Genomic DNA, 56,520 nt, shown 5'->3' on the forward strand with positions numbered 1-56,520 from the left:
CCTGCACAAGGCGCAGGAGAGCTACGACAAGGCAATGGGACGGCTGGTCAACGGCCGTGGCAACCTGATTGCCCAGGTCGAGCGTTTCCGCGAGCTGGGGGTGGAGGTGACCAAGAGCCTGCCAGAGCCGCTGGTGGAGCGGGCACTGGAGCGTGACAAGGAGCAGGAGTAGTTTTCCCCTGCACCGACATCAGCAAAAGGCCCAAACCCGGTTTGGGCCTTTTGCTATCTGCCAGCTGGCCGAATGCTTACCCATCATCAGAAATCCGCAAAGCAAACGGCCCACCGAAGTGGGCCGTTTTTATTTGTACTGCCGGTGTGGATCAGCGGCTGGCGGCGCGGGCGCTCAGCTCGGCTTTCTCGCTATCGCTCAGGAAGGCCAGGGTCAGGCCGTTCTGCTGGGCGGTGCGGATCTCGCTGGCGGTCATACCAGCAGCCGGAGCGGCCACCTCATATTCGTGGGGCAGGTCGATCCCTTCCACCGCCGGGTCATCGGTGTTGAGGCAGGCCAGCACACCGGCGGCAAGGAACTGGCGGATCGGGTGCTCGGTCAGGCTCGCTACCGTGGTGGTCTGGACGTTGGAGGTGAGACAGGATTCGATGCCGATGCGGTGCTCGGCCAGATAGGCCATCAGGGCCGGATCCTGAATCGCTTTGACGCCGTGGCCGATGCGCTCGGCGCCCAGCTCGCGAATGGCCTGCCACATGCTCTCGGGGCCAGCGGCTTCACCGGCGTGTACGGTGACGCGCATGCCTGCATCACGCACCTTGCGGAAGTGGTCGACAAAGAGTTCGCCCGGGAAGCCCAGCTCGTCACCGGCCAGATCGATGGCGACCAGCTTGTCGCGGTGAGCCAGACAGGCGGCCAGCTCCTGATTGCACTGCTCGGTGCCGAAGGTGCGGCTCATGATGCCGATCAGGTTGGTCTTGATACCGAAATCGCGGCTGCCCGCTGCCACGCCGTCGATGATGGCTTCCACCACGCCCTGCGGGTGCAGCTTGTGGGCCATTGCCATATAGGCCGGGCTGAAGCGCAGCTCGGCATAGTCGATACCGGCGCGCAGCAGATCTTCCACGTTCTCGTAGGCGACCCGGCGGCAGGCGTCATAGTCAGCCAGCACGGCCACGCCCCAATCCAGCTTCTTCAAAAAGGCAACCAGACTCGGCTCGTTCTCGACGATCTGCACGTGGGGACGCAGCGCTTCCAGCTCGAAGGCGGGCAGCTGGATATTGTGTTGGCGACCCAGCTCGAGGATGGTTTGCGGGCGGATGTTGCCGTCCAGATGGCGGTGCAGGTCGGTCAGGGGGATAGATCTGTCAATCATGGGGGCGCCCTCGCCGAGTCAGGTTTGAAAGCCTGCCATTCTAGGCGGGGCTTTCAAAAAAGATACCCCGTTTATGGTTAAACGGGGTTCTGGCAGGCGGTGATTTGTCAGGGCGTGATGGGAATCGTTTTTCCCCGGGACTCAGGAGAGATCGAGTTCCTTCAGCTTGCGGGTGAGGGTGTTGCGACCCCAACCGAGCAGGCGGGCGGCCTCCTGCTTGTGGCCGTGAGTGTGTTCCAGCGCGGTTTCCAGCATGATCCGCTCGAACTGGGGCATGGCATCGGCCAGGATGTCTGTCTCTCCCAGCGCCAGCTTGCTGGCCACCCACTCTTGCAATTGCTGTTGCCAGCAACCGGGCATCGCCGGTTGGCCCGGTTCGGCGTTGTGGGTGATGGGGGTGAGCAGCTCGGCAGGCAGGTCGCCGACCAGCACTTCTTGCCCCGAGGCCATCACGGTGAGCCAGCGGCAGACGTTCTCCAGCTGGCGCACGTTACCCGGCCAGGGCAGGCGGCTGATATAGGCCTGGGTATCGGGGTGCAGGCTCTTGGCCTCGACGTTCAGCTCTTTGGCTGCGCGCAGCAGGAAGTGACGGGCCAGCTGGGGGATATCCTCACGGCGCTCCTTGAGGGCGGGGATGTGGATGCGGATGACGTTGAGACGGTGGAACAGGTCTTCCCGAAACTCGCCATCGGCGACCCGTTTCTCCAGATTCTGGTGGGTGGCTGCGATGATCCGTACATCCACCTGCACCGGCTGGTGGCCGCCGACCCGGTAGAACTGGCCATCGGCCAAGACCCGCAGCAGCCGGGTCTGCACATCCAGCGGCATGTCACCGATCTCGTCGAGAAACAGGGTGCCGCCGTCGGCCTGCTCGAAGCGGCCGTGGCGGATGTTGTTGGCGCCGGTGAAAGCCCCCTTCTCGTGACCGAACAGCTCCGATTCGATGAGATCTTTCGGAATGGCAGCCATGTTGAGGGCGATAAAGTTCTTGTGGGCGCGCGGGCTGTGCTTGTGCAGGGCGTGGGCGACCAGCTCCTTGCCGGTACCGCTTTGACCGTTGATCAGCACCGAGATGCTGGAGCGTGACAGGCGACCGATGGCGCGGAACACCTCCTGCATCGCCGGTGCTTCACCGATGATCTCGGGAGTGGCGGTGGTCTCTTGCTGACGAGACTTGCGCTTGGTGCGCTGCTCCTTGAGGTGATTCTCTGCGCGGCGCACCAGGGTAACCGCTTCGTCGATGTCGAACGGTTTGGGCAGGTACTCGAAGGCGCCTCGCTGGTAGGCGTTGACCGCGCTGTCGAGATCCGAGTGGGCGGTCATGATGATGATGGGCAGATCGGCCTGACGGCGATGGATCTGCTCAAGCAGGCTCAGGCCGTCGATGCCGGGCATCCGGATATCGGAGAGGATCACATCGGGCGAGCGCAGCTCAAGGGCGTGCAGCAGGGCTTCGCCATCGGCAAAGCTCTCGCAGTTGAAGCCTTCGCTGCCGAGAGTGCGCTCCAGCACCCAGCGGATAGAACTGTCGTCATCGACGATCCACACTTTGGCGGTCATGGGGTTCCCTTACTTGCGAAGCGGTAGAAAAATGGTGAATTCGGTGTGACCTGGCCAGCTGATGCAGTCAATCCGCCCCTTGTGCTGGTCGATCAGGTTCTGGGCGATGGAGAGGCCGAGCCCGGTTCCCCCCTCCTTGCCGGTGATCATGGGGTAGAACAGGGTGTCGCGAATGGCATCGGGAATGCCGGGGCCGTTGTCGATGATCTTGATCTCCGCTGCCAGCCGGTAACGCTGGCCGTGGATGGTGATCTGGAACGCGGTGCGGGTTTTGATACGGATAAGCCCGGTTTGATCGCCGAGCGCTTCGGCGGCATTGCGCACTATGTTGAGAAACGCCTGCTGCAGCTGATCCGGCTCCATCTCGAATTCGGGGATGCTGGGATCGTAATCCCGCTCGATGCGAACAGAGGGAGGGAGTTCGAGCTCCACCAGTCGGCGTACCTGCTCCAGCACCGAATGGACATTGTGCATCTGGTGACGGCCGGGGCGCTGGGGGCCTAGCAGCCGATCAACCAGTACCCGCAGCCTGTCAGCCTGTTCGATGATGATGCCGGTATATTCGCGCAGCGCCGGATCCGGCAGCTCTTTTTGCAGTAGCTGTGCCGCGCCGCGCAGGCCGCCGAGGGGATTCTTGATTTCGTGGGCCAGCCCGCGCACCAGTTCCTTGGCCGCCAGCTGTTGGGCATGTTGCTGCTGCTCCTGACTGATCTTCTTCTGCTGGTCGATCTTGCGCAGCTCCACCACCAGCAGACGCTGTTCGTGGTCGGCCATCGGGGTGGCGCTCAGCTCCACCAGTCGCGGTTCTCCCTCTACCACCAGAGTCACTTCGCTATCGGTAAAGCCTTGCCCTGACACGAGGCACTGCTTGAGCCGCTGCAAATCGAGGGAGATATGTTCCAGCAGATGGGGCAGTTCGATGCCGATCAGCCTACGTTCACTGAGGGAGAGCAGCTGTTCAGCCGCCGGGTTGACGAACTGGATGCAGAGCCGCTCATCCATCAGGATTACGGCTGTCAGCAAATTATCCAAGAGTGTTTTGGCGTTGTCCGAGCGGGTTGGCACAGGTTTCTCCCTAAAACGGTGCTACACACCTGTTATGCACCGATATGGTGCATAGAGTTTACCCGCATCGGTGCGCTATATCACCCCTAGTCGGCTTTGGGGGTGGGTTTGGGAGCCGGCGTCACGCTCGCTCTATGCAGGTAAAAGGTGACTGCACTGGATTTAGCAAGGATCGTACCGTCTTTAGCGAGCAGCTCGAGCTGAGCCTCGTGGGCGCCGCGATCGACGTTTTCGACGCGGACAGAGAGGCTGTTGCTGACGATGGGGGCGGCTTTGCCATCCAGGGTCAGGCGCACATCATACTGGGTCGGAGGTTTGGGGCTGATGGTGCCCTGAAAGACGATGTTGCCTGTGTTGTCGCGCAGGGTGCTGCCCTGTTCCGGGGAGAGCAGTTCGATGGTCAGCTTGGCCGCCTCTTTCTCTTTCTTGGCATCGGCGCCGGTCAGGCTGTTGAAGTTATCCACCTGCACCGATCTGGGCGCGCTGCTGCCCAGCAGCGGGGCGACCCGCAGATCGACCTCTTTGGCGTTTTTGCCGGGTGGTGGCGCATCCGAGTAGTGGGTGATGCCATTGCCATCGACCCAGGAGTAGACCTTGGCCGCGTCCGCACCGAACGAGGTCAGCAACAGGAGGCCGAGCACCCCTATGCCATGCTTGTTGTTCATCCATCTCTCCTTGACGGTATTTTGCTTAATCCTATCAGAGAAAAAACCCGCCAGATGGCGGGTTTTGTCACGATTAAGCAAGCTGACCAGATTTAAACGGCCAGTCTGCTGAGACTTAGACGGAGTAGTACAGTTCGAACTCCAGCGGGTGCGGGGTCATGCGCACACGGTCAACATCCTGCTGTTTCAGTTCCAGATAGGAGTTGATGAAGTCATCGCTGAACACGCCGCCACGGGTCAGGAACTCGCGGTCAGCATCCAGAGCGGCCAGGGCTTCGTCCAGAGAACCGGCAACGGTCGGTACTTCTGCAGCCTCTTCCGGCGGCAAATCGTACAAGTTCTTGTCCATGGCATCGCCCGGATGGATCTTGTTGATGATACCGTCCAGACCGGCCATCAGCTGGGCAGCAAAGGCCAGGTACGGGTTGGCAGCCGGATCCGGGAAGCGCACTTCGATACGACGGGCTTTCGGGCTCGGTACCACCGGGATACGGATGGAGGCAGAGCGGTTGCGGGCAGAGTAGGCCAGCATGACCGGTGCTTCATAACCCGGAACCAGACGCTTGTAAGAGTTGGTGGTCGGGTTGGCGAAGGCGTTGATGGCCTTGGCGTGCTTGATGATACCGCCGATGTAGTGCAGAGCCATCTCGGACAGTCCGCCGTACAGGTCACCAGCGAACAGGTTGACGCCGTTCTTGGCCAGAGACTGGTGGCAGTGCATGCCAGAGCCGTTGTCACCGAACATGGGTTTCGGCATGAAGGTGACGGTCTTGTTGTAGGCGTGAGCCACGTTGTGGATCACGTACTTCAGTACCTGTACTTCGTCAGCTTTCAGCGTAAGAGTGTTGAAGCGGGTAGCGATTTCGTTCTGACCGGCAGTAGCCACTTCGTGGTGGTGAGCTTCAACGACCTGGCCCATCTCTTCCAGCACCAGACACATGGCGGCGCGGATATCCTGGGAGGAGTCGACCGGTGCAACCGGGAAGTAACCGCCTTTCACGAACGGACGGTGACCCTTGTTGCCATGTTCATAGGCAGTGCCGGAGTTCCATGCGGCTTCTTCAGATTCGATTTTCACGAAGCTGTGGCCCATGGTGTTGGAGAAGGTGATGTTGTCGAACATGAAAAATTCCGGCTCCGGCCCGAACAGCACGGTGTCAGCGATGCCGCTGGACTTCAGGAAATCTTCTGCACGTTTGGCGATGGAGCGCGGATCGCGGTCGTAGCCCTGCATGGTGGCAGGCTCCAGCACGTCACAAACGATGTTCAGGGTGGTCTCTTCGGTGAACGGGTCCAGCTTGGCGGAGGCTGCGTCCGGCATCAGTACCATGTCGGATTCGTTGATGCCCTTCCAGCCGCCGATGGAGGAACCATCGAACATCTTGCCGTCTTCGAAGAAATCTTCATCAACCTGGTGAGCAGGGATGGATACATGCTGCTCTTTACCCTTGGTGTCGGTAAAGCGCAGATCAACAAACTTGACTTCGTGTTCCTGGATCAGGGCCAAAACGTTCTGGGCTGACATGCTAAGTAACCTCCGGTGTTAAAACTCTCTGGGTGAATGCGTCGTCGTATTCACATAAGCCAGTATCGTGCCAAGTTTGTGACAGCTTGATTTCAGGGCAATCTCGCTGAAGAGGCTCCCCAAAATCAGGCGATCTCGACTCGCGTTGCATCAATTTAGTGCGATGGTGGATCGTTTTGGTGCACTGTAATGGTGCGCGAAATACGGTCACCGCCCATCTAAGCAGGGTTTGTCAGAGAGGTCTATGATCCAGATCTGTTGTTATGCGCGAATGTACTGCAATTCTGCTAGGCAGATCACAAAGGCAAGAGTACAATTAGCGCCCAATTTTACCCGGTGATTGAGGCGAGAATGTTAGAGAATTTACGCAATATTGCGATTATTGCGCACGTTGACCACGGCAAAACGACTCTGGTTGATAAGCTGCTGCAGCAGTCCGGCACCCTGGACCGCTCCACGGAAGGCCAGGAACGGATCATGGACTCCAATGATCTGGAACGGGAACGTGGCATCACCATTCTCGCCAAGAACACTGCGATCCGCTGGAATGACTACCGCATCAACATCGTTGATACCCCGGGTCACGCCGACTTCGGTGGTGAAGTAGAGCGCGTACTGTCCATGGTTGACTCCGTGCTGCTGCTGGTTGACGCCGTTGACGGCCCGATGCCGCAAACCCGTTTCGTGACCCAGAAAGCGTTCGCTCAGGGTCTGAAGCCGATCGTGGTCATCAACAAGGTTGACCGTCCGGGTGCTCGTCCTGACTGGGTAATGGATCAGGTATTCGACCTGTTCGACAACCTGGGCGCGACTGATGAACAGCTGGATTTCAAAGTTGTTTACGCCTCTGCACTGAACGGTTGGGCCACCATGGATCAGGACGTTGAGTCCGAGAACATGGAGCCGCTGTTCCAGGCCATCGTCGACAACGTGGAAGCCCCGAAAGCTGACACCGAAGGCGCGTTCCAGATGCAGATCTCCCAGCTGGACTACAACTCCTACGTGGGCGTTATCGGTATCGGCCGTATCACCCGTGGTCGCGTCAAGACCAACCAGCAAGTCACCATCGTTGGTGCCGACGGCAAGACCCGTAACGGTAAAGTCGGTCAGGTGTTGGGTTACCTGGGTCTGTCCCGTACTGAAGTTACCGACGCGCAAGCGGGTGACATCATCGCTATCACCGGTCTGGGCGAGCTGAAAATCTCCGACACCATCTGTGATAACGGTGCCGTTGAAGCCCTGCCGCCGCTCTCCGTTGACGAGCCGACCGTGAACATGACCTTCCAGGTCAACACCTCACCGTTCGCCGGTAAAGAGGGCAAGTTCGTGACCTCCCGTAACATTCTGGAGCGTCTGAACCAGGAGCTGGTCCACAACGTGGCCCTGCGCGTGGAAGAGACTGATGATCCGGACAAGTTCCGTGTATCCGGTCGTGGTGAGCTGCACCTCTCCATCCTGATCGAAAACATGCGTCGCGAAGGTTACGAACTGGCTGTGTCCCGTCCGGAAGTAATCCTGCGTACCGTTGATGGCGTTCTGCAAGAACCGTTCGAAACCGTAACTGTGGACGTTGAAGAAGCGCACCAGGGTTCCGTGATGGAGCAACTGGGTCTGCGTAAGGGCGAAATGACCAACATGACTCCGGATGGCAAGGGTCGTGTCCGTCTGGACTTCATGATCCCGAGCCGTGGCCTGATCGGCTTCCAGACCGAGTTCATGACCATGACTTCCGGTACTGGTCTGCTCTACCACACCTTCGACCACTACGGTCCGCACAAGGGTGGCAGCATCGGCGAGCGTCAGAACGGCGTGCTGATCTCCAACGCAACCGGTAAGGCTCTGACCTACGCCCTGTTCGGTCTGCAAGACCGTGGTCGTCTGTTCATCGGTCACGCGACCGAGGTGTACGAAGGCCAGGTGATCGGTATTCACTCCCGTTCCAACGACCTGACTGTTAACTGCCTGAAAGGCAAGCAGCTGACCAACATGCGTGCCTCCGGTACCGACGAAGCTCAAGTGCTGACTCCGCCGATCCGCATGACTCTGGAACAGGCACTCGAGTTCATCGATAACGACGAACTGGTAGAAGTGACTCCGAAGAACATCCGTATCCGCAAGAAATTGCTGACCGAGCTGGATCGCAAGCGCTCTGGCCGTGGTTAATGCCGTGTGCTGAGTCTCGGCAGCCTTCGTAGCTGCTGACGGTTCACTGATAAACGGACCCAAACCTCTGGTTTGGGTCCGTTTTTTTATGTCTGTGATCCGCTCTGGCCATCCTGATGAGCTCGTTCAGGCCATCCGGTAATGGGGCTGATGAGCGTTGAGTGAAGGTCGTGGGGATGGGTGAGATAAGAAAGCCGCAGCGGGTGGCCGCTGCGGCTTTTTGCTGGCTTGCAGTAAGGGGTTACTGGCGCCAGAAGGAGGGGAAGAAGAGCACGGCGACCGTCAGGATCTCCAGTCGTCCCAGCAGCATGCCGAATGACAACAGCCATTTGGCCGATTCCGGCAGGCTGGCAAAGTTGGTGCTGGGGCCGACCACTGGGCCCATGCCCGGGCCAACGTTGGCAACGGCGGTGATGGAGCTGGATATGGCTGTCAGGGGGTCAAGCCCGATGGCGCCCAGCAGTGCGGCTATCACCAGAATGATGGCGAAGTAGGCCAGTACGAAGGAGATCATCGAGCGGATGATGGCGTCATTGACCGTCCGGCCGTTGTACTTCTGGGGGAAGACGGCAGAAGGGTGCATCAGCTGGCGCATCTGCTTTCTGAACAGGGCAAACGCCACCTGTATCCGGAAGATCTTGAGGCCGCCCGCAGTGGAGCCTGAGCAGGCCCCAAGAGCCAGCAGCACGATGAAGACGATGCTGGCGAGCGGCCCCCAGGTGCCGAAGTCACCAAGGCCGTAGCCGGTGGTGGTGAGCACCGAGACGATGTTGAAGCAGCTGATGCGCAGGGCATCCCAGAAGCCGAACAGGTCTCTCTCCCACAGATAGAAGGTCATGATGACGGTGACCCACACCACCAGCCAGAAGAAGCCGCGCACCTGGGCATCCTTGAACAGGCTGTAGTCCCTGTGGTTGAGGCTTTGCACATAGAGTAGGAAGGGCAGGCCGCCGAGGAACATGAACAGGGTGCCAATCCAGTGTGCCGAGTTGGAGAAGTGGGACATGGATTGATCGGAGGTGGAGTAGCCGCCGGTACTGAGAGTTGTCATGGCGTGGTTGATCGCCTCGAACATGTTCATGCCGCTGGCCCAGTAGGCCATGAAACAGAGCATGGAGAGCACCAGATAGACCACGACGATGTTGTTGGCGACTGTCTTGGCACGCGGGGCGCTTTTGTCCGACCAGTCCGAGCTCTCGGTCTGGAACAGCTTCATGCCGCCGACGTTGAGGTAGGGCAGCACGGCAACCGCCATCACGATAAAGCCGACTCCGCCCAGCCACTGCAGGATGGAACGCCACAACAGGATGCTGTGGGCCATGTTGTCGAGGCCGGAGAGCACGGTAGAGCCCGTGGTGGTCACCCCCGACATAGTCTCGAAGTAGGCGTCGGTGAAGTTGATGTGGGTGATGAAAACAAACGGCAGGGCGCCGAAGGCGCAGGCAACCACCCAGACCGAGGTGGTGAGCAGGAACATCTCCCGCACCCCCAGATGAAACTCCGCCTTGCGGCCGTAGTGGAGGCAGAGCAGGGCGGCGCCGTGGGTGATCAGCACGGACTTGAGAAACTCGACAAATCCCTCTGACCCGGTGAGCAGTGCCAGCAAGGTGGGTAGCCACATGAAGAGCGCCAGCTTGGAGAGCACCAGCCCGAGGGTGAAGATAATGGGACGCAGCTTGATCATGTTCGATAACCTGGTCGTTGATTAACAAAAGACCCGGACCATCCCCTTGGGGTAGCTGAGCCGGGTCTGGTTTGACAGCCTGTGCGCATGAAGACGTTACAGGAAGAAGGGGCTTGGCTGGAACAGCCGCTCCACTTCCGGGATGTACTTCTTGTCCACCAGGAACATGACGACATGGTCATCCTGCTGGATCTTGGTGCGATCGTGGGCGATCAGCACTTCATCCCCGCGCACCACGGCACCGATAGTAGTGCCCGGCGGCAGCTTGAGCTCGCCTACCGTCTTGCCGACCACCTTGGAGGTGTTCTCGTCACCGTGGGCAATCGCCTCGATCGCCTCGGCAGCACCGCGGCGCAAGCTGTAGACGTTGGCGATATCTGCCCGGCGCACGTGGGTAAGCAGGGCCGAGATGGTGGCCTGCTGCGGCGAGATGGCGATATCGATAGAGCCACCCTGCACCAGATCCACGTAGGCGCCGCGCTGGATCAGCACCATGGTCTTCTTGGCGCCCATCTTCTTGGCGAGCAGCGCCGACATGATGTTGGCCTCGTCCTCGTTGGTCACGGCGATGAAGACATCGATCTGGTCGATGTGTTCCTCGGCCAGCAGCTCCTGATCCGCCGCATCGCCGCAGAAGACGATGGTGTTCTCCAGCAGTTCGGAGAGCTGCTCCGCCCGCTTCTGGTTGCGCTCGATAAGCTTGACGCTGTAACGCTTCTCCAGCTGACGGGCGAGGCCTGCGCCAATGTTGCCGCCACCGACGATCATGATGCGGCGGTAGGGGCTCTCGAGGCGCTGCAGTTCAGACATCACGGCACGGATATGGCCCGCGGCGGCGACGAAGAAGACCTCGTCATCCGCTTCGATGATGGTGGTGCCTTGCGGACGGATCGGGCGGCCCTGACGGAAGATGGCCGCTACCCGGGTCTCGATGTTCGGCATGTGTTCGCGCAGGGTGGAGAGAGCATTGCCCACCAGCGGGCCACCGTAGTAGGCCTTGACCGCCACCAGACCGACGCGGCCACCTGCAAAATCAACCACTTGCAGAGCTCCCGGGTATTCGATCAGGCGACGCACATAGTCGGTCACCAGCTGCTCCGGCGCGATCAGGTGATCCACCGGCACCGATTCTGGCAGGAACAGGCGATCCCGCTCGGTCAGATAGGCCGGCGAGCGGATCCGCGCGACCTTGTTCGGGGTGTTGAACAGGGAGTAGGCCACCTGACAGGCGATCATGTTGGTCTCGTCACTGTTGGTGACGGCGACCAGCATGTCTGCATCCTGAGCCCCCGCTTCGCGCAGCACCTTGGGGTGGGCGCCATGACCGTTGACCACCCGCAGGTCAAACTTGTCCTGCAGTTCGCGCAGGCGTTCGCTGTCGGTGTCGACGATGGTGATGTCGTTGTTCTCCCCGGCCAGGTTCTCGGCCAGGGTGCCGCCGACCTGGCCGGCTCCCAAAATGATGATCTTCATAGGGAACGTTTACTCACGTTGATGCTGTAAAGGGGGGCGCCAGAACGGATCTGGCGGCTCTCCCGAATGAGGTTGGTCATGCTCGGCTCAGAGCTTGACCAGTTTGGCGTAGTAGAAGCCATCCATCTCGGCTTCACCCGGCAGGAACTGGCGACCCGGGCAGTCCGGGGTATCCTGTTCGTGCAACGGTACCAATTTGGCATCTTTGGTCGCGGCAAGGAAGGTGCGGATCTGTTCGCGGTTCTCTTCTGGCAATACGGAGCAGGTGGCGTAGAGCAGGGTGCCGCCGCTCTTCAGCTTGCCCCAGAGGGCGCTCAGAATACGGCGTTGCAGCTCGGCCAGCTCGCGAATGTCCTGATCCCGGCGCAGCCACTTGATGTCTGGGTGGCGACGAATGACGCCGGTGGCGGAGCAGGGGGCATCCAGCAGGATGCGGTCAAACTGACCCTCCGGCCACCACTGTTCCGGCGCCGCAGCATCGCCATGGATCACCTTGGCCGTCAGGCCGATGCGGTCCAGGTTCTCCTGCACTCGCTTGAGGCGGTTTTCGTCGGCATCGACGGCAACCACGCCAGCCAGCCTGGGCTGACGCTCCAGCAGGTGGGCAGTCTTGCCGCCGGGGGCTGCGCAGGCATCCAGCACCCACTCGCCCGGTTGCGGGTCGAGCAGGGCGGCAGCCTGTTGTGCTGCACCATCCTGTACCGAGCAGTCACCCACTTCGAAGCCGGGCAGCTTGGTCACATCACAAGGACGCTCCAGCAGTATGCAATCCTCACCCTCTTCACCGGCCACGGCATTGATGCCGGCTTCGGCCATGCGAGCCAGCATGGCATCGCGGCTCTGGCGCTGGCTGTTGTTGCGGATCCACATGGGGGGGCGCTGGTTGTTCGCCTCCATGATGAATTCCCACTCATCGTGATAGGCCTGACGCAGGCGCTTGGTGAGCCACTCCGGATGACCGAGGCGAATGCTGGGAACGCGGTCGATGCGCAGCAGAATGACTTCGGCGCTGCGCTGGAAGTTGCGCAGCACGCCGTTGATGAGGCCACGCAGGGAGGTGCCCTTGAGCAGTTTGACGGCGTTGACGGTCTCGGCCACCGCGGCGTGAGCCGGAATGCGGGTGTAGATGAGCTGATAGAGACCGACCAGGATGAGGTAGTGGAAAATGCGGCTCTTGTTTTTGAGCGGCTTGTCCATCATCTCGTTGACTGCCGCATCGAGGCGGGGCAGCCAGCGCAGGGTGCCGTAGCAGAGTTCTTGCAGGAGAGCGCGATCGCGAGGTGCAACCTTCTCCTGGGCAGCAGGCAGAACAGCGGAGAGGGATTGACCCTGATCCAGCACCTGTTGAATAACGAGAGCGGCCTGTGCACGTGTTTTCATAGAGTTACCTTAGATGCGCAAGTCGGGGCCTGGGCCCCGCTTGTGTCAATTCAATCCAGTTCAATTCAATTGCGTGCCGGGTTCAAACCAGTCGCGGCGAGAGTTGAGCAGATCCGAAACGGACATCGCCTTCTTGCCGGGCGGTTGCAGGGTCAGCAGGCGCAGTACCCCTTTGCCGGTAGCGATATCGATCCCCTGCTTGTCGGCCTTGAGCAGGGTGCCGGCGGGTTGGCCGTGGTCACTGTCAATGACGGCGGCTTGCCATACCTTGACGGTCTGGTCAGCCACTTCAAACCAGCTGATGGGCCAGGGGTTGAACGAGCGGATGCAGCGTTCGATGGCAGCAGCCTCCATCGACCAGTCGATACGGGCCTCTTCCTTGGAGAGCTTTTCGGCGTAGTTGGCCAGCGCATCATCTTGCGCTTCGGCAGCGGTTTCACCGGCGGCCATGGCATTGATGGTGTCGACCAGTGCCTGCGGGCCCAGCTCGGCCAGCTTGTCATAGAGGCTGGCGGAGGTCTCGTCGGCGGTGATGGGGCAGCTTACCTTGCGGATCATGGCGCCGGTATCCAGTCCCACATCCATCTGCATGATGGTGACGCCGGTTTCGGCATCGCCCGCCCAGATAGAGCGCTGGATCGGTGCGGCACCGCGCCAGCGGGGCAGCAGGGAGCCATGGACGTTGATGCAGCCCAGCCGCGGGGTATCGAGTACCACCTTGGGCAGGATCAGGCCATAGGCAACCACCACCATCAGGTCGGCACCCAGTGCAGCAAGCTCGGCTTGCGCCTCTTCCTTGCGCAGAGAGGCAGGTTGGTAAACCGGCAGGTTGTGGGCCAGTGCCAGCTCTTTGACCGGGCTGGCGGTGAGCTTCTGGCCACGGCCAGCGGGCTTGTCAGGCTGGGTATAAACGGCAACGACCTCGTGGTCGGAAGACAACAACGCCGCCAGATGACGGGCGGCGAAGTCGGGAGTACCGGCAAAAATCAGTTTCAGCTTATTCAATGGGGCAGATCCTCAGAGGACTTTGCGATCTTCACGGGCCATCTTTTCCAGCTTCTGGCGAATGCGCTGGCGCTTGAGCGGGGACAAGTAATCCACAAACAGCTTGCCGACCAGATGATCCATCTCATGCTGGATGCAAATGGCGAGCAGATCGTCGGCTTCCAGCTCGAATGGCTTGCCGTTGCGATCCAGGGCGCGGATTTTGATCTGTTCAGCGCGAGGCACCAGAGCACGGCTGCCGGGCACGGAGAGGCAACCCTCTTCAATGCCGGTGCTGCCGCACTGCTCGATGACCTCCGGATTGATCAATACCAGAGGATCTTCACGGTTTTCAGAGACATCGATCACTATGATGCGCTGGTGAATGTCGACCTGAGTCGCGGCCAGGCCAATGCCTTCCTCCGCGTACATGGTTTCGAACATATCATCTACAATCTGTTGTAACTCGGGTGTAAAGGTCTCGACAGGGGCTGCAACGGTGCGCAGGCGCTCATCGGGAAAACGCAATACATCTAGAATGGCCATAGTTTTTTCTTTAGTTTCGTATAAATGCAGTCAATATTGGCGTAATTCTAGTCATTTACGCCGACAAAAAACAGCAACACTTTGCGTACAGAGGTAACAGGGAGTGTTATGTATCTGAAGCAAACCATCCTCGCCTGCCTGCTGGTGACCGTGAGTCAGGCAGCATTGGCCGATCAGCTCAGGCTGAAAGCGGGTTACCCCGAAAGTTATGTAGTGCAAAAAGGCGACACCCTGTGGGATATCTCCGGCAAGTATCTTTCCGAACCCTGGCTCTGGCCCCGTCTCTGGAACATCAATCCGCAGATTGCCAATCCTCACTGGATCTACCCCGGTGATGTACTGCATCTGAGCTGGGTCAATGGTGAACCCCGGCTCGGCAAGGCGATGCAGGGGGGCAAGCAAGTTATCCATCTCGGCCCGAAAACCCGTTACGAGAACAAAGCCAACCCCATTCCGACCCTGCCTATCAGCGAGATAGGCCCCTTCCTGCAAACTGACCATATTCTGGCAGACAGCCAGCAGCAGAAAACCTTGCCCTATCTGCTGGGGTCGGATCAGAAGCATATCGGCATGCTGGAGGGGGACACCCTCTATGTGCAGGGCTCCCTGACGCCGGGGCAGGTTTATGGCATTTATCACCCCGGAGTGGTCTACAAGGATCGCGAAACCGGTGAACTGCTGGGCCAGGAGGCGATCTTTGCCGGTGTGGTGCGGGCCGTGGCGCGTCTTGATGGCGATCGGACTGAGGTGACTCTGACTCATAACCAGCGCGAAGTGCTGCAGGGCGACAAGGTGATGCCGCTGCCGGCTCAGGAAAACATGCCCGCCGTCTTCACACCGAAAGCGGCACCTGCCATCACGCCGGGCTATATCATCGATTTGCCGAACAAGACCCGGGGCGGTGGCAAGTTTGATGTGGTGCTGATCAACCGGGGTGGCCGCGATCAACTGGTCGCCGGGGATGTACTGGATGTCAGACGGCCCGGTGCTGCTCTGGTAACCAAGAATGGCGATGTACAGTACAAGGAGCTCTCGTCGGTTTTTAACCGGGTGTTTTACAGCAGCAACAAGAAGGCACCATTGCCCTCTGAAGCGATTGCCCGTGTCATGTTGTTCAAGGTGTATGACAAGCTGAGTTACGGTCTCATCATGCAGAGTAACGACATGGTGAGTGCGGGCTATCAGGTCACTCACTTCTGACGTGAACTACCCCGACGCGCGTCTGGCGCTCTGGCTAACTCTCGATGCGGTCACCGGTATTGGTCCGGTGACCGCTGCACGTCTGTTGGAACGGGCTGGGGGAAGTATTGAGGCCCTGTTTCAGAGCGATGAAGCGCAACTGCATGGTATGGGGTTGTCGTCAGAGCAGATCAAACAACTGCGCTGGCCCTCGCCGGTGGTTGAGCAGAGCCTGGCTTGGGCCGCTTTGCCTGACAATCACCTTATTCCGCAAGATCACCCGATTTATCCACCCTTGTTGCGGGAAATTCCTGCGGCACCCCTGTTGCTCTACTGTCGTGGCGATCTTGCTGCGCTGTCGCTACCCCAGCTGGCAATGGTGGGGACACGCCATCCTACCTATGCAGGCAAAGATAATGCGTCCCGCCTCTGTAGCGAGCTGGTTGGATGCGGGTTAGCCATCACTTCGGGCCTTGCTCTTGGTATCGATGGTGTTTGCCATCAGCAGGCGCTGGCTTGTGACGGTATCACCCTTGCCGTGTTGGGGTCCGGGCTGGATTGCCTCTACCCCAAACGCCATCAGGGGCTGGCAGGCCAGATTCTGGAGAAAGGTGGCTTGCTTATCTCCGAGCTGGCGCCGGATAAAGGACCGCTGGCTGAACATTTTCCTCGTCGCAACCGTATTATCAGTGGTCTGTCGCTGGGAACTCTGGTGGTGGAGGCGACCGAGCAGAGCGGTTCGCTGATCACCGCTCGCTATGCGCTTGAACAGGGGCGCGAAGTGTTTGCAGTGCCCGGCGCTCCGCAAAACGCCCAGGCGATAGGGTGCAACAGATTAATTCAGCAGGGGGCCAAACTTGTGCTGAGTGCGGCCGATATAGTGGAAGAGCTGCCAGAGTGGGTCGCACGGCCAGATCCGTCGGTCATACCATCTGAGCAACCGCATAATAGCGAATTGCCTTATGCCGATTTGTTGGATAACGTAGATTATGAGACCACGAGCGTGGATACCGTTGCCGAGCGGGCCCAGCTTCCTGTCGAAGTGGTATTGGGCAGGTTGGTAGAGCTGGAGCTGGCCGGTGCAGTGATGGCGGTAGCCGGTGGATACGTCAGAGCGAGGAGGGCGAATCATGTTTGATGTATTGATGTACCTTTTCGAGACCTACATCCACAGCGATGCAGATGTGATGGTCGAGCAGGATGAGCTCACCGACGAGTTGAGCCGGGCCGGTTTCGATAAAGAAGAGATCGACAAGGCGCTCGACTGGCTGGAGCGGCTGGCCAATCTGCACGATAGCGAGCGGGAGGTCTATGTCACCGCCAGCGCGCAAGGCTCGATGCGTATCTATGCTCCGCAAGAGCTGGCACGCCTCAGTACCGAGTGCCGCGGCTTCCTGCTCTTTCTGGAACAGGCCCAGGTGCTGAATGCCGAAACCCGCGAGATCTGTATCGAGCGCCTGCTCGAGCTGGACAAGCCGGATATCGAGCTGGATGACCTGAAGTGGGTCGTCATGATGGTGCTGTTCAACGTACCGGGCAGTGAAAATGCCTACCAGCAGATGGAAGAGCTGGTGTTTGATGAGTCAGACGGCGTCATTCACTGACAGTCTGGTGCCGCGCTGGTAGAATTCAGGCCATCTGGATTTCAAGGCGCGGCCCATGTCAAAAATCGATCATCACCTCTTTTCAGCCCACGAACATGCCTTCGAGCGCGAGCCGTGCCCGCAGTGCGGGGCCGAGCTGGTGATCCGCCAGGGCAAACATGGCCCCTTTCTCGGCTGTTCTGCCTATCCTGCCTGTGATTACATTCGCTCCCTGACGCCATCCGGCCGCGACATCGAAAAGGTGCTCGAAGGCTCTGCCTGTCCCGATTGCGGAAAGCCGCTGGCGATCAAGAAGGGGCGTTATGGTCTGTTTGTCGGTTGTACCCAGTATCCGGCCTGTCAGCACATCGAATCCCTGCAGGAGAGTGACGATACCCAGATCCTCTGCCCCGAGTGCGGCAAGGGTCATCTGGTGAGCCGGACCTCCCGCTACGGCAAGCAGTTTTACTCCTGTGATGGCTATCCACACTGCAAATATGTGGTGAACGACAAGCCGATCCCCATGCCTTGTCCCGCGTGTGGTTGGGGCATCATGGTAGAGAAAAAAGTGAGGGGAACTCTGCGTTGGGTCTGTCCGCAAAAGAAATGCGGCCACCAAAGTGAGCAGGTATAATCCCGCAGCCGCAACCGGATTGAAACGTTTTCGGTGAACTTCAACCCCCCACTTGGAGTAAGGAAATTCCCACCATGAATAAACCCTTTGTTGCCGTATTGATGGGCTCTGATTCTGATTTCCCCGTGATGCAGACTACCCTCGAGGTGCTCAAGTCATTTGATATCGCTGTGGAAGTCAAAGTCACCTCCGCGCACCGCACGCCGGCTGCGACCCATCAGTATGTGACCGATGCCGAGGCCCGTGGCTGCAAGGTCTTTATCTGTGCTGCCGGTCTGGCGGCGCATCTGGCGGGTGCCGTAGCCGGCATCACGACTCGTCCCGTGATCGGGGTGCCCATCGACGGTGGTCCGCTCAAGGGGCTGGATGCGCTGCTCTCCACCGTGCAGATGCCGGGTGGTGTACCGGTAGCGACCGTGGCGATCGGCAAAGCCGGTGCCAAGAACGCAGGTTATCTGGCAGCCCAGATGCTGGCAGTAGCCGATGATGAACTGGCGGCCAAGGTTCGGGCCGAACGCCAGAAGAATGCCGAAGAGGTGATGGCCAAGGATGCCGCCCTGCAGGCTCAACTCAAGTAAGTGAATAGGTGGCGATCCGGATGTGTCGTATTTTTCCTGTGCAACAGCAACACGTCACTTTGCCATGGTCGCCGCCATACGGATTCAACTTGCTACTAAGTGACGAGGCGGCAGCCAGGCTGCCGCATTTTTCCTATGCCAAATGAATTTGAACAGGCAGTTGCCGCCCTCCAGCAGGAAGGGGTGATTGCCTATGCGACTGAGGCCGTGTTTGGTCTGGGTTGTGATCCCGACTCCGAAGTGGCGGTGCAGCGACTGCTGGCCATCAAACAGCGTCCGGTTGAGAAGGGGTTGATCCTGATTGCTGCCGACGTAGAGCAATTGCAGGATTACATCGATCTGAGCCAACTTAGCGGTGAACAACTGGCTCGGGTTGAAGCAAGCTGGCCCGGCCCCTTTACCTGGATCATGCCTGCCCGTGCAACGACGCCGGCCTGGCTGACCGGGCAGTTCGAGACCCTGGCGGTGCGCGTGACGGCTCATCCTCAGGTGCAGGCGTTGTGCCGTGCCTTTGGCAAGCCGCTGGTCTCTACCAGCGCCAACCTGACCGGTGAGGAGCCTGCCCGTCGGGTGGCCGATATTGGTGAGCGGCTGGCAAGCAAGTTGGCCTATATCCTGCCCGGTGAAGTGGGTGGTCAAGCTAACCCCTCCGAGATCAAGGACGCCCGAACCGGCGCCATTATTCGCCCCTCCTGAGCAGGCGGATACGTCATGATTTGCTATCAATCTGCTGAGTGGTGAGCTCACCGGATTGATTTAACTATAAAAATGGACAGGGCGTTCACGATCCTGCCTGACTGGAGACAAGATGAGCAAACCGGATGTGGCCCAGGTCAAGGCCTTCCTGTTGCAGTTGCAGGACGAGATCTGCCGTGGTCTGGAGCAGGCCGATGGCAGTGGACACTTTGTGGAAGATGCATGGAGCCGTGAAGGCGGTGGCGGTGGTCGCACCCGTGTGCTGCGCCACGGCGCGGTGATCGAGCAGGGGGGCGTCAACTTCTCCCATGTCTATGGCGATACCATGCCTGCCTCTGCTACAGCCCATCGGCCAGAGTTGGCCGGTCGCAAGTTCGAGGCGATGGGCGTGTCGCTGGTGATCCATCCGCACAACCCCTATGTGCCGACCAGCCACGCCAACGTCCGTTTCTTCATCGCCGAGAAGGAAGGCGAAGAGCCCATTTGGTGGTTTGGCGGTGGTTTCGATTTGACGCCCTTCTATCCGTTTGCCGAGGATGTGCAGCACTGGCATCAGGTCTCCCGTGATCTCTGCCAGCCCTTTGGTGATGAGATCTACCCCGAGTTCAAATCCTGGTGCGATCGCTACTTCTTCCTCAAGCACCGCAACGAGACGCGAGGGGTGGGCGGTCTCTTCTTCGACGATCTGAATCGCTGGCCTTTTGCCGACTGCTTTGCCTTTATGCAGGCGGTAGGTCGGGGTTATCTCGATGCCTACCTGCCGATCATCGAGCGACGCAAGGCTCTGCCCTATGGCGAGCGGGAGCGGGAGTTCCAGCTCTATCGTCGCGGTCGTTATGTGGAGTTCAATCTGGTGTATGACCGTGGCACCCTGTTCGGGCTGCAGACCGGCGGACGTACCGAGTCGATCCTGATGTCGATGCCACCGCTGGCACGTTGGGAGTATGACTGGCAGCCGGAGGCGGGCACTCCTGAAGCCTTGCTCTACACCGACTATCTCACGCCGCGAGAGTGGCTGTGACCCGAGGGGCCTTGATGGCCCCTTTTTGCTGGCCGATATTCGGCTTGTTCCCGAGTGCGAAAACCCGTTAAATCGGAATATTGCCCTCTGATGGAACTCTTTGATGGATCGTTATCTGGTTTTTGGCCACCCGGTGCGCCACAGCAAGTCCCCCTTTATTCACACCCTGTTTGCCAGACAAACCCAGCAAGAGCTGGAGTATGGGCTGGCTGAACCCGCCGTCGACGAGTTTGCCCAAACTCTGCGTGCTTTCTTTGCCCAAGGGGGCAAGGGGTGCAATGTCACCGTTCCCTTCAAGGAGCAAGCATTCACTTTGGTCGATCGCTTGAGCCCGAGGGCCAAGCGGGCGGGTGCGGTCAATACCATCAAGCTGACCGATGATGGCGTGTTGCTGGGGGATAATACCGATGGCGCTGGATTGGTCGCCGATCTCAAGTCCCATGGTGTGACGCTGGCGGATAGTCGGATCCTGCTGCTGGGTGCCGGTGGCGCGGCTCGTGGTGCATTGGCGCCGCTGCTGGCTGAGTTGCCGAGCGAGCTGGTGATCGCCAACCGCACCCACACAAAAGCGCAACAGTTGGCTGCCGAATTCTGCGATCTGGGGTCTGTGACTGCCCAGACCTATGAGCAGTTGGCAGGGCCATTCGATCTCGTCATCAACTCTACCTCCGCCAGCCTGCAAGGGGAGCTGCCGCCGTTGACTCCCGCCCTGATCCACACTGATATTGCCATCTACGACATGATGTATGGCGCCTCGGATACGGCCTTTATCAGTTGGGCCAAACAGCATGGGGCCCGTCAAACCATGGATGGACTTGGCATGCTGGTGGAACAGGCCGCCGAAGCGTTTACCGTGTGGCGCGGAATTCGTCCCGGGACTAAACAGGTATTGAGAGAGTTGAAGCGTAACTTGGGGGTGATATGAACCAGGGTATTCTGTTTCCCGATCTGATGGAGTGGCAGGCTGACGAACAGCGGGTGCGTTTTCCTGCCCAGCAGATGGGGGCGCTGATAGATTGTTACATCAGCCAGCGGCGGCTGGAGAGAATGACAGGTCTGGCGCTGACGAGAGAGGATGACATCGTCAGAGCCTTCGAAAGTGTACGTTTTGATATTGAAGACATGGCTGAAAAACTCATTGAAGAACAAGAGTTTGCTGAAGATGGCGCTATCTATCTCTGATTTTTCAAAGTTTTTTTGTTTTGTAGCGGAACTACTTTGAAATGGCGCTGACTAACTAGATAGTTGAGGAAGTGCTAGCTAGTCACCTTTATAACTCCCCGGTATTCGTACTGGGGATTTTTTTATCTGCATGAAAGTAAAAGGTTTTTTCTTAATCCGCAAGTTGTGAAACTAAATTACATAAATTACTTTCACTTTCTGCTGCTTTGCTGTACAGTTGTCTGCGTAGGGTACAGAGGTAAGATGTTCTATCTTTCAGACCTTTTATTTCACGTAATTGAATGTGGCTGAATAGCTGCCCCGATGAGGTTCTCGTCGGGGTGTTTTTTTATGCGCATCATTTAGAGTAAATGCTTTAAATTGGCGATGCATTTGATAGAATGAGGCTGCTTCTTGAGGAATACCTGTCGTCTGGTACTCAAGATTCAGCTTCTTCCCAATTTTTTGAACTTATTATTTCAGGCTGGATGGCATCACTGTCGTCCGGCCTCATTTTTATCCCTTTCGGTTAGAACTTGTAATTAAATTTCATTTTTGTCTCTTTTTGTAATTCTTGTTCGTTTTGAAAGAACGAATTTGAAAACGCTATCAACGCCTACTTAAGTTAATTATTTTTGTGAATTAACTGCCTATCTATATGAACTGTAAGCGGTAATGGATATAGCAGGGGAGGCGAATGCGGGGTGTTTGTCGTGAGGCAGGTGAAAGCGGCAATCTGAAACCCTTTCAATCAGCGGAGGAGTGCTCCGCCAATTGCAAGGAGAGCGAGGAGTAGATTACTCCTCGGCAGGTTGCTGTTCGTCAGCGTCCAGCAGGTCGGTATCGTCACCACTGACGTACCATTCGGTCAGGGTTTGCGCCAGCTTCTCCACACCGATATTGGTGAGGGAGGAGAACGCTTCGACCTGGATCTGGGAACCGAGGTTGGCAACGGCCTGGCGCACCTTGATCACCTGGTTGTTGCGCGGGCCGGGGCTCAGTTTGTCAGCCTTGGTCAGCAGCAGCATGACGGGCAACTGACGATGCGAGCTCCACTCCAGCATGTTCATGTCGGTATCTTTGAGCGGGTGGCGGATGTCCATCAGGATCACCAGACCTTTCAATGACTCACGGCGCTGCAGATACTCTGCCAGTGACTTTTGCCACTTGAGCTTCATTTCCAGCGGAACTTGCGCATAACCATAACCCGGCAAGTCGACCAGACGCTTGCCCGGTTCCAGCTCAAACAGGTTGATCAGCTGGGTACGACCGGGTGTCTTACTGGTGCGCGCCAGGTTCTTGTGTTTGGTTAAGGTATTCAATGCAGATGACTTACCGGCGTTGGAACGGCCGGCAAACGCGATCTCGACACCCCCATCATTTGGCAGGTGACGGATGTCGGGTGCGCTGGTCACAAAATGCACCTTATTGAAATTCAGAGTTTGTGTATCCAACGTAAATTCCCCATGGAGATAGAGGGTTATAGAGTTACTTTTTTGTAAAATGGTGTAAAATAGCGTCGCTTAAACGCGTTTATTTTAACATGCCTTCAGCGGCATGGGATCTGGAAGCCTAATAACGAAAAGTTGGAACGCCATGAAGAACCTAGTCATTACTCTTGCTCTGATGGTTGGCGTAACGGGGATGGCACAAGCCAAGGGCGATGCCGCTGCGGGACAGACCAAGGCTGCCGTTTGTGCGGCTTGTCATGGACCGGACGGAAACAGCCTGGTTGATATGTACCCCAAAATTGCTGGTCAGCACGCATCATATATCAAAAAACAGTTAGTTGAACTGAAGGCTGCCGCTTCTGGTCAAATTGGCCGGGTTGCGCCAGTGATGGGGCCGATGGCGTTACCTTTGTCGGAACAGGACATGGATGACCTGGCGGCTTATTTCTCCAGCCTGAAGGTTACCCCTATCGCTGTCCCTGACGACGTGGTCGAAGCGGGCAAGGCACTCTATATGGGTGGTGACATGAGTCGCGGTCTGGCAGCTTGTACGGCTTGCCATGGTCCCCGTGGCTCTGGTGTCGAACAGGCGAAGTATCCCAACCTGTCCGGCCAGCATCCTGCCTATATCAAGGCTCAGCTCACCGCATTCCGTGCCGGGACGCGTGACAACGATCCGAATGGCATGATGCGGGACGTTGCCAAGAAACTGACTGATCAGGATATCGAAGCCCTCTCCAAATATGTGGCGGGTCTGCACTGATATAGTCGATACGGTCGATTTTAGTTGAAACGGGGAGCCTGGGCTCCCCGTTATTTTTATGGCTTTCAGATAATTCTCGGTTTAATCCCCCCGTTCTGTAAGAGATCTCCCATTCTCAAGGCAGGCCAAGGCTCATAAAATTGCATAAAATATTAAATAATCATTATTTATCAATGAATTATATAAGTATTGATATTTTTCGACATGTTGAGAATGTTTTGAGTGGATTGAGCCGCTTTATAGAGTTGGTACAGTAGGCTTAATGGATTCACCCACGGATTGGGTGGCGGTTTCACGAAAGGGGGTTGTGAGCAGAGGATGGCTGGCGTGGCGGGATGCCATGGGCTCGGATGAGCTGGCAAAGGATTGAAGGATCAGGATGGTGACCATCTCCGGAGCGGGATGGGGTTGCGGGATGCAGACTCCCCGGCACGATGGCAGGATGCGGTCGAGACGGGTCAAACAAGCACACGCACATTCAGGAACGACCAATATAAGGTCAGGATGACTACACAACGATATGATGCGGCGACAAGTTGTCATGGAGAGGACGAAACAGACTGTTTTGCCATTCAGGATGGCGCACGCATGAACATATCAAGGCAGCTTCGGCTGCCTTTTTTCTTTTGGGTCATTAACCCGATTAGCCATTCTGTGTCAAAATACCAGCAACATGCCCAGAGGATACCGATCCTGCGGTGTTCAGTGGCCTGATTGGGCCTGATTGGTGCGGGATCCTGCTCTTGTTCCAGCCTTACTGTTCCTCGCATCGTATCCCACCGGGTGAGATCATCCCGGGTACGGGTCAAACCAGTTATTTTCGGAGTTAGCCATTCATGTCTGCCAAACAACCCACTCGCAAGCCTACTGGCAAGCGCAAAGAATCTGATGTCAGTGCTCAGGAAGGCCGTGAGCGTAAACGGGCTGCCAAGCGAAAGGGCCTGAAGGCTGGTTCTCGTCAGCAAGTTGAACAGCCGAAGAACAAGTCTGGCAACAGCCAGTCTAAAGATCCGCGTATCGGTTCCCGCAAGCCGGTAGTTCTGGTGGTGGATGACAAACAGAAGAAGCCGGCAGCACCCAAGGCGGTGAAAGAGAAGAAGCTGGTGATGACCCCCGAGCAGGAGCTGGCTTCTATCGAAAACGATGACCGCTTGAATGATCTGCTGGATCGTCTGGATGCCGGTGAAACCCTGGAAGCGGCCGAGCAGGCCTGGGTTGATCAGCGCGTCGACCGTTATCAGGAGCTGATGGATGAGCTGGGCATCATCGACAATGACGATGATGAAGATGACGATCTGCCGTTTGATGATGGCGATGATGCCGAGTTCGACGAGCAGAAACCGGCCTCCGAAGAGGAGTTGTGGGATCGTTTCAACCAGGTCGATTTCAAGCCGGAACCCAAGCCTGAGCCGAAGAAAAAGTGATGAGTGGATGGATGCTGGCCGCCCTGTTGGGCGGCCTGATTTTGTCAGGGTTGGCCATCTATGCAGGCATGCTGCTGGCCAGACTGAGACGACAGCAAGCGATGCAGTGGCAGACGATTACCGCTCGCAATGAACGAATTCTGGAGAGCGTGCGGGTCATTGCTCATGCGGTGCAGGAGGGGCAGTGCGATTACTCCGAAGGCGCCATTCGGCTGACCAATCTGCTGGATGCGTTGCAGGTCAAGGGGGGGCGGGCGTTTGTTGCCGAGTTCCCGGGTCTGTACGGGTTGTATGAGAAGGTGAAAGATATGCCGACTCATGAGGCCAGACGTGCCCTCAAGCGCAATGAAGTGATGAAGATGGATCTCGAACGCAGCGGCTACGAGGCCGAGCTGGAGGCCCAGATCCTCAAGGATGTGGCCCAGCTGAAGGATTTTCAGTTAGGTCGGTGAGCCAACAATAACAACAAGAGAGGAAGCGAGCGTGCAAGCAGAACAGATTGTGTGGGATCAGGCCCTGATCGAAAAATATAACTACAGTGGCCCGCGATACACCTCTTATCCCACTGCGCTGGAGTTCAACGAGAGCTTCGGCTATCCGGATTTTGTCCGCGCTGCCGGCCAGTATCCCGAGCGCAATCTGTCGCTCTACGTGCATATCCCTTTCTGTCACAAACTCTGCTACTACTGCGGCTGCAACAAGGTCATTACCCGTCATCAGCACAAGGCTGACGAGTATCTCGACCACCTGGAGCAGGAGATCAAGGCGCAAGCCCCGCTCTTCAAGCACCGTATGGTCACCCAGCTGCACTGGGGGGGCGGAACACCCACCTATCTGGATGAAGCGCAAACGCGCCGTCTGATGGCCATGCTGCGTGAGCACTTCCATTTCGCCGAAGAGGGGGAATTCAGCATCGAGGTCGATCCGCGCGAGATTGCCATTACCATGCTGGATGTGCTGCGAGACGTCGGCTTCAACCGCATCAGCCTTGGGGTGCAGGACTTCAACAAGGATGTACAGGTCGCGGTCAACCGCGAGCAGGACAACGACTTTATTAAAGCCATGTTGGAACGAGCCCGTGAACTTGGCTTCCGCTCGACCAACCTCGACCTTATCTATGGCCTGCCGCATCAGGATCGTGCCAGCTTCCACCATACGTTGGAAGAGGTGCTCAAGACGGATCCGGCGCGCCTCTCCATCTTCAACTATGCCCATCTGCCGAGCCGCTTTGCCGCCCAGCGCAAGTTGAAAGAGGTGGATATGCCTGCGCCGCAGGAGAAACTGGCCATGCTGCAGGACACCATCGCCTTCCTCACCGGTCAGGGTTACCAGTTCATCGGCATGGACCATTTTGCCAAACCCGATGACGAACTGGCGGTCGCGCAGCGCGAGGGCAAGCTGCACCGCAACTTCCAGGGCTATACCACTCAAGGTGATTGCGATCTGCTGGGGCTGGGGGTTTCCTCCATCAGCATGATCGGTGATGCCTATTCCCAGAACCAGAAAGAGCTCAAGGCCTATTACGCACAGGTTGCAGAGCTGGGTCATGCCCAGTGGAAAGGCTGTTCGCTCAATCAGGATGATCTGATCCGCCGTGAGGTGATCAAGCGGCTCATCTGTGATTTCCGTCTGAACTTTGCTGCTGTCGAACAGGCGCACGGGCTCAATTTCAGAGAGTATTTTGCCGACGATCTCAAGCTGCTGCAGACCTTCATCAACGATGGATTGGTGCGTATGACGGAGGATGGCCTGGAGGTCTCCTCCACCGGGCAGCTGCTGATCCGCAATATCTGCATGTGTTTCGACGTGTACCTGCGCAACAAGGCACGCCAGCAGCAGTTCTCTCGCGTGATATAAGCTTGTTTGCCGATTAGAAAACAGAAAAGGGCGCCATCGTGGCACCCTTTTCATATGTATTTTTGCTTAGGCAGCGGGTCGCGAAGGTTCTGGTAAGAAGTCTCTGCGCTGAGGCAAGCAATTGGGAATCAAGCAATGGTTGCGGTGAAACGCAGATAAAAAGATGGGGGCGACTTGCGTCGCCCCCGGTAGTCGTATCGCTCAGATCCTTGAACGAAGTTGCTCCCTGCAATCCCTGACTGTTTACCTCTTCCTTTAGGTTTCCCCTTCCCAATCCTTTGGGGTGTCCTTTAGCCATCTTGGCCTGACGAGTCATCCTGTCCCGTCGCACTTTCTCCGTCCCGGGAGGTGTCCTTTACCACATCCTGTGGTGAGTCCATTTGCCCAACCCTGGCAGCCAGTCTTCCTGACCGACTTCATTGCGTCCGTGCATGAGTAACTATAAGGATTTTCTAACCGGCTACAACGCCAGATTGGAAAACGTTTTTGTTATTAGCTATTTCGAAAGTGGTGAGTTTCGATTTATTCATTTATAAACAGCAAGTTAAGTTACTCATATTCATGTTTTAAGATCTTATCTTCCGATTATCTCGGGGATCTTTTCGGCTGTTAGCTTACATATGGAATGGCAGATCTCTTACAGCGCGTTTTGGTTGCTTCAGAAACAGATGTTGCAGTCTGATGATGGTCATTAGGGGTGAGTTGGCGAGGCACACAAAGAGCGGCTGAATGGAGAAATTATGAGCGCTGATTGAGTCGCTCATAGATGGTCTGGCGCTCCTCAGGAGTCAGCGAGGAGAAGTAGTGGGTAAAGAGGCGCAGCAACAGGGACTTGTTCATGCCATCTTGCTGGGTCAGATTACCCAGCTCGTCGATGGCCACTGTGCTCATGGAGAAGGTAGCCTTTTTGTAGCTGGGCTTCAGGTGCTCGCCACTCTCGATAAAGGCCAGCGCCGACAACGCCTCGTCACGATGCAGGCCCAGTTCAAGGCTGACCACCTTGGGTTTGCCCTTGGCGTAGAACTCCGCATCTTCGATAAATTCGTCGACGGTGAACTTCTTCTGGTGATGCAACTGGTGCTTTTTCTTCAGATCGGCCAGACCCATCTCACACCCCCACTTGCAGGAACTCTTTGGCGATGGCCCGGATCTCTTCGGCGGATTTGCCATCCGGCTCGATCTCCATCACCGACAGTCCCTTCTCTTCGCTGTCGTCATAGACGTTGCGGCCATAGGTGATGGCGTTCAGGACGTCGACACCGAACGAGGAGCAAACCTCTTTCGCTTCCAGAATGCGTTTTACCTGATTGGGCAGGGCGGGGCACTGGGTCAGCACTACTGCTGCATTGAGGGTCGGGTTGACCATCTTGCAGGTGGTGATGAGATCTTCCATGTGGGGCAGGGTCTTGAGGTCGCGGCGTTTCGGGCGCAAGGGGATAAGGGCGTGGGTGGCGACAGCCATGGTGGAGCGCAGCGCCCGGTTGTCTTGCCCGCCGCAATCGACGATGACGTAGTCGTAGCGGTTTTTCAGGCTGAGCAGGTCGTTGCGAATATTGCCATAGAGCTGCACGCAGTTGATTTGTGGTAGCTCCGGGTTGTCGTTGCGTTCCTGAATCCAGTCAGAGGTGGTGCGCTGCGGGTCGCAGTCGACCAGTAACACCTCCCCCTGAAATTGGGATCTGAGGTAGACCGCCAGATTTTGTGCCAGGCAGCTCTTGCCACTCCCCCCCTTCTCTCCACCGACCAACAAGATCATGACGTTCCCCTATCCATGAGAAAACCGCTGATTTCAGTATAGGAGGGGCCTGTCTCATCACAAGGCGAGAGGAGTGATGCTCCTCTCGTTGTTTCGACTAGTAATGAACGCTGCCTCCCTGCCAGCGGCAGACATAGTCAGGCACCAGCATCTGGGGGGCCTTGTCGACATGGCATACCACCATGGGCATGGCAGGGGCTCCTTCAGCCTGGCTGAGGGTGGGGAGCGCAGAGAGCAGCAAAGTCGCGAGCAAGAGCATGGGTTTCATTTTCATAACAACTCCTTGGTAGTGCCATTCCTGTGTGATCTGGATCACTTTCTGAGTTAAGTCGAGGTTGGCGCCAGCGCAAGGTGAGACGAATAAATTCAATTAATGAAAAAAGTATCAAAAGGCGTTGTGGTGACCGACGAGGATGGCTGCCCACCTTGATGCGGACTTTGTGCATATTAAGTTGAACTGCACAAAGAGGTGATGACTTATAAGGCCGAGCCTGATGGGGTTGGCATCAATGCCATGATCTGGAACAAGAAAAGATTTATGCAGTGAATGTGGTAGATGTGAGTATTTATTTCTCCCGCGTTCCTCCCGTCACGGCGATGTATTCAATACCTAGGGAGTAATATTCAAATTCTATTTTTAAAGTTATTTACAGTAATGATTTTTAACGGTTTTTGTTATTTGCATTTAATCACTCCAGTGAAGTGGCATGAATAAAAAATGAATCAATCTGAAATATAGCAGGGTGGTTTTGCATGGTTATTCGGTGTGCTTTGTGTGGAAAATGCGCAATTTGCTACCGGGGTCATAGATTGGATGGTGAATATATTCAGTTCTGAGTGAATGTGATCAATGTCTAAGTTTGTCGTGATTCGCAGGGCTAACCTCGGTCTCGAAAGGCAAGGGCAGGATAGAACACAAGCCGATTACCCTACATAAAGAATATCCCGCCTTAGCCACGAGCATGAATAGAAGGAATCTATTCAATCACTCGCAGGGACCACTGCTAGACGGAATATAATCATGAGCAAATTTTATGTAGGTTCTGAAGTTGGCCAATTGCGCCGTGTCATGTTGCACCGCCCCAACCTCAGTCTGAAGCGTCTGACTCCTTCCAACTGCCAGGATCTGCTGTTCGATGACGTCCTGTCAGTTGAACGCGCCGGTCAGGAGCACGACAAATTCGCTCAGGTACTGCGCGATCAGAATGTCGAAGTTTTCCTGCTGACCAATCTGCTGGCGGAAACCCTGGATGTGCCGGAAGCCAAAACCTGGCTGCTGCAACATCAGGTCTCCGACTATCGCCTCGGCTCTTCTTTTGCCAACGACGTGCGCTGCTTCCTGGCTGACATGCCGCACCGCGAACTGGCCCGCATTCTCTCCGGCGGCCTGACTTACTCCGAGATGCCCTACAGCGGCGTCAACATGGTAGTGGGCATGCACGCTCCGACCGATTTCATCATCGAGCCGCTGCCCAACCACCTCTTCACTCGTGACACCTCCTGCTGGGTTTACGGTGGCGTCTCCATCAACCCGATGGCCAAGCCGGCTCGTCGCCGCGAGACCAACCATGTGAAGGCTATCTACCGCTGGCACCCGATGTTTGCCGGTCAGGACTTCATCAAGTACTTCGGTGACGAGGAGCGCGACTACGACAACTCCACCATCGAGGGTGGCGACGTACTGGTTATCGGCCGCGGCGCCGTGCTGATCGGCATGTCCGAGCGCACCACCCCGCAAGGTGTCGAGCACCTGGCTCGCAGCCTGTTCAAACATGGTCAGGCCAAACAGGTCATCGCCATGGAGCTGCCGAAACACCGCAGTTGCATGCACCTGGATACCGTCATGACCCACATGGATATCGACACCTTCTCCGTCTATCCGGAAGTGATCCGCAAGGATGTGCAGTGCTGGAGCCTGACTCCGGGCGGCGCCACCGGCATGAACATCAAGGAAGAGGGTTACTTCGTCACCGCTATCGAGAAAGCGCTGGGCGTGGATCAGCTGAAGATTATCACCACTGGTGGTGACAGCTTCGAAGCCGAACGCGAGCAGTGGAACGACGCCAACAACGTACTGACCGTACGTCCCGGCGTGGTGGTGGGTTACGAGCGCAATACCTACACCAATGAGAAATACGACAAGGCCGGTATCACAGTTCTCTCCATCCCGGGTGATGAACTGGGCCGTGGCCGCGGCGGTGCCCGCTGCATGAGCTGCCCGATGGAACGCGACAGCATCTGATGAGACGGCGTGGCGCTGGCAGAAGCTGGCGCCACACAGAACCAAACTCGAGATTAACCACTATGAAAAAACCAACTGTCGTCGTCGCTCTGGGTGGCAATGCACTGCTCCGTCGTGGTGAGCCACTGGAAGCGGATATCCAGCGCAAGAACATTGCAACTGCCGCCAAGACCATCGCCCTGATCGCTCAGGAGTACAACGTGGTGCTGGTGCATGGCAACGGCCCGCAAGTCGGCCTGCTGGCCCTGCAGAACAGCGCCTACACCAAGGTATCCCCCTATCCGCTGGATGTGCTGGGTGCCGAGTCCCAGGGCATGATCGGCTACATGCTGATCCAGGAACTGAAAAACCTGATGCCGAGCCGCAACGTCACCGCGCTGCTGACTCAGGTGCAGGTCGATCCCAAGGATCCGGCATTCGCCAACCCGACCAAATTTATCGGCCCTGTTTACGAAGAGGCTGAAGCCCGCACTCTGGCAGAAGAGAAGCACTGGGTGGTCAAGGCTGACGGCAAGTTCTTCCGCCGCGTAGTGCCGTCCCCGCTGCCCCAGCGCATCGTCGAAGGCGACGCCATCGAAACCCTGATTGCCCAGGGCCACCTCATCATCTGTACCGGTGGTGGCGGCATCCCTGTGACTTGGGATGGCCAGAGCCTGACCGGTATCGAAGCCGTCATCGACAAGGACATGTCTGCCGCCTATCTGGCCAAGCAGATCAAGGCCGACGCCCTGCTGATCCTGACCGACGCCGATGCCGTCTATCTGGATTGGGGCAAACCGACCCAGCGTCCGCTGCGAGTCACCAGCCCGGACGAGCTGGCCGGGGTCAAGTTCGACGCAGGTTCCATGGGGCCGAAAGTCGAAGCCTCCTGTGAATTTGTCAAAGCGACCGGCGGCATGGTTGGCATCGGCTCGCTGGAAGATGGTCTTGCCATCCTCAAGGGGGAAGCCGGCACCAATATCGTCGCCACCCGCACCGTACATGCGTAATTACCGATATCTGTACTGAGAATGCGTAGTCAACACTACTGCCCGAACTGGTCTGAAACATATATAGAGAGAACTCATCATGGCTTTTAATCTGCGTAACCGTAACTTCCTGAAACTGCTGGACTTCACCCCGCGCGAAATCCAATACATGATCGACCTGGCCATCGACCTTAAGAAAGCCAAATACGGTGGCTACGAGCGCAAGCATCTGGTCGGCAAGAACATCGCCCTGATTTTCGAGAAGACCTCCACCCGTACCCGTTGTGCGTTTGAAGTGGCGGCCTTCGACCAGGGTGCGCAAGTCTCCTACCTTGGCCCAAGCGGTTCCCAAATCGGTCACAAGGAGTCCATGAAGGACACCGCTCGTGTACTGGGTCGCATGTATGACGGTATCGAATACCGCGGCTACGGTCAGGAGATCGTGGAAGAGCTGGGCGCCTTCGCCGGTGTTCCGGTCTGGAACGGCCTGACCAACGAATTCCACCCGACCCAGATCTTGGCCGACTTCATGACCATGCTGGAGCACGGCAAGGGCAAGCGTCTGGATCAAATCAAGTTCGCCTACCTGGGTGATGCCCGCAACAACATGGGTAACTCCCTGATGGTCGGCGCCGCCAAAATGGGCATGGACATCCGTCTGGTCGCGCCGAAAGCCTTCTGGCCGGAAGAGGAGCTGGTTGCCAAGTGCCGCCTGATCGCCGAAGAGACCGGCGCACGCATCACCCTGACCGAAGATGTGAAAGAGGGTGTGCTGGGTGCTGACTTCCTCTACACCGACGTCTGGGTATCCATGGGTGAAGCGAAAGAAGCCTGGGATCAGCGCGTCAAACTGATGACTCCATATCAGGTCAACATGGATGTCATCAATGCCACCAAGAATCCTGATGTGAAGTTCATGCACTGCCTGCCGGCGTTCCACAACGACGAGACCACCATGGGCAAGGAAGTGGCTGACAAATATGGCATGAAAGGCCTGGAAGTGACCGAGGACGTGTTCGAATCCGAGCACAGCATCGTGTTCGACGAGGCCGAAAACCGGATGCACACCATCAAGGCAGTGATGGTTGCTACGCTGGGCGACTAAGGTCGCAGTAGTGGTGCCGGGGGGCGACCCCCGGCTTTTCGACCATGTGACAGCGGCATAATACCTCTAACCCTACAACCCGCAGCCTGCATGGATACCACACCCACAGAAGGAAGCTGGACCATGACCAAATTCAAGTTCCCGTCAGCCTACACGATACTGTTTGTGCTGATCGCCCTGGTGGCCGCCCTGAGCTGGATAGTGCCGGCCGGCAAATATGAGATGACCATGAACGAAGCCCTCGGCAAAGAAGTGCCGGTGGCGGGTACCTACAAACTGGTGGAGGGGAATCCCCAGGGGATCGTCGATGTGCTGCTGGCACCTATCGATGGCCTCTACAACCACGACACCTATGAGGCAGGCGCCATCGACGTCTCCCTCTTTATCCTGATCATCGGTGGTTTTCTTGGCATTGTGACCAAGACCGGTGCCATCGATGCCGGTATTGAACGTGTGACCGACCGCCTGCGCGGCCGGGAAGAGTGGATGATCCCGATCCTGATGGCGCTGTTCGCCGCAGGCGGCACCATCTACGGGATGGCCGAAGAGTCACTGCCTTTCTACACCCTGCTGGTGCCGGTGATGATGGCCGCCCGCTTCGACCCTGTGGTGGCTGCAGCAACCGTATTGCTAGGTGCCGGTATCGGTACTCTCGGTTCCACCATCAACCCGTTTGCCACCGTTATTGCGGCCAACGCGGCCGGTATCTCCTTCACCGACGGTATCTGGCTGCGCGTTGCCATGCTGGTCGCCGGTTGGTTGCTCTGCGTTGCTTACGTCATGCGTTACGCCAAGATGGTGCGCAGCGATCCGAGCAAATCCCTGGTGGCTGACAAGTGGGAAGAGAACCGTGCCCACTTCCTTGGCAACAAGAGCGACCAGATGCTGGAGTTCACCCTGACCCGTAAAATCGTACTGGGTATCTTCGTCGCCGCCTTTGCCGTGATGATCTACGGTGTGGCCGTGCTGGGCTGGTGGATGGCACAGATCTCCGGTGTGTTCCTGGCTGCCGCCATCATCGTTGGTCTCATCTCCCGCATGAGCGAGGAGGAGCTGACCTCCAACTTTATCGATGGTGCCCGCGACCTGCTGGGTGTGGCGCTGATCATCGGTATCGCCCGCGGTATCGTGGTAGTGATGGATAACGGCATGATCACTCACACCATTTTGCACAGTGCAGAAGGGATCGTGACCGGCCTCTCTACCATCGTCTTTATCAACGTGATGTTCGTGCTGGAAGTGGTGCTCTCCTTCCTGGTGCCGTCCTCCTCCGGTCTGGCCGTACTGACCATGCCGATCATGGCGCCTCTGGCCGACTTCGCCAACGTGGGCCGCGATCTGGTGGTGACTGCTTACCAGTCTGCCTCCGGTCTGGTGAACCTGGTGACCCCGACCTCCGCCGTGGTCATGGGCGGTCTGGCCATCGCCAAGGTGCCTTATGTGCGCTGGTTGAAGTGGGTGGCTCCGCTGCTCGGTATCCTGACCGTGCTGATCGTGGTCTGCCTGAGCCTGGGGGCCGTGCTCTCCTGAGGGATAACAAGCAAGATGAAACGGGAGCCTGCGGGCTCCCGTTTTTTATGGGCGCAAGAAGTGATGGACACAAAATAGCAAGCAACAAAAAGGCGACCCGCGGGTCGCCTCGATGTATTTGGGGAGAGAGCTTAGCGGGCCTGCGCCAGTGTGCGCACCACGGCAGCATGGGCCTGACGGGTACGGCTGATATGGCGCGGCGCGACCAGTACTACATCGTTGCCCGCGACGGCGCCCATGATCTCGGGATTGGCGTTGCGATCCAGCAGGCGGGCCACCACGGTGGCGGCCCCCGGAGTGGTGTGGATCAGCACCATCTGCTGGTTGTGTACCACTTCACGCACCATGTCGTGGATCGAGCGGGTGCTGCCGGCGGGTTCCAGCTGCTCGTCGACCAGGGTGTAGACCTTCTTGCCGTTGGCATTCTGCGCCTTGGCAACGCCGAGACGGCGCAGCAGGCGGGAGATGGTGGACTGGCTGATGTCGGCAAAGCCGCGCTCCGACAGCTCGCGACGGATCTCTTCCTGGGTGCTGTAGCAGTGCTGACCGATGATCTGGCGACAGGCATCCAGCTGGGCCAGATCGGGCTCTTGGGCAACGGGACGACTGAGGGTTTTGACCACGGCGAATTCCTTTGATGATGACCGGAGGTAAACGCGCGATATCTGCCATAGCAGTCAGTTATCAGGCAAAAACACTGATAATCTATCTATATGCAGGGAATGAGCGGGCATTACCATCTTGCGATGGCAAATTATAGCTGACTGGAAATTTGGTGATGTGACAGGGTTCAAAAATGGGCCCCGCGAGGCCCAATCAGATATCAGTAACGCTCGCTGACGATGTCCTGAGTGAAGGACTTCTCGCAATATTTGCACTTCATCCGTACCACGCCTTTCACTTCGCGCACCCGGAAGTAGCTGTCAACCGGCTCGTTGTGGGAGATGCAGTTGGAGTTGGGGCAGTGGAACACCCCGGCGATGAACTCCGGCAGCTCCAGCTGGTGCTTCTTCACCACATTGAAGTCTTCGATGATGTTGACGGTCGCTTTCGGGGCGAACAGCGCCAGCTGGTTGGCCTGCTGTTCGGTCAGACGGGTGTTCTCAATCTTGATGAGATCCTTCTTGCCCAGCGCACCGGATTTCAGGTTGAAGCCAACGGTGATCCGCTCCTGGGTTTCGACCAGCTGGAACAGCTTGAGGATCTTGATACCCTGGCCAGCGGGGATGTGATCGATGACGGAGCCGTGACGGATGGCTTCGACTTGCAGTTGGTTCTTGTCAGACATGATATTCCCCTAAGCTCAGACAGTTTCGTTCAGTACCAGTGCCAGCAGCGCCTGGCGTGCATAGACTCCGTTCTCCGCCTGCTGGAAGTAGCAAGCGTGGGGAGTCTTGTCGACCGCTACATCGATCTCGTCGACGCGGGGCAGGGGATGCAGGATCTTCATGGTGGGCTTGGCCCCTTCCAGAGTCGCCAGCTCCAGAATGAACTTGGCAGCCATGTGCTTGTATTCAGTCTCGTCGAAGCGCTCTTTCTGGACGCGGGTCATGTAGAGGATGTCCAGCTCCGGCATCACCTCTTCCATGGTCTGGTGGACGCTGAACTGGATGCCCTTCTCTTCCAGCTCTTCGCAGATGTAGTCCGGCATCGCCAGCGCTTCCGGGGAGATGAAGAAGAAGCGGCAGTTGAACAGGCTGAGGGCCTGGGCCAGTGAGTGCACGGTGCGGCCATATTTCAGGTCACCGACGAAGGCGACGTTGAGGTTGTCCAGACGGCCCTGGGTCTCATGGATGGTGAACAGGTCGAGCAGGGTCTGGCTCGGATGCTGGTTGGAGCCGTCGCCGCCGTTGATGACCGGCACGCGGGAGAACTCGGAGGCCAGACGGGCCGCCCCCTCTTTCGGATGGCGCATCACCACCGCATCCGAGTAGGAACCGATGATCTTGATGGAGTCAGCCAGCGTCTCGCCCTTCTTGGCGCTGGTGTTGCCACCGTCGGCGAAGCCGATGATGTTGCCGCCAAGGCGCTGTACCGCGGTCTCGAACGAGAGGCGGGTGCGGGTGGAGGCTTCGAAGAAGCAGCTGGCAACCAGCTTGTCTTTCAACAGGCTGGTGTCAGGTTCAGCCTTCAACCGTTGTGCGGTTGAGACTACCAGTTCCATTTCTGACCGGGTCAGGTCCGAAATGGAGATGACATGTTTCTTGTAGAGTGGATTGGTCATCGTCTGCATTCCCTTTGACATCATTGGAGGTTTTTCGGGCACAAAAAAAAGCCCCTGAAACAGGGGCTTTTTTTAAAAATAACTGGGGATCGTTGGGGTGGGAACCGGAAACAACGGGGCCGCTCTGGTGCGCACCACCCGTCTGCAAGGTTGTTTTCTGAATCAAAAACTGCATCGTTTCGTCCCGACCTTTTTCAAAACCGGACAGATTATAGGGCCGCTTTTTTAATTGTCAAAATTTTATTTCCGATGCCAATTTCAGTATGAAAAACGTTTAAGTGGCGGGAATGTGACGACAAATCCACACTCTGTGCGTTTCTTGCAGCGATTCCCCATCGTGGGCCATGGCGCGCAAATAACCGAGTCTGTGGTGCCCTTCCAGCAGGCAGTAGGGGCGGGGCAGGGGATGACCGTTCGGGTAGCTGGAACCCTCTTCCGGCACCAGCACGATGACAGGTTCGGGCCAGGTGCCTTCGCTCAGCATCTTCTCGCCGAGCCAGGAGCGGCGGACATACCGGTTGCTGCGCAGCATCTCGCCCCAGCGCTCGATCACCTCCATATGGCGGGAGTCTATCTGCTCGATAATTTGCGCGGTGGACCAGCTTTCACAGGTGAACTGATGGTTGGCGAGATCGATAAAGCTCCAGTTGGACTCAAAACCGCGCCAATGGCGGTAAATCCACTGGGAGAGCACACTTTCAGGAATAAAGGGCACCAGCGGCGCGACCCGTTCAAGATAGGCGGGCAGGGACTCTGTCTTGCGTTCATCCCTGAAGTTGAGGGGCGCCAGTTGTTGGAGCAGTCGGTAATTGAGCATAAGTGGCCTCCCGGTACCTGATTTCACCCTACCCCCATTTATGTCCCATTCCTACCCCGGCAGGGCTGCAAATACAGCAAGTTATCCCGCTTCGCTGCACAAACAACCGCGACTTGTTCGGGATTTGTGCAATCGCATTAAAAGTGTGAAAAAAGCCTTTACCTTTGAAACCCGCTTTGTATACTACGCCTCGTTTGTTGCAGGGGCGTAGTTCCAATTGGTAGAACAGCGGTCTCCAAAACCGATGGTTGCGGGTTCGAGTCCTGCCGCCCCTGCCATTTTCAGAAAGGCCAGCTCATTGAGCTGGCCTTTCGCATTTCCGGCGTTCGCCAATTTATCCCTCTCTCTTTTCTTCTTGCCGTTAGCAGTCCGGTGACTGTGGCCACATTGATCTCTATGTCTGCCGCAAGAGCGTTCAATGTGCAGCAACCCGCTGTTTCAGAACGGTGACCAGCCGCTGGTGGCGGGCGGGGAGCGGCCACTCGGCGCGGTAGATCAGCCAGAGGGTGTCGATCACTTCAATGCTGCTCTGGATCACCCGGATCTTCTCCTGCTGGGCAAAGGCGGTGACGGCGAAGCGGGGCAGCACCGTAAAGCCGAGGCCACGGGCGACCGGCTCCAGGATCAGGCCGATCTGGTTGGTAAAGCCGCGCAGGGGGATCTCGTCAACGCGCTGGCCGGGGTAGCGTCGTCCCAACAGGCGTTGTGCCATGCTGCGGCCATCCGGGTGGTCGATAAAGCCGAGCTGACAGAGGTGCTGCCAGCTCGGCTCCTCGCCATCGTTGGGCACCACCAGACAGAGGGGTTCGCGGGCGAAGGGCTCGGCGGCAATGCTGGGGTGTTCCGGCGGTTGATCCACCAGTCCCAGATCGCTGCGCCCTGCCAGCACGGCCTGCACTATGTCGGGGGTGGGGGCGAAGCGGTGCTGGATGGTGAGTCCGGGGTGCTCCTGTTGCTGGTCGAGCAGCAGGGGATAGAGCAGCAGACCAATGCTGCCTGGGGTGGACAGGGTGATGGCGCCGTGGTGAGGGTCGTCGTCAGATAGACGGGCTCGCAGCTGTTCGGCGGCCTGCGCCTGCTGGCGGGCGAAGTCGAGCAGCACCAGCCCGCGCGGGGTGAGCTCCAACTGACGAGGCTTGCGCAGCAGCAGGGGGCCGAATTCGGCCTCGAGGCGCGAGATATGCTGACTGACGGCGGCCTGGGTGAGATCCAGCCGTTCGGCGGCGCGGGTAAAACTGCCGGTTTCATGCACCACCACCAGGGTGTGGAGCCAGAGTGGATTAACCATAAATTTAATTTATGCCTTCCATTAGTTTGACCTTATTTTTCATTATGGCGCCTCTTCCTATCATGTCACCTGTTTCCCACACACAATTTCAAGGTGACTTATGACTTACCCGCGCAACTTCTCCCACATCGGCATCACGGTGACTGACCTCGACAAGGCAGTCGAGTTCTATACCAAGGTGATGGGCTGGTATCTCATCATGCCGGCGACCACCATCACCGAGGATGACTCCGCCATCGGCGTGATGTGCAACGACGTGTTTGGCCCGGGCTGGGGCTCCTTCCGCATCGCTCATCTCTCCACCGGCGACAAGATCGGTATCGAGCTGTTCGAGTTCCCCAACAGCGAGCGCCGTGAGAACAACTTCGAATTCTGGAAGACCGGGGTGTTCCACTTCAGCGTGCAGGATCCGGATGTCGAGGGGCTGGCGGCGCGTATCGTCGCGGCGGGCGGCAAGCAGCGGATGCCGGTGCGCGAGTACTACCCGGGCGAGAAACCCTACCGCATGGTTTACATGGAAGATCCCTTCGGCAATATCGTCGAGATCTACAGCCATAGCTATGAGCTGACCTACTCCGCCGGTGCATATCAGGGGTAAGTGACAGGCCGCCTTCGGGCGGCCTGCTGCTTTGTTGTTACAAGAGTCAGTAGCATGGAATAGCGATCTGGTTCACACGAATAGCGCGTTCTGTTGTTGATAGATGGGAAAATATACAGATTCACTAAAGTCTGTTCATATTGCGGCCGATAGCCTTTGATACATCAGGGTTTTCCCTGCCTGACACAACAACAAGGATTCGTCGTCATGACCCTCTCTCTGCGCGGCAAGCTGCTGGCCACCAGTCTTGGCGTGGTGCTGCTGATGGCATCACTGCTCGGCATCGTTGCCTTTCACACCCTCAAATCCCGCACCATGAGCGCCATTCAGAGCGAGGCGGTCAACTATGGTCACGCTTACTCGGTGGCGATCGGCGACTGGATGGCGGATCGCAAGAACACCGTCCATGCGCTGGTCAACCTGATCAGCGACAACCCCCAAGCCGAGCTGGTGCCGCACCTGAAGCAGGCCTATACCTCCGGCGGCTTCGGGCTCACCTATTTTGGCTCCGCGCAGGGGGTGATGACCCGGCAGGATCCCTCCCTCAACACCGGCAACTATGACCCGCGCGAGCGCCCCTGGTATCAGGATGCGGTGAAGGCGGGGCAGCTCATCGTCACCGCCCCCTATGTCAGCGTCACCATGCAGAAGCTGGTGGTCACCCTCTCCGAGCCGGTACGCCATCAGGGGGAGCTGGTCGGTGCCGTGGGGGCCAACCTGGCGCTCGACAAGCTGATCGACGAAGTGTTGGCGATGAAGGTGCAGGGTGAGGGCTACGCCATGCTGCTCGACAGCAGCGGCCTCATCGTCGGCCATCCGCAGAAGGATTTGGCGCTCAAGCCCATCGCCGAGCTGGCGCCGGGACTCTCGGCCGCCACCTTCCAGCAGTGGGGCCGTGAAAACAGCGAGCTGCACGCCGCCACCCTCGACGGGCGGGATGTGCTGCTGGCGGTACAACCGGTACCGGGCACCGACTGGCTGCTGGCCATGGTGATGTATCGCGATGTGCTGGAGGCGCCGCTCAGCAGCCTGCTGTGGGAGCTGGTGGGGTTGACCCTGGTGCTGATGCTGGTGTTCAGCGCCCTGCTCACCGCCACCTTCAAATACCTGTTCGCCGATCTCGGTCGGGTCGCGCACGCTCTGCACGACATCGCCCACGGCGAGGGGGATCTCACCGTTCACATCAACACCCACAGCAAGGATGAGGTGGGTCAGCTGGCCCAGAACTTCAACCAGTTCGTGGCGCGGCTGCACGGCATCGTCAGCCGGTTGCGGGATGTGACCGTCGAGCTGGCGGCACAGTCCCGTGCCCAGGCGGCCGGGGCGCAGGCCCGTAGTCAGCGGGTGCGCCAGCAGCAGGACGAGATCGTGATGGTGGCGACCGCGGTGACCGAGATGGCTTCCGCTACCCAGGAGATCGCCGGTAACGCCGAGTTTGCCGCCACCACCGCCACCGATGCGGTCGCACTGGCGGTCGCCGGCCAATCCCAGGTTGGCCAGAGTCAGCGCAGCATTACCGGTCTGGCGGACGAAGTGGCCGATGCCAGCCAGATCATCAACGAGCTCGACAGCCATGCCCAGAAGATCAGCGGCATTCTGGCGACCATCAGCAGCATCGCCGAGCAGACCAACCTGCTGGCGCTCAACGCCGCCATCGAGGCGGCCCGGGCCGGTGAGCAGGGCCGCGGTTTTGCGGTAGTCGCGGACGAGGTGCGGGTGCTGTCGCGCCGTACCCACGACTCCACCGACGAGATCCAGCAGATGATCGAGACCCTGCAGCAGACCACCCGTCGCGCCGTGGGTGGCATGGAGACCAGCCGTCAGCTGGCGGGTACCAGCGTCGAGGATGCGGAAGCGGCCAACCAGAGCCTTGCCCGGATCAACGAGGCGATCGGCTCCATCAGCGACATGGCGACCCAGATCGCCGCAGCGGCCGAGGAGCAGACTTCAGTGACCGGCGAGATCAGCCGCAATACCGAGAATATCCGCCACGTCTCGCAAGAGCTGGCCGAGCAGGCTGGCAACGAGGCGGCGCAGGCGGCCGAACTCAAGTCGCTGACCGAGCGGCTCGAGCAGGAGATCGGCCGCTTCCGGCTCTGACATCCCGCCACGCCAGCAACAGAAAGGGCAGCCCGCGGGCTGCCCTTTGTCATTTCACGACTGGCTTAAGGGTTCTGCTTGACCCAGATAAGCTGGTCGGTGGCAAAGCCCAGCGACTTCGCTTTGGCGACCAGCGCATCCACCTTCGTCTTGGGCGGGTTGGGTGAGCGGGAGAGGATCCAGAGGTAGTCGTGGTTGTAGCTGGTCACCAGCGAGAGCTGGTAATCGGGGTCGAGGTCGATGACGTTGTAGCCGCCGTAGAAGGGGCCGAAGAAACTCACCTTGAGCCGCGCCTCGTCCGGGTTGCCGACGAAGTAGGCCTTGCCCTCGGCTTCGCGCCAGCTGCCATCGCTCTGCTTGCCGCGGTTGAGCACCTTGACGCCGCCATCGTCCCGCAGGCTGTAGGTGGCGCTCACCTGCTCCAGCCCCCGTTCGAAGCTGTGGTCGAGGCGGGCGATTTCGTACCAGGTACCGAGATAACGATCGAGTTGGAAGCTGGTAACGGGGCGAATGCCGTCGGCAATCCCGGTACAGGCCGTCAGCAGCAAAGCGGTGAACAGGCAAAGCAGTGAACGCATAAGTAATCCCTCTCTTGTTATCCCTCGATGATGCGCAGCTGGCCATCCCGGAAGCGGGAGGCCTGATCCGTCGGCGTGCTGCCGAAGAAGCGCTTGTACTCCCGGCTGAACTGGGAGTTGCTCTCGTAACCGACTCTGGCCGCCGCGGTGCCCGCCTTGATGCCGTCGTGCAGCATCATCATCCGCGCCTTGTGGAGGCGAAACGACTTGATGTACTGGAGCGGCGAGGTGGCAGTGACCGCCTTGAAGTGGTGGTGAAAGGCGGAGACGCTCATGTTCACCTCCCGCGCCAGCTCCTCCATGGTGAGGTTGTCGGCATAACGGGACTCTATCATACGCAGCACCCGGGCTATCTGGCCCACATGGTTGTGGCGATTGGCGAGCGCTTGCAGCGCCGGGCCGCCCCCCTCGGTTAGGGCGTGGAACAGCATCTCCCGCACCGTCTGCGGCCCCAGCACCCTGGCGTGCAACGGGTTGTCCATCAGCTCGATCAGTCGCTCGGCGGCGCAGAACATGGTTTCCGACAGGGGGACCGAGTGGACGCCGCTCTTTTGCGGCGCGGGGGCGGGCAGGGCATCGCCCAGTTCCAGCAGCAGCTCTTGAAGGGTGACCAGATCGATCTCGATGGTAAACCCGATAAGCGGCTGCTCGGGGGAGGCGAAGCACTCGCACTCGCAGGGGAGCGGCAGGGTCATCAGCAGGTAGTGGTTGGGGTCGTAGCGAAACACTTGATCCGCCAGATAACCCACCTTGTGTCCCTGCAGGATAACGATCATCCGCGGTTGGTAGAGCACCGGGGTGCGGCCATGGTGCTCGGTGGTATAGATGAGGTTGACCTGTTTCACAGGTGATGGGGTGATGCCGGGGGCGGTGACGTGGCGGGTCAATCTGGTTGCGAGGTCGCTGTAACGGTTTTGCATGGGCACTCTTTGATTCGACAGTTCCGGTTTTCGCTGCTTTGTAGAAATAGGCAAGAATCAAGCAGGATGTTGTCTTGATGGTAGGGTGGTTCTGGAGAAAAATGCAATCGCGATTTCGCGGCCAGGCCGCCCTGACTATCAGAAGAAGGCAATGTCGATGAACAACTTTACTCTCCATACCCCGACCAAAATCCTGTTCGGCCAAGGGCAGATCGCCCAGCTGCGCGAGCAGCTTCCGAGCGATGCCCGCGTCATGATCACCTACGGTGGCGGTAGCGTGGTACGCAGCGGCCTGCTGGAACAGATCCGTAACGAGCTGGCTGGCATGACCCTGTTTGAATTTGGCGGCATCGAACCGAACCCGGCCTACGAGACCCTGATGGGCGCCGTGGAGCTGGCCCGTGCCGAGCGGGTCGACTTCCTGCTCGCCGTTGGTGGTGGTTCCGTGCTCGATGGTACCAAGTTTATCGCCGCTGCCGCGCACTACGATCTGGCCAAGGATCCCTGGCACATTCTCGAGACCGTCGGCAGCGAAGTGCGTTCCGCCATCCCGCTCGGTTCCGTGCTGACCCTGCCGGCGACCGGTTCCGAAATGAACATGGGTGCCGTCATCACCCGTCGCAGCAGTGGCGACAAGGTGCACTTCTTTTCGCCGTTCGTGATGCCGCGCTTCGCCGTGCTGGATCCGGTGCTCACCTACACCCTGCCCGAGCGTCAGGTGGCGAACGGGGTGGTGGATGCTTTCGTCCACATCGTGGAGCAGTACCTCACCTATCCGGTCAACGCCAAGGTGCAGGATCGCTTCGCTGAAGGCTTGCTGCTGACCCTGATCGAAGAGGGCCCCAAGGCGCTGGCCGAGCCGCACAACTACGAGGTACGCGCCAACATCATGTGGAGCGCCACCATGGCGTTGAACGGCCTGATCGGTGCCGGTGTACCGCAGGATTGGGCCACCCACATGCTGGGTCACGAGCTGACTGCCCTGCACGGCCTCGACCACGCCCAGACTCTGGCGGTGGTGCTGCCTGCCCTGCTGCAGGCCAAGCGCAAACAGAAACATGCCAAGCTGCTGCAATACGCCGAGCGGGTGTGGGGTCTGAACAGCGGCAGCGAAGCGGAACGCATCGACGATGCCATCGCCGCGACCCGCGACTTCTTCGAGCGGATGGGGGTCAAGACCCGACTGCGCGACTACGGTCTGAAAGATCTGGGTATCGATACCCTGATCGGCAAGCTGGGTGAGCACGGCATGAGTCGTCTGGGCGAGCACGGCGATATCGATCTGGTGCAGAGCCAGCATATTTATGAAGCGGCCTGGTAAGGGCCGCCAATCGGCGCCAAACGGGCGAAACGATTGAATTGCCGGGGCCCTCTCCCGCCATCTGGCGGCTGAGCGGCCCCGCTTTTGTTGGGAAAGTGTTACTTTTCGGCGTTTCGCTGCGAGAAGTGAGACGAAAGCGGATTTCGTAAGAACAAAAAACGCTAAGATAGAGGGCCAGTAAAACATTTTTTTTGACTGGTTGGATCACTTTTTTCAGCCGTTTTTACTGGTATAAGCCTCTAATTTGGTTTGTTTTTTTTAATCGTAGCCAGGGATGGGCTGAATTCTGTACGAGTGCCGTCGGGACTGCGGTTGTAATAAAACTCCAAAATTTGATACTAATCACCTTCGCGCCTGAAAAGCGGGGGCCTGACCATGACAGGAGGTTGAGGTAAAGCCTACTGATTTTCATAACAAAGAGCCCTGGACCTGCACTTTGGTCATGTCTTGTTTCGTCAGAAGTGAGACACTGGGCAGCGATTGTTTATTAACCATCAGGGAATAGTCATGCAGATTGGAATACCGAGAGAGAGTCTCGCCGGTGAGACCCGGGTCGCAGCGACCCCGGCTACCGTCGAGCAGCTGAAAAAGCTCGGCTTCGAGGTCGCCATCGAGACCGGCGCAGGCCTGTCGGCCAGCTTCGATGATGCCGCCTTCGAGGCTGCCGGTGCCAGCGTGGTGCCGAATGTCTGGCAAGCCGACCTTATCTTCAAGGTCAATGCGCCGACCGATGCCGAGATCGCACAAATTAAAGATGGCGCCACTCTGGTGAGCTTCATTTGGCCTGCCCAGAACCCTGAGCTGGTCAAGAAGCTGTCCGAGCGCAACATCAATGTGATGGCGATGGATATGGTGCCGCGGATCTCCCGTGCCCAGTCCCTCGATGCCCTCTCCTCCATGGCCAACATCGGTGGCTATCGCGCCGTGGTTGAAGCTGCGCACCAGTTCGGTCGCTTCTTCACCGGTCAAATCACCGCAGCCGGTAAAGTGCCGCCTGCCAAGGTACTGGTGATCGGTGCCGGTGTGGCCGGTCTGGCTGCCATCGGTACTGCCGGTTCCCTCGGTGCCATCGTGCGTGCGTTCGATACCCGTCTGGAAGTGGCCGAGCAGATCGAATCCATGGGTGGGGAATTCCTCAAGCTGGACTTCGGTGGCGAAGACGGTGCATCCAGCGATGGTTACGCCAAAGTCATGTCCGATGAGTTCATCAAGGCCGAGATGGAGCTGTTCGCCCAGCAGGCCAAAGAGGTGGATATCATCATCACCACCGCCCTGATCCCGGGCAAGCCAGCTCCCAAGCTGATCACCAAAGAGATGGTCGACAGCATGAAGCCGGGCTCCGTCATCGTGGACATGGCCGCTCAGGCTGGCGGCAACTGTGAATACACAGTGCCGGGTGAGCTGCATGTCACCGACAACGGCGTCAAGGTGATTGGTTACACCGATCTGCCAGGTCGTCTGCCTGCCCAATCCTCCCAGCTCTACGGTACCAACCTGGTCAACCTGATGAAGCTGATGTGCAAGGAGAAGGACGGCAACGTCGCCATCGACTTCGAAGACGTGGTTCAGCGCAACATGACGGTGATCCAGGCCGGTGAAGTGACCTTCCCGCCGCCCGCCATCTCCGTCTCTGCTGCCCCGCAGAAACCGGCCGCCGCCAAACCGGCCGCCAAGAAAGAAGAGGCCAAGCCCTCCAACAAGAAGTTCGTGTTCGGTGCCATCGGTATCGCCGCCTTCGGCTGGATCGCCTCCGTTGCCCCGGCAGCCTTCCTCTCCCACTTCACCGTATTCATCCTGGCCTGTGTGGTCGGTTACTACGTGGTGTGGAACGTATCGCACGCCCTGCATACGCCGCTGATGTCGGTCACCAATGCCATCTCCGGCATTATCGTGGTCGGTGCCCTGCTGCAGATCGGGCAAGGGTCGACCCTGGTCACCGCGCTGGCGTTCGTCGCCGTGCTGATTGCCAGTATCAACATCTTCGGCGGCTTCACCGTCACTCAGCGCATGCTGAAGATGTTCCGTAAGGATTAAGGGGGTTTAACGTGTCTCAAGGACTGGTAACAGCATCCTATATCGTTGCCGCCGTGCTCTTCATCCTCAGTCTCGCGGGACTGTCGAAGCAAGAAACGGCCAAGCATGGCAACCTGTTCGGTATCGCGGGTATGGCTATCGCCCTGCTCGCCACCGTATTCAACCCGGAGACCAGTGGCGTTCACTGGATCATTCTGGCCATGGTGATTGGCGGTGCCATCGGCGTGCGTCTGGCGCTCAAGGTCGAAATGACCGAGATGCCCGAGCTGGTGGCCGTGCTGCACAGCTTCGTGGGTATGGCGGCAGTGCTGGTGGGCTTCAACAGCTTCATCGATTTGCACCCCTCTGCACCTGCTGAGGTCGTCGTCTCCGTCGGTTCCAATCTGGATGCCACCCTGGCAGCCGCCCGTGCGGCGTTCGAGCAGGCCAACAGCGTTGCCCAGGTCGAGCACCTGACCGGCGCCATGCTGAACATCCACCTGGTCGAGATCTTCCTGGGCGTCTTCATCGGTGCCGTAACCTTTACCGGTTCCGTGGTTGCCTTCGGCAAACTGCGCGGTCTGATCTCCTCCAAGCCGCTGATGCTGCCGCACCGCCACAAGCTGAACCTGCTGGCCGTGGTCGCCTCGCTGGCGCTGATGGTCTACTTCGTCAACGCGGGCGGCTCTACCTTCGCCCTGCTGGTGATGACCCTGATCGCCTTCGCCTTCGGCTGGCATCTGGTTGCCTCCATCGGTGGCGCCGACATGCCGGTGGTGGTCTCCATGCTGAACTCCTACTCCGGTTGGGCGGCGGCAGCGGCGGGCTTCATGCTCTCCAACGACCTGCTGATCGTCACCGGTGCCCTGGTGGGCTCCTCCGGTGCGATCCTCTCTTACATCATGTGCAAGGCGATGAACCGCTCCTTCATCTCCGTGATCGCCGGTGGCTTCGGCTCCGATGGCGTGGCCTCCACGGCTGATCAGGAGATGGGCGAATACCGCGAAACCAGCGCCGAGGAAGTGGCTGACCTGCTGAAAAACTCCAGCTCCGTCATCATCACCCCGGGCTACGGTATGGCGGTGGCGCAGGCCCAGTATCCGGTTGCTGAAATCACCCAGAAGCTGCGTGACCGCGGCGTCAAGGTGCGTTTCGGTATCCACCCGGTTGCCGGTCGTCTTCCAGGTCACATGAACGTGCTGCTGGCGGAAGCGAAAGTCCCGTATGACATCGTGCTGGAAATGGACGAGATCAACGACGACTTCGCCGACACCGACACCGTGCTGGTGATTGGTGCCAACGACACCGTAAACCCGGCTGCGATGGAAGATCCGGGCAGCCCGATCGCCGGTATGCCGGTGCTGGAAGTGTGGAAAGCGCAGAACGTCATCGGCTTCAAGCGCTCCATGAACACTGGCTACGCCGGTGTCCAGAACCCGCTGTTCTTCAAGGAAAATACCCAGATGCTGTTTGGCGATGCCAAGGCCAGCGTCGAGGCAATCCTGAAAGCACTGTAAGTGCCATTCAGAGAGTGAATATCAAGGAGGCTTCGGCCTCCTTTTTTATTGCTCATCCCTTGTATATCCTCAATCCATACGGACCATGAGGGATCTCCATGATGTGGTGTCAGGGTTGGCGAAGGATCGGGTTGTACGGCTGGCTGCTGGCCTCCCTGTTGGGTGCCGGTTTGGCGGCTGCGGCGGACAAACCGCCGACACTGACGCTGCTGACCGAGCTGTGGCCCCCTTATGTGATGCGTGGTGACAATGGCGAGCTGGCCGGCGCCGATCTCGATCTGGCCTGTACCGTGTTGCGCCAGATGGGTTATCGCACCGAAATCAGGGTGCTGCCCTGGAAGCGGGTTCTGCAGCAGGCCCGTCTCAGGCAGGGGGATGCGGTGCTCGATGTCTTCTTTGAGCCTTCCCGCCAGCATTGGCTCCACTACCCCGAAGAGCCGCTCTCTTACAGCGGAGAAGTGCTCTTCTATCCATCGGCCCGTCCGGTGGATTTCAAACAGCTCTCCGACCTCAAGGGTCTGCGGATAGGTATTCAGGAAGATTATGCCTACAGCCCCGATTTTCTGACCGATCCCGGGGTGATCCGGATGCCGATGACGGGGGAGGGGAATGCCATCAAACAGCTGCATCTGATGATGGCCGGTCGGCTGGACGGGGTGGTGCTCAACGAGCGGGTCGGTCGTTATCTGCTGCACACTCAGGGGTTGCAGGATCAGGTTAACCACGGCTCGCGCCTGCTGACCGACGACAACCGCAACTTCCTCGCGTTTACCCACAAGCCCGGCCACGACCAGCTGGCTATCCGCTTCTCCTCTGCCCTCAAGGCGTTCAAACAGACTCCCGCCTACAAGCAACTGCTGGCCCGCTATCACCTCTGAGTTGCCGCCCTGCTGTGCGCCGCTTCACAATTTGTCGCACTTTGTTAAAAGGTGGGCATAATGGCGAGCAAAAAGGGGATGCCGCTCAACATTAGTTGATCTTGTTGATAGTAGAATCAACTGCGGTTTACTCAAAGTTACTCATATATGTCCACAGCAGCCACCACTGACCAGATCAATTCGTTAACGGATGAAGAACGTCATCTGATCGCCAGTTTCGAGCCCGCGGTCGAGGCGCTGGCCGCGCTGTTTGGCGCAGGGTGCGAGGTGGTGTTGCATGCGTTCGATACGCTGGATGCATCGGTCATCAAGATTGCCAACGGCCATGTTACCGGTCGTCGGGAGGGGGCGCCGGTCACCGACTTTGCCCTCAACCGCTTGCAGGGGGAGGCGGGCAGCCAGTGGAGCAGTTACTTCAGCCGTACCCGCGACGGGACGCTGATGAAGTCCTCCTCCATCACTATCAGCAACCGACAGGGCAAGCCCATCGGCATGCTCTGCGTGAACTTCAGTCTGGATACCTCCCTTGGCTGCCTGCTCGATACTTTTGCGCTGCCCGCGGTACCGGCGCCGCTCAATAACGAGACCTTTGCCAGCTCGGTGGACGATCTGGTGACCCAGGTGATTGAGAAGGTGGATCGGGACGATTCGCTCTCCTGCACGGTGCGCAACAAGGAGATAGTGACCCGGCTCTTCGACATGGGGATCTTCGAGATCAAGGAGGCGGCCCAGCTGGTTGCCCGGATGCTCGGCATCTCCCGTCATACTGTTTATCTGCATATCCGTAATCACAAAGCGGATCTGAACAAGCAATAACTGCCTGCGGGCACCCTGAACATGAGAAACACTGCGATGAAAGCACAATGGACCGACTTTATTACCCTGCTCAAGCGTGAAGTGGTGCCGGCCCTGGGCTGTACCGAGCCGATGTCGGTGGCGCTGGCAGCGGCCAACTGCCGCAAGCTGCTGGGGGAGACCCCGACCCGCATCAGCGTCTGGGTCAGTGGCAATCTGTTCAAGAACGGTATGGGGGTCGGAGTGCCGGGCACCGGCATGATCGGTCTGCCGGTGGCTGCTGCGGTCGGCATCACAGGGGGCAACCCGGATGCCGGGCTGGAGGTGCTCAAGACCCTCACACCAGAACAGGTGGAAGCGGCCAAGACGTTGTTGCCGGTCATCAAGGTGGATGTGAAGGATGTGCCGGACGTGCTCTACGCCGAGGTGCTGGCCGAAGTTGAAGGGCACAGTGCCCGGGTGGTGATCTGCACCGACCACACCCGCATCATCCTGATGGAGAAGGATGGCGAGGTGCTGATGGAGCAGGCCAGTGCCCCCGGCGTGCAGATCCAGCCGGCCAAATCCGCCAAACCGGCCATGACCCTGCGGGAGATCGTCGATTTTGCATTGGAAGTGCCGCTGGCGGAGATCGACTTTATCCGCGAGGCCGCCACCATGAATCAGGCGCTGGCGGACGAAGGGTTGCAGGGTTACGGCCTGAAGATTGGCAAGATCCTCACCGAGCAGGTGGAGCGCAAGCTGCTCTCCGATGACCTGATGACGCTGGCGATGCGCCTCTCCTCTGCTGCCTCCGATGCGCGGATGGATGGCGCCATGCTGCCCGCCATGTCCAACTCCGGTTCCGGCAATCAGGGCATTGCCGCCACCATGCCGGTGGTCGCGGCTGCCCGCTTCCTCAAGGCGAGCGACGAACAGCTGACCCGGGCACTGGTGATGAGCCATCTGGTGGCCATCTACATCAAGACCTATCAGAACAAGCTGTCGGCCCTCTGCGCCGCCAGTACCGCCGCCATGGGTGCCGGTGCCGCCATCACCTGGCTGCTGGGCGGCCAGTATCAGCAGATCAGCCACTGCATCAACAACATGATTGGCGATGTCTCCGGCATCATCTGCGACGGCGCGGGCAGCGCCTGCTCCATGAAGGTCTCCACTTCTACCTCGGCGGCGGTAAAGTCTTCGCTGATGGCCATCAACAACCTGCATGTCCCCCAGAGCGAGGGGATCGTCTCCGATGACGTGGACCAGACCATCGCCAATCTGGGACGACTCTCCAAAGAGGGGATGCTGGATACCGACATCGAAATCATCAACATCATGCGAGCGAAACAGCAGAAGCAGTGAATCTGTGACAAGGGGGCGATAGACCCCCTTGTTCTTGTCACGACGGCGCAGACCGTCTGACACGGTTGCCAGGGCAAGCATGGCGCTTGCTCTTGTTTCTCGGGCGCAAGCCCGCTTTTTGGGGAGTCATACCATGACATTTAGCGTTATCGGCAATCTGGCCATCGCTGCCATCTTGCTGTTCTTTCTCTACCGGTTACAGGAAAAACATGTGAGCTTCACCCGCCGGGTATTTGCCGGTCTGGGGCTCGGTATTCTGTTCGGCGCCGCTTTGCAACTGCTTTACGGTGCAGGTTCGTCCGTCATTGTTCAGACCATCGACTATCTGGATATCGTGGGTAGCGGCTATGTGAAGCTGCTGCAGATGATCATCATCCCGCTCATCATGGTCTCCATCATCAGCGCTATCTTGAAGCTCAATGGCGGCACTGCGCTGGGCAAGATCAGCGCCATGACCATAGGCGTGCTGATCTTCACCACCGCCATCGCCGCCGGGGCGGGCATCTTGATGTCCAACCTGTTTGGCCTGACCGCTGAAGGGCTCACCTCCGGTGCCGCCGAGAGCGCCCGGGGCGCCGCGCTGCAGACCACCCTCGGCAGCGTCGAGAGCATGTCCTTTGCCAAGATGATGCTTGAGTTCATTCCTGCCAACCCCTTCCTCGACATGACCGGGGCGCGCAAGACCTCCACCATCGCCGTGGTGATCTTCTCCATCTTCATCGGCCTCTCTGCCACCGGCATTGCCCGCAAGAAGCCGGAGATCTTCGCCAGCTTCAGCCACTTCGTGGCCGTGGCTCATGCCATCGTAATGCGAATGGTGACTCTGGTGCTGCGCCTGACCCCATTCGGCGTACTGGCGCTGATGACCAAGGTGGTCTCCGGCTCCAACTATGCGGATATTCTTAACCTGCTCAGCTTTGTGATGGCCTCTTACGGAGCCATCGCCATCATGTTTGTCGTGCACCTGCTGCTGGTGAGCATGGTCGGCATCAACCCGCTGCGCTTCCTCAAGAAGATCACGCCGGTGCTGGCGTTTGCCTTCACCTCGCGCACCAGTGCGGGCTCCATCCCGATGAACGTGCAGACCCAGACCAAGTCGCTGGGTATTCCTGAGGGGATCGCCAACTTCGCCGCCTCCTTCGGTTCCACCATCGGTCAGAACGGCTGTGCCGGTATCTATCCGGCCATGCTGGCCGTGATGATTGCCCCGACCGTCGGGGTTAACCCGATGGATCCCGGCTTCATCATGACCCTGATCGCCATCATCACCGTCAGCTCCTTCGGGGTGGCCGGGATTGGCGGTGGCGCCACCTTTGCCGCGCTGATCGTGCTCTCCGCGCTGGACTTCCCGGTGGCGCTGGCCGGTCTGCTCATCTCCATCGAGCCGCTGATCGATATGGGCCGTACCGCGCTGAACGTCTCCGGCTCTATAACCGCAGGGACGGTCACCAGCCGTCTGATGGGCGAGACCGACATGCATGTGTTCAACAGCGATCACGAAGTGAGTTTGGACGGCGAAGAGTCCACCGTCTGATTTGCTGTCGGTTGATCTGCCCGTGGAAAGGGGTGACTCTTTCCCGTCATAGACCGCAGGGAGGGCATGCCCTCCCTGCGCCATTGAGAGGAAAAACTATGAGAATTCTGATCATCGGTGGTGAAGCCGCCGGTATGAGCGCGGCGGCCAAGGCGCGCCGTCTGGCCATCGATGCCGAAATCGTGGTGTATGAGGCCTCCGAGGTGATCTCTTTCGGTGCCTGCGGCCTGCCTTACTTCGTCGGTGACGAGTTTCAGGAGCCCGGTTACATGGCCGAGTTCACCCCCGAGCAGTTCGCCGCCAAGGGGATCGAGGTCAAGATTGGCCATCGGGTGCTGAGCGTCGATGCGGCTGCCCAGACTCTGGTGGTGGAGCACAACGGCGACACCTTCACCGATCGCTACGATCGCCTGATGATTGCCACCGGTGCCCGCGAAGTGATGCCCCCCATCCCCGGTTTGCAGCAGCAAGGGGTATTCGGTCTGCGCCGGATGGCCGACGGGCTGGCGCTGAAGGCGGCGGTGCAAGACAAGAACAATCGCCGCGCCGTGGTGATTGGCTCCGGCTTTATCGGGCTGGAGGTGGTCGAGGCGCTGGTCCATCAGGGCAAAGAGGTGCGTCTCATCGAGCTGGCGGATCGAGTCATCCCCGACGCGTTTGATGGCGAGATCACCCAGCACATCGAAATCGAACTGCGCGAGCAGGGGGTCTCCCTCCATCTGGGTGAGCGAGTTGAAGCACTGCTGGGGGATGGCCGGGTGACCGGCGTGCGTACCAGCCAGGGCGAGTACGAGGCCGATATCGTGGTGGTCTGCACCGGGGTCAAGCCCAACACCGAGTTTCTGGCCGATACCGGCATCGAGCGACTCGGCAACGGCGCCATCAAGGTGGATCGTCAGGGGCGCAGCTCGCTGGCCAACGTCTGGTCGGCCGGTGATTGTGCCAGCGTCTGGCATAGCGTGAAGCAGCAGCAGGTCTATGTGCCGCTCGCCACAATCGCCAACAAGCTGGGGCGCATGGTGGGTGAGAACCTGGCCGGTGCCGAGCAGGAGTTCCCCGGCACTCTGGGTTCCGCCGCGCTCAAGGTGCTGGGGCTGGAGGCGGGCCGTACCGGCCTCTCCGAGCAGGAAGCCAAGGCGATGGGCATCGACTATCGCACCGTGGTGATCAAGGACAAGTGCCACACCAACTACTGCCCGGGTCAGTCAGATATTCACGTCAAACTGGTCTATGAGGCGGGCAGCAAGCGGCTGCTGGGTGGTCAGATCCTCGGTCGCAAGGGGGCGGTCCACCGCATCGACGCGCTGGCTGTGGCCATCACCATGGGGGTGACCACCGAGCAGCTCGGCATGCTGGACTTTGCCTATGCGCCGCCCTTCTCCCGCACCTGGGATGCCCTGAACGTGGCGGGTAATGTCGCGAAGTAAGCGTTGCGATGACGGACGGCGCTGGGAAGGCGCCGTTACGTTGCCCCAGCTCTGCAGAGCAATCTGCGGGTAACAGCTGAGGGTAAATTGCAGCGATAAAAAAACCGATGCCATGGCATCGGTTTTTTACTATTACCGGTTTATTCGCTCTCAGCTGCGGGCGAGGCGGTTTTCCGGGTAGTTCTTAGCCAGCACTTCGCGAGCATGCTTGGCCAGCTGTGGCATTTTCAGGGCGTCGTAAGACTCGACCATGATCTCCAGCGCCTTCTCGGTTTCGGCTGTGTCGGGGTAGGTCTCGACAATCAGCTTGGCCCGGTTGGCGGCCGCGACCAGTGCATCACGCTTCACGTAATACTCGGCGACGCTCAGGTCATATCGGGCCAGACGATTCTTCAGGCCAATCATGCGGGCGCGGGCATCGGCGGCATAGACGCTGTTGGGGTAGTTTTGCAGCAGGGTCTTGAAATCCTGGAATGCCTGACGGGCATAAGCCGGGTCTTTGTCGTCCCGATCGATACCGAACAGGCTCTGGAAGAAGTTGTAATCCGCCGCCATGTTGGTCAGGCCGCGCATATAGAAGACGTAATCGATATTTTTATGCGCCGGATTGAGGCGGATAAAACGGTCGATATTGGCGATCGCCTGAGCGGTATCATCCTGCTTGTAGTAGGCATAGATGAGGTCAAGCTGCACCTGATTGGAGTAGGCGCCGAACGGGTAGCGAGAGTCCAAAGCCTCCAGCAATTCAGTGGCTTGCACGTAATTGCCAACGTCCAGTTTGAGGCGTGCTTTCTGGTACAGGGTCTCCGGCGGTTCGTCGGGTACCTTGGGTTTGGTGCTGGAACAGCCTGTGATCAAGGTAGCGACCAAGGCGAGCGACATCAGCAGGTGAGACTTCTTTCCCATCAACAACATCCGGTCCATTTCCACGAAATTGGCAAAGTATCCGTTATGCTTGGCTAAAAGAAAAGCTAGAATACCCGGATTATTTCGAATTGATACCCCCCGCTCAAGAGACCATACATGAGCCAGCATATTGAACTGACAGGCGAATTCCAGGATCACCAATTCGGGCAGCGACTCGACCAGGCCCTGGCCGAATTGTTTCCAGACTACTCCCGCACCCGCATCAAGGAGTGGATTTTACAGGACAGAGTGACCCTGGACGGTCAGGTTGCCAACACCCCGCGCGAGAAGATTCTGGCCGGGCAGCAGGTGCATGTGAATGTCGAGCTGGAAGATGATACTCGCTGGGATGCCCAGGATATCGAGCTCAACATCGTTTATGAAGATGAACACATTCTGGTGATCGACAAACCGGCCGGACTGGTGGTTCACCCGGGCGCAGGCACGCCGGATGGCACCATCCTCAATGCCCTGCTGCACCGCTACCCCGGCATTGCCGAGGTGCCCCGCGCCGGTATCGTGCACCGTCTGGATAAAGACACCACAGGTTTGATGGTGGTTGCCAAAACCGTACCCGCCCAGACCCATCTGGTGGAAGCGTTGCAGGCGCGCCAGATCACCCGTGAGTACGAAGCGATCGCCATCGGTCACATGACCGCAGGTGGTACGGTTGATGCGCCCATCGGCCGTCACCCGACCCAGCGTACCCATATGGCCGTGGTGCCCAATGGTCGTCCTTCCGTGACCCACTACCGGGTTCACGAGAAGTTCCGTGGCCACACCCGTCTGCGTCTGCGTCTGGAGACCGGCCGTACCCACCAGATCCGTGTCCACATGGCGCACATCAAACACCCGCTGGTGGGTGATCCCGCTTACGGTGGCCGTCTGCGCCCGCTGCGCAACGCGACCCCCGAGCTGACCCAGGCACTGCGTAACTTCAACCGTCAGGCGCTGCATGCCACCATGCTGCAACTGGCTCACCCCATCACGGGAGAAGTGATGCAGTGGCACTCAGCTACACCGCAAGACATGGTGGAGCTGATGGAAGTGCTGCGCGCGGATACTCTCGCCAATCCAGACGATCTGGTCTGGAACTGATGCGATAGGGCCTGCTGCGTCGGTTTCTGGCGTCATCCGGCCCGAACAGATGCCAAACGGGGTTCCCTTGCAGGAGCCCCGTTTTTATATCGGTGAATTGAAGGAGTCACAGATGAAATGGATCGAACCAGACTGGCCAGCCCCGGCGTGTGTCAGGGCGTTGTCGACCACCCGGGATGGCGGCGTCAGTGAAGGGGTCTTTGCCGGTCTCAATCTGGGCGCCCACGTGGGTGACGAACCGGCGCGAGTCGAGGCCAATCGCGCCCGCTTGCAGCAGGCGGCCGCCATCCCGGGGCCCCTTAACTGGCTCAATCAGGTGCACGGCACCGTGGTTCATCCGGTCAGCAGCCATTATGAGCTGGCGCCGGATGCCGATGCCGCCTGCGCCCATGAGGCGGAGCTGGCCTGCATCGTGATGACTGCCGACTGTCTGCCGGTGCTGTTCTGCGATCGGGCCGGTACCGTGGTGGCCGCCGCCCATGCTGGCTGGCGTGGACTGAAAGAGGGCGTATTGGAGGCAAGCATCGCCGCCATGGGCTGTGAGCCGGGCGAGCTCCTGGCCTGGATGGGCCCGGCCATTGGCCCTACCGCATTTGAAGTGGGGGGAGAGGTGCGCGAGGCCTTTATGGCTGAGCAGGCTGAAGCAGAAGCCGCGTTCGTCCCTTCGTCCAACGACGGCAAATGGTTGGCGGATATCTACCAACTGGCTAGGCTGCGCCTTGCCCGCGCTGGCGTTACCGCCGTCTATGGCGGCGAATACTGCACCTTCAGCGATAGCGAGCAGTTCTACTCTTATCGTCGCGATGGTCAGACCGGCCGGATGGCCTCCCTCATCTGGTTGGCC

The 56,520-nt window shown here is 58.5% G+C and carries 53 protein-coding genes and 1 tRNA gene (2 of these 54 cut by a window edge); 32 read left to right on the plus strand and 22 right to left on the minus strand.

Annotated elements, in window-relative coordinates:
* Positions 1–172, plus strand: partial view of a DNA recombination protein RmuC gene (gene rmuC, locus AB5Y97_RS19180; RefSeq protein WP_201947319.1) — the final stretch only. It extends 1,169 nt beyond the left edge of the window; 172 of the gene's 1,341 nt are visible here — the last part of the coding sequence; its start codon lies off the left edge, out of view; it ends in the stop codon at positions 170–172.
* 151 nt (positions 173–323) lie between these two features.
* Here the strand turns inward: rmuC and add are convergent, their stop codons facing one another.
* The 5 genes from add to glnA all read right to left on the minus strand — a co-directional run bounded on the left by add (position 324) and on the right by glnA (position 6,140).
* Complete coding sequence (add, locus tag AB5Y97_RS19185) at positions 324–1,325, minus strand: adenosine deaminase (protein WP_139461799.1); 1,002 nt, start codon at positions 1,323–1,325, stop codon at positions 324–326.
* Between the two features lie 141 nt (positions 1,326–1,466).
* Entirely contained in the window at positions 1,467–2,885 is a 1,419-nt protein-coding gene (gene glnG / locus AB5Y97_RS19190) for a nitrogen regulation protein NR(I) (RefSeq protein WP_139438200.1), read from the minus strand.
* 9 nt (positions 2,886–2,894) lie between these two features.
* Positions 2,895–3,950 carry a nitrogen regulation protein NR(II) gene (gene glnL / locus AB5Y97_RS19195; RefSeq protein ID WP_005356202.1) on the minus strand — a complete coding sequence of 352 codons (1,056 nt, stop codon included), beginning with the start codon at positions 3,948–3,950 and terminating at the stop codon, positions 2,895–2,897.
* Positions 3,951–4,036: 86 nt separating this feature from the next.
* Positions 4,037–4,615 (minus strand): DUF4124 domain-containing protein, encoded by a 579-nt coding sequence (locus AB5Y97_RS19200; RefSeq protein ID WP_069527009.1) that lies wholly within the window; start codon positions 4,613–4,615, stop codon positions 4,037–4,039.
* Positions 4,616–4,730: 115 nt separating this feature from the next.
* Positions 4,731–6,140: a glutamate--ammonia ligase gene (gene glnA / locus AB5Y97_RS19205; protein WP_005339672.1), complete on the minus strand. Its 1,410-nt coding sequence runs from the start codon at positions 6,138–6,140 to the stop codon at positions 4,731–4,733.
* A gap of 351 nt (positions 6,141–6,491) precedes the next feature.
* On the opposite strand from glnA, the gene typA reads away from it, so the two are divergent.
* Positions 6,492–8,303, plus strand: coding sequence for a translational GTPase TypA (gene typA, locus AB5Y97_RS19210; protein WP_201947321.1), 1,812 nt, complete (start codon positions 6,492–6,494; stop codon positions 8,301–8,303).
* Positions 8,304–8,544: 241 nt separating this feature from the next.
* Here the strand turns inward: typA and AB5Y97_RS19215 are convergent, their stop codons facing one another.
* The 5 genes from AB5Y97_RS19215 to def form a co-directional block, all read right to left on the minus strand.
* Positions 8,545–9,987: a TrkH family potassium uptake protein gene (locus tag AB5Y97_RS19215; protein ID WP_201947322.1), complete on the minus strand. Its 1,443-nt coding sequence runs from the start codon at positions 9,985–9,987 to the stop codon at positions 8,545–8,547.
* A 96-nt stretch (positions 9,988–10,083) separates the two neighbouring features.
* Positions 10,084–11,460 carry a Trk system potassium transporter TrkA gene (trkA, locus tag AB5Y97_RS19220; RefSeq protein WP_005339689.1) on the minus strand — a complete coding sequence of 459 codons (1,377 nt, stop codon included), beginning with the start codon at positions 11,458–11,460 and terminating at the stop codon, positions 10,084–10,086.
* 87 nt (positions 11,461–11,547) lie between these two features.
* Positions 11,548–12,840 carry a 16S rRNA (cytosine(967)-C(5))-methyltransferase RsmB gene (gene rsmB, locus AB5Y97_RS19225; RefSeq protein ID WP_201947326.1) on the minus strand — a complete coding sequence of 431 codons (1,293 nt, stop codon included), beginning with the start codon at positions 12,838–12,840 and terminating at the stop codon, positions 11,548–11,550.
* A gap of 60 nt (positions 12,841–12,900) precedes the next feature.
* Complete coding sequence (gene fmt, locus AB5Y97_RS19230) at positions 12,901–13,845, minus strand: methionyl-tRNA formyltransferase (protein ID WP_201947328.1); 945 nt, start codon at positions 13,843–13,845, stop codon at positions 12,901–12,903.
* A 12-nt stretch (positions 13,846–13,857) separates the two neighbouring features.
* Entirely contained in the window at positions 13,858–14,370 is a 513-nt protein-coding gene (gene def, locus AB5Y97_RS19235; protein WP_005357510.1) for a peptide deformylase, read from the minus strand.
* Positions 14,371–14,478: 108 nt separating this feature from the next.
* Between def and AB5Y97_RS19240 the strand changes: the two genes are divergently transcribed.
* From AB5Y97_RS19240 to AB5Y97_RS19280, 9 genes are all read left to right on the plus strand, one after another.
* Entirely contained in the window at positions 14,479–15,570 is a 1,092-nt protein-coding gene (locus AB5Y97_RS19240) for a LysM peptidoglycan-binding domain-containing protein (RefSeq protein WP_274160748.1), read from the plus strand.
* 1 nt (position 15,571) lies between these two features.
* Positions 15,572–16,687: a DNA-processing protein DprA gene (gene dprA / locus AB5Y97_RS19245; RefSeq protein ID WP_368158793.1), complete on the plus strand. Its 1,116-nt coding sequence runs from the start codon at positions 15,572–15,574 to the stop codon at positions 16,685–16,687.
* The gene (locus AB5Y97_RS19250) at positions 16,680–17,153 is read left to right on the plus strand and encodes a DUF494 family protein (RefSeq protein ID WP_005339699.1); all 474 of its coding nucleotides are present in this window, start codon (positions 16,680–16,682) and stop codon (positions 17,151–17,153) included. The genes dprA and AB5Y97_RS19250 overlap by 8 nt, the downstream gene beginning before the upstream one ends.
* A gap of 55 nt (positions 17,154–17,208) precedes the next feature.
* A complete protein-coding gene (locus tag AB5Y97_RS19255) occupies positions 17,209–17,766 on the plus strand; it encodes a type I DNA topoisomerase (RefSeq protein ID WP_236269049.1) in 558 nt (185 codons plus the stop codon).
* 74 nt (positions 17,767–17,840) lie between these two features.
* Positions 17,841–18,344, plus strand: coding sequence for a 5-(carboxyamino)imidazole ribonucleotide mutase (gene purE / locus AB5Y97_RS19260; RefSeq protein WP_005339704.1), 504 nt, complete (start codon positions 17,841–17,843; stop codon positions 18,342–18,344).
* Between the two features lie 135 nt (positions 18,345–18,479).
* Positions 18,480–19,040: a Sua5/YciO/YrdC/YwlC family protein gene (locus tag AB5Y97_RS19265; protein ID WP_005356244.1), complete on the plus strand. Its 561-nt coding sequence runs from the start codon at positions 18,480–18,482 to the stop codon at positions 19,038–19,040.
* Between the two features lie 112 nt (positions 19,041–19,152).
* The gene (gene hemF / locus AB5Y97_RS19270) at positions 19,153–20,061 is read left to right on the plus strand and encodes an oxygen-dependent coproporphyrinogen oxidase (RefSeq protein WP_368158796.1); all 909 of its coding nucleotides are present in this window, start codon (positions 19,153–19,155) and stop codon (positions 20,059–20,061) included.
* Positions 20,062–20,164: 103 nt separating this feature from the next.
* Complete coding sequence (aroE, locus tag AB5Y97_RS19275) at positions 20,165–20,986, plus strand: shikimate dehydrogenase (RefSeq protein WP_335837358.1); 822 nt, start codon at positions 20,165–20,167, stop codon at positions 20,984–20,986.
* Positions 20,983–21,243 (plus strand): DUF1488 domain-containing protein, encoded by a 261-nt coding sequence (locus AB5Y97_RS19280; protein WP_019445781.1) that lies wholly within the window; start codon positions 20,983–20,985, stop codon positions 21,241–21,243. The genes aroE and AB5Y97_RS19280 overlap by 4 nt, the downstream gene beginning before the upstream one ends.
* Before the next feature lie 776 nt (positions 21,244–22,019).
* Here AB5Y97_RS19280 and yihA read toward each other — a convergent pair.
* Positions 22,020–22,676: a ribosome biogenesis GTP-binding protein YihA/YsxC gene (yihA, locus tag AB5Y97_RS19285; protein WP_026034975.1), complete on the minus strand. Its 657-nt coding sequence runs from the start codon at positions 22,674–22,676 to the stop codon at positions 22,020–22,022.
* A 142-nt stretch (positions 22,677–22,818) separates the two neighbouring features.
* On the opposite strand from yihA, the gene AB5Y97_RS19290 reads away from it, so the two are divergent.
* The 4 genes from AB5Y97_RS19290 to hemN all read left to right on the plus strand — a co-directional run bounded on the left by AB5Y97_RS19290 (position 22,819) and on the right by hemN (position 26,717).
* Positions 22,819–23,436 (plus strand): cytochrome c, encoded by a 618-nt coding sequence (locus AB5Y97_RS19290; protein ID WP_005339710.1) that lies wholly within the window; start codon positions 22,819–22,821, stop codon positions 23,434–23,436.
* Between the two features lie 836 nt (positions 23,437–24,272).
* Positions 24,273–24,860, plus strand: coding sequence for a Der GTPase-activating protein YihI (gene yihI / locus AB5Y97_RS19295; RefSeq protein WP_101530323.1), 588 nt, complete (start codon positions 24,273–24,275; stop codon positions 24,858–24,860).
* 11 nt (positions 24,861–24,871) lie between these two features.
* Positions 24,872–25,312, plus strand: coding sequence for a DUF2489 domain-containing protein (locus AB5Y97_RS19300; RefSeq protein ID WP_101530322.1), 441 nt, complete (start codon positions 24,872–24,874; stop codon positions 25,310–25,312).
* Positions 25,313–25,343: 31 nt separating this feature from the next.
* A complete protein-coding gene (gene hemN / locus AB5Y97_RS19305) occupies positions 25,344–26,717 on the plus strand; it encodes an oxygen-independent coproporphyrinogen III oxidase (protein WP_101530321.1) in 1,374 nt (457 codons plus the stop codon).
* 738 nt (positions 26,718–27,455) lie between these two features.
* On the opposite strand, the gene AB5Y97_RS19310 is transcribed toward hemN, so the two are convergent.
* The 3 genes from AB5Y97_RS19310 to AB5Y97_RS19320 all read right to left on the minus strand — a co-directional run bounded on the left by AB5Y97_RS19310 (position 27,456) and on the right by AB5Y97_RS19320 (position 28,747).
* Positions 27,456–27,824 carry a hypothetical protein gene (locus AB5Y97_RS19310; protein WP_005339715.1) on the minus strand — a complete coding sequence of 123 codons (369 nt, stop codon included), beginning with the start codon at positions 27,822–27,824 and terminating at the stop codon, positions 27,456–27,458.
* A 1-nt stretch (position 27,825) separates the two neighbouring features.
* Positions 27,826–28,473 carry an AAA family ATPase gene (locus AB5Y97_RS19315; RefSeq protein WP_005339716.1) on the minus strand — a complete coding sequence of 216 codons (648 nt, stop codon included), beginning with the start codon at positions 28,471–28,473 and terminating at the stop codon, positions 27,826–27,828.
* Positions 28,474–28,570: 97 nt separating this feature from the next.
* A complete protein-coding gene (locus AB5Y97_RS19320) occupies positions 28,571–28,747 on the minus strand; it encodes a hypothetical protein (protein ID WP_005339717.1) in 177 nt (58 codons plus the stop codon).
* Positions 28,748–29,494: 747 nt separating this feature from the next.
* On the opposite strand from AB5Y97_RS19320, the gene arcA reads away from it, so the two are divergent.
* The 4 genes from arcA (at position 29,495) to AB5Y97_RS19340 (ending at position 34,318) form a co-directional block, all read left to right on the plus strand.
* Positions 29,495–30,715, plus strand: coding sequence for an arginine deiminase (arcA, locus tag AB5Y97_RS19325; RefSeq protein WP_005339718.1), 1,221 nt, complete (start codon positions 29,495–29,497; stop codon positions 30,713–30,715).
* Positions 30,716–30,777: 62 nt separating this feature from the next.
* Entirely contained in the window at positions 30,778–31,704 is a 927-nt protein-coding gene (gene arcC, locus AB5Y97_RS19330; RefSeq protein WP_005339719.1) for a carbamate kinase, read from the plus strand.
* Between the two features lie 79 nt (positions 31,705–31,783).
* Positions 31,784–32,788: an ornithine carbamoyltransferase gene (gene argF / locus AB5Y97_RS19335; protein ID WP_064338955.1), complete on the plus strand. Its 1,005-nt coding sequence runs from the start codon at positions 31,784–31,786 to the stop codon at positions 32,786–32,788.
* Positions 32,789–32,911: 123 nt separating this feature from the next.
* Positions 32,912–34,318 (plus strand): YfcC family protein, encoded by a 1,407-nt coding sequence (locus tag AB5Y97_RS19340; protein WP_005339725.1) that lies wholly within the window; start codon positions 32,912–32,914, stop codon positions 34,316–34,318.
* A 131-nt stretch (positions 34,319–34,449) separates the two neighbouring features.
* On the opposite strand, the gene AB5Y97_RS19345 is transcribed toward AB5Y97_RS19340, so the two are convergent.
* The 4 genes from AB5Y97_RS19345 to AB5Y97_RS19360 all read right to left on the minus strand — a co-directional run bounded on the left by AB5Y97_RS19345 (position 34,450) and on the right by AB5Y97_RS19360 (position 37,359).
* Positions 34,450–34,941 (minus strand): arginine repressor, encoded by a 492-nt coding sequence (locus tag AB5Y97_RS19345; protein ID WP_005339728.1) that lies wholly within the window; start codon positions 34,939–34,941, stop codon positions 34,450–34,452.
* A gap of 200 nt (positions 34,942–35,141) precedes the next feature.
* On the minus strand, positions 35,142–35,606 hold the full coding sequence (pyrI, locus tag AB5Y97_RS19350; protein WP_005339730.1) for an aspartate carbamoyltransferase regulatory subunit: 465 nt from the start codon (positions 35,604–35,606) through the stop codon (positions 35,142–35,144).
* A 15-nt stretch (positions 35,607–35,621) separates the two neighbouring features.
* Positions 35,622–36,542, minus strand: a complete 921-nt coding sequence (gene pyrB, locus AB5Y97_RS19355) for an aspartate carbamoyltransferase (RefSeq protein ID WP_005339735.1) — start codon at positions 36,540–36,542, stop codon at positions 35,622–35,624.
* A gap of 274 nt (positions 36,543–36,816) precedes the next feature.
* Entirely contained in the window at positions 36,817–37,359 is a 543-nt protein-coding gene (locus AB5Y97_RS19360) for a hypothetical protein (RefSeq protein ID WP_368158800.1), read from the minus strand.
* A 201-nt stretch (positions 37,360–37,560) separates the two neighbouring features.
* Here AB5Y97_RS19360 and AB5Y97_RS19365 point away from each other — a divergent pair.
* Positions 37,561–37,637: transfer RNA gene (locus tag AB5Y97_RS19365), tRNA-Trp, on the plus strand.
* Positions 37,638–37,774: 137 nt separating this feature from the next.
* On the opposite strand, the gene AB5Y97_RS19370 is transcribed toward AB5Y97_RS19365, so the two are convergent.
* Positions 37,775–38,647, minus strand: coding sequence for a LysR family transcriptional regulator (locus AB5Y97_RS19370; protein WP_111900954.1), 873 nt, complete (start codon positions 38,645–38,647; stop codon positions 37,775–37,777).
* A gap of 100 nt (positions 38,648–38,747) precedes the next feature.
* On the opposite strand from AB5Y97_RS19370, the gene AB5Y97_RS19375 reads away from it, so the two are divergent.
* Positions 38,748–39,245 carry a lactoylglutathione lyase family protein gene (locus AB5Y97_RS19375; RefSeq protein ID WP_005339743.1) on the plus strand — a complete coding sequence of 166 codons (498 nt, stop codon included), beginning with the start codon at positions 38,748–38,750 and terminating at the stop codon, positions 39,243–39,245.
* Between the two features lie 207 nt (positions 39,246–39,452).
* Entirely contained in the window at positions 39,453–41,345 is a 1,893-nt protein-coding gene (locus AB5Y97_RS19380; protein WP_368158802.1) for a methyl-accepting chemotaxis protein, read from the plus strand.
* A gap of 65 nt (positions 41,346–41,410) precedes the next feature.
* Here the strand turns inward: AB5Y97_RS19380 and AB5Y97_RS19385 are convergent, their stop codons facing one another.
* Both AB5Y97_RS19385 and AB5Y97_RS19390 read right to left on the minus strand, forming a co-directional pair.
* A complete protein-coding gene (locus tag AB5Y97_RS19385) occupies positions 41,411–41,923 on the minus strand; it encodes a lipocalin family protein (RefSeq protein ID WP_368158804.1) in 513 nt (170 codons plus the stop codon).
* A 17-nt stretch (positions 41,924–41,940) separates the two neighbouring features.
* On the minus strand, positions 41,941–42,843 hold the full coding sequence (locus AB5Y97_RS19390; protein WP_005339751.1) for an AraC family transcriptional regulator: 903 nt from the start codon (positions 42,841–42,843) through the stop codon (positions 41,941–41,943).
* A gap of 157 nt (positions 42,844–43,000) precedes the next feature.
* Between AB5Y97_RS19390 and yqhD the strand changes: the two genes are divergently transcribed.
* The 8 genes from yqhD to AB5Y97_RS19430 all read left to right on the plus strand — a co-directional run bounded on the left by yqhD (position 43,001) and on the right by AB5Y97_RS19430 (position 53,672).
* The gene (gene yqhD, locus AB5Y97_RS19395; protein ID WP_201947351.1) at positions 43,001–44,164 is read left to right on the plus strand and encodes an alcohol dehydrogenase; all 1,164 of its coding nucleotides are present in this window, start codon (positions 43,001–43,003) and stop codon (positions 44,162–44,164) included.
* A gap of 507 nt (positions 44,165–44,671) precedes the next feature.
* Positions 44,672–46,198 carry a Re/Si-specific NAD(P)(+) transhydrogenase subunit alpha gene (pntA, locus tag AB5Y97_RS19400; protein WP_245132287.1) on the plus strand — a complete coding sequence of 509 codons (1,527 nt, stop codon included), beginning with the start codon at positions 44,672–44,674 and terminating at the stop codon, positions 46,196–46,198.
* Between the two features lie 11 nt (positions 46,199–46,209).
* A complete protein-coding gene (pntB, locus tag AB5Y97_RS19405; RefSeq protein ID WP_005339759.1) occupies positions 46,210–47,694 on the plus strand; it encodes a Re/Si-specific NAD(P)(+) transhydrogenase subunit beta in 1,485 nt (494 codons plus the stop codon).
* Between the two features lie 98 nt (positions 47,695–47,792).
* Entirely contained in the window at positions 47,793–48,572 is a 780-nt protein-coding gene (locus AB5Y97_RS19410) for an ABC transporter substrate-binding protein (protein ID WP_201947354.1), read from the plus strand.
* Between the two features lie 147 nt (positions 48,573–48,719).
* A complete protein-coding gene (locus AB5Y97_RS19415) occupies positions 48,720–49,388 on the plus strand; it encodes a transcriptional regulator (protein WP_101530911.1) in 669 nt (222 codons plus the stop codon).
* A gap of 21 nt (positions 49,389–49,409) precedes the next feature.
* A complete protein-coding gene (locus AB5Y97_RS19420; protein WP_042054833.1) occupies positions 49,410–50,711 on the plus strand; it encodes a serine dehydratase subunit alpha family protein in 1,302 nt (433 codons plus the stop codon).
* A 133-nt stretch (positions 50,712–50,844) separates the two neighbouring features.
* Entirely contained in the window at positions 50,845–52,245 is a 1,401-nt protein-coding gene (locus AB5Y97_RS19425; RefSeq protein WP_005339766.1) for an L-cystine transporter, read from the plus strand.
* A gap of 98 nt (positions 52,246–52,343) precedes the next feature.
* On the plus strand, positions 52,344–53,672 hold the full coding sequence (locus tag AB5Y97_RS19430) for a CoA-disulfide reductase (protein ID WP_368158807.1): 1,329 nt from the start codon (positions 52,344–52,346) through the stop codon (positions 53,670–53,672).
* Between the two features lie 150 nt (positions 53,673–53,822).
* Here AB5Y97_RS19430 and AB5Y97_RS19435 read toward each other — a convergent pair whose 3' ends face one another.
* Entirely contained in the window at positions 53,823–54,578 is a 756-nt protein-coding gene (locus AB5Y97_RS19435) for an outer membrane protein assembly factor BamD (RefSeq protein WP_157161593.1), read from the minus strand.
* A 117-nt stretch (positions 54,579–54,695) separates the two neighbouring features.
* On the opposite strand from AB5Y97_RS19435, the gene rluD reads away from it, so the two are divergent.
* Both rluD and pgeF read left to right on the plus strand, forming a co-directional pair.
* A complete protein-coding gene (gene rluD, locus AB5Y97_RS19440; protein ID WP_005339771.1) occupies positions 54,696–55,676 on the plus strand; it encodes a 23S rRNA pseudouridine(1911/1915/1917) synthase RluD in 981 nt (326 codons plus the stop codon).
* Between the two features lie 112 nt (positions 55,677–55,788).
* A protein-coding gene (gene pgeF, locus AB5Y97_RS19445; RefSeq protein ID WP_201947358.1) for a peptidoglycan editing factor PgeF crosses the window boundary here: on the plus strand, positions 55,789–56,520 show its 5' portion. 6 nt of this gene lie beyond the right edge of the window; only the first 732 of its 738 coding nucleotides appear in the window; it begins with the start codon at positions 55,789–55,791; the stop codon falls past the right edge of the window.

Origin of the sequence: Aeromonas sp. R10-2, from assembly GCF_040908445.1 — a bacterium.
Classification (GTDB): Bacteria; Pseudomonadota; Gammaproteobacteria; order Enterobacterales; family Aeromonadaceae; genus Aeromonas; species Aeromonas veronii.

What these genes read in the sequence shown, in the direction of transcription:
- add (WP_139461799.1), bottom strand. Translation starts at nt 1,325, where the DNA reads ATGATTGACAGATCTATCCCCCTGACCGACCTGCACCGCCATCTGGAC.
- glnG (WP_139438200.1), bottom strand. Translation starts at nt 2,885, where the DNA reads ATGACCGCCAAAGTGTGGATCGTCGATGACGACAGTTCTATCCGCTGG.
- AB5Y97_RS19200 (WP_069527009.1), bottom strand. Translation starts at nt 4,615, where the DNA reads ATGAACAACAAGCATGGCATAGGGGTGCTCGGCCTCCTGTTGCTGACC.
- glnA (WP_005339672.1), bottom strand. Translation starts at nt 6,140, where the DNA reads ATGTCAGCCCAGAACGTTTTGGCCCTGATCCAGGAACACGAAGTCAAG.
- typA (WP_201947321.1), top strand. Translation starts at nt 6,492, where the DNA reads ATGTTAGAGAATTTACGCAATATTGCGATTATTGCGCACGTTGACCAC.
- AB5Y97_RS19215 (WP_201947322.1), bottom strand. Translation starts at nt 9,987, where the DNA reads ATGATCAAGCTGCGTCCCATTATCTTCACCCTCGGGCTGGTGCTCTCC.
- trkA (WP_005339689.1), bottom strand. Translation starts at nt 11,460, where the DNA reads ATGAAGATCATCATTTTGGGAGCCGGCCAGGTCGGCGGCACCCTGGCC.
- rsmB (WP_201947326.1), bottom strand. Translation starts at nt 12,840, where the DNA reads ATGAAAACACGTGCACAGGCCGCTCTCGTTATTCAACAGGTGCTGGAT.
- def (WP_005357510.1), bottom strand. Translation starts at nt 14,370, where the DNA reads ATGGCCATTCTAGATGTATTGCGTTTTCCCGATGAGCGCCTGCGCACC.
- AB5Y97_RS19240 (WP_274160748.1), top strand. Translation starts at nt 14,479, where the DNA reads ATGTATCTGAAGCAAACCATCCTCGCCTGCCTGCTGGTGACCGTGAGT.
- AB5Y97_RS19250 (WP_005339699.1), top strand. Translation starts at nt 16,680, where the DNA reads ATGTTTGATGTATTGATGTACCTTTTCGAGACCTACATCCACAGCGAT.
- AB5Y97_RS19255 (WP_236269049.1), top strand. Translation starts at nt 17,209, where the DNA reads ATGTCAAAAATCGATCATCACCTCTTTTCAGCCCACGAACATGCCTTC.
- purE (WP_005339704.1), top strand. Translation starts at nt 17,841, where the DNA reads ATGAATAAACCCTTTGTTGCCGTATTGATGGGCTCTGATTCTGATTTC.
- AB5Y97_RS19265 (WP_005356244.1), top strand. Translation starts at nt 18,480, where the DNA reads ATGCCAAATGAATTTGAACAGGCAGTTGCCGCCCTCCAGCAGGAAGGG.
- hemF (WP_368158796.1), top strand. Translation starts at nt 19,153, where the DNA reads ATGAGCAAACCGGATGTGGCCCAGGTCAAGGCCTTCCTGTTGCAGTTG.
- aroE (WP_335837358.1), top strand. Translation starts at nt 20,165, where the DNA reads ATGGATCGTTATCTGGTTTTTGGCCACCCGGTGCGCCACAGCAAGTCC.
- AB5Y97_RS19280 (WP_019445781.1), top strand. Translation starts at nt 20,983, where the DNA reads ATGAACCAGGGTATTCTGTTTCCCGATCTGATGGAGTGGCAGGCTGAC.
- AB5Y97_RS19290 (WP_005339710.1), top strand. Translation starts at nt 22,819, where the DNA reads ATGAAGAACCTAGTCATTACTCTTGCTCTGATGGTTGGCGTAACGGGG.
- yihI (WP_101530323.1), top strand. Translation starts at nt 24,273, where the DNA reads ATGTCTGCCAAACAACCCACTCGCAAGCCTACTGGCAAGCGCAAAGAA.
- AB5Y97_RS19300 (WP_101530322.1), top strand. Translation starts at nt 24,872, where the DNA reads ATGCTGGCCGCCCTGTTGGGCGGCCTGATTTTGTCAGGGTTGGCCATC.
- AB5Y97_RS19310 (WP_005339715.1), bottom strand. Translation starts at nt 27,824, where the DNA reads ATGGGTCTGGCCGATCTGAAGAAAAAGCACCAGTTGCATCACCAGAAG.
- AB5Y97_RS19315 (WP_005339716.1), bottom strand. Translation starts at nt 28,473, where the DNA reads ATGATCTTGTTGGTCGGTGGAGAGAAGGGGGGGAGTGGCAAGAGCTGC.
- AB5Y97_RS19320 (WP_005339717.1), bottom strand. Translation starts at nt 28,747, where the DNA reads ATGAAAATGAAACCCATGCTCTTGCTCGCGACTTTGCTGCTCTCTGCG.
- arcA (WP_005339718.1), top strand. Translation starts at nt 29,495, where the DNA reads ATGAGCAAATTTTATGTAGGTTCTGAAGTTGGCCAATTGCGCCGTGTC.
- arcC (WP_005339719.1), top strand. Translation starts at nt 30,778, where the DNA reads ATGAAAAAACCAACTGTCGTCGTCGCTCTGGGTGGCAATGCACTGCTC.
- argF (WP_064338955.1), top strand. Translation starts at nt 31,784, where the DNA reads ATGGCTTTTAATCTGCGTAACCGTAACTTCCTGAAACTGCTGGACTTC.
- AB5Y97_RS19340 (WP_005339725.1), top strand. Translation starts at nt 32,912, where the DNA reads ATGACCAAATTCAAGTTCCCGTCAGCCTACACGATACTGTTTGTGCTG.
- pyrI (WP_005339730.1), bottom strand. Translation starts at nt 35,606, where the DNA reads ATGTCTGACAAGAACCAACTGCAAGTCGAAGCCATCCGTCACGGCTCC.
- pyrB (WP_005339735.1), bottom strand. Translation starts at nt 36,542, where the DNA reads ATGACCAATCCACTCTACAAGAAACATGTCATCTCCATTTCGGACCTG.
- AB5Y97_RS19360 (WP_368158800.1), bottom strand. Translation starts at nt 37,359, where the DNA reads ATGCTCAATTACCGACTGCTCCAACAACTGGCGCCCCTCAACTTCAGG.
- AB5Y97_RS19370 (WP_111900954.1), bottom strand. Translation starts at nt 38,647, where the DNA reads ATGGTTAATCCACTCTGGCTCCACACCCTGGTGGTGGTGCATGAAACC.
- AB5Y97_RS19375 (WP_005339743.1), top strand. Translation starts at nt 38,748, where the DNA reads ATGACTTACCCGCGCAACTTCTCCCACATCGGCATCACGGTGACTGAC.
- AB5Y97_RS19380 (WP_368158802.1), top strand. Translation starts at nt 39,453, where the DNA reads ATGACCCTCTCTCTGCGCGGCAAGCTGCTGGCCACCAGTCTTGGCGTG.
- AB5Y97_RS19385 (WP_368158804.1), bottom strand. Translation starts at nt 41,923, where the DNA reads ATGCGTTCACTGCTTTGCCTGTTCACCGCTTTGCTGCTGACGGCCTGT.
- AB5Y97_RS19390 (WP_005339751.1), bottom strand. Translation starts at nt 42,843, where the DNA reads ATGCAAAACCGTTACAGCGACCTCGCAACCAGATTGACCCGCCACGTC.
- yqhD (WP_201947351.1), top strand. Translation starts at nt 43,001, where the DNA reads ATGAACAACTTTACTCTCCATACCCCGACCAAAATCCTGTTCGGCCAA.
- pntA (WP_245132287.1), top strand. Translation starts at nt 44,672, where the DNA reads ATGCAGATTGGAATACCGAGAGAGAGTCTCGCCGGTGAGACCCGGGTC.
- AB5Y97_RS19410 (WP_201947354.1), top strand. Translation starts at nt 47,793, where the DNA reads ATGATGTGGTGTCAGGGTTGGCGAAGGATCGGGTTGTACGGCTGGCTG.
- AB5Y97_RS19415 (WP_101530911.1), top strand. Translation starts at nt 48,720, where the DNA reads ATGTCCACAGCAGCCACCACTGACCAGATCAATTCGTTAACGGATGAA.
- AB5Y97_RS19420 (WP_042054833.1), top strand. Translation starts at nt 49,410, where the DNA reads ATGAGAAACACTGCGATGAAAGCACAATGGACCGACTTTATTACCCTG.
- AB5Y97_RS19425 (WP_005339766.1), top strand. Translation starts at nt 50,845, where the DNA reads ATGACATTTAGCGTTATCGGCAATCTGGCCATCGCTGCCATCTTGCTG.
- AB5Y97_RS19430 (WP_368158807.1), top strand. Translation starts at nt 52,344, where the DNA reads ATGAGAATTCTGATCATCGGTGGTGAAGCCGCCGGTATGAGCGCGGCG.
- AB5Y97_RS19435 (WP_157161593.1), bottom strand. Translation starts at nt 54,578, where the DNA reads ATGGGAAAGAAGTCTCACCTGCTGATGTCGCTCGCCTTGGTCGCTACC.
- rluD (WP_005339771.1), top strand. Translation starts at nt 54,696, where the DNA reads ATGAGCCAGCATATTGAACTGACAGGCGAATTCCAGGATCACCAATTC.